Source organism: Micromonospora sp. NPDC049903 (assembly GCF_044460945.1).
GTDB lineage: Bacteria > Actinomycetota > Actinomycetes > Mycobacteriales > Micromonosporaceae > Micromonospora.
Window position 1 is genome coordinate 87,959 of sequence record NZ_JBITKL010000015.1, and the last position, 55,699, is coordinate 143,657.

Below are 55,699 nucleotides of genomic sequence, written 5' to 3' on the forward strand. Positions count from 1 at the left end.
TCGGGGCGGCTGGGTCAGCGCAGGGCGAGAGCGGCCAGGGCCGCGTTGACGATGCTGCCCGGCAGCAGGTCGTGCAACTCGTACAGCTCGGCGACGCTGCCGGACTGGCCGAACTCGTCCACGCCGAGCGGCACCGCCGCCGCACCGACCGCCGAGCCGAGCCACGCCATCGCGTGCGAGGCGGCGTCGTGCACGGTGACCACCGGCACCCTGTCGGCGAAGGCGGACCGCAGCGCGCCCGGCACGCTGGGCACGGTGGCGGTGCGTACGCCCTGCCGCAGGGTGCGCTGCCACGCGCGGTAGAGGCGGTCCAGGCTGGTCACGTCGACCACGTGCGCGGCGACGCCCTCGTCGGCGAGTTCCGCCGCGGCGGCGAGCACCTCGGGCAGGACCGCGCCCGAGGCGGCCAGTTGCACCGTCGGCGCGTCGGCCAGGTGCGGGTACGCCTGGTGCGCGTCGACCAGCCGGTACGCCCCGGCCAGCACCTGCCGACGCAGCACCGCGTCACCGAGACGGGCCCGGGCCGCCTCGAACGGCGCCTGGTCCAGCGGGCGGGTGCTCAGCCGGAAGTAGTACGCCCCGTCCTCGGCCGGCGCGGCCGTCGGCACCGGCTGCGGGGCACCCGCGATGTGCCCGAGCGCGTCGCAGAGCAGCCAGTCCAGGCCGACCGCGTACGCGGGCTCGACGAAGGTCACACCGGGCAGTTCCAACCCCACGCTGGCGGTGATGGTCGACTGGTGCGCGCCGCCCTCCGGGGCGAGGGTGATGCCGGACGGGGTGCCGGCCACCACGAACCGGGAACCGGAGTACGTGCCGTAGAGGAACGCGTCCAGCCCGCGCAGCACGAACGGGTCGTAGACGGTGCCCACCGGCAGCAACGGCTGGCCGGACAGGTCCCACGACAGCCCGAGCTGGCCGAGCAGCAGGAACAGGTTCATCTCGGAGATGCCCAGCTCGATGTGCTGCCCCTCGGGGCTCTCCGTCCAGCGCAGCATCGTCTCCGACGACCAGGAGCGCTGGGCGGTCGGGGCGAACACCCCCGTCCGGTTGATGAACCCGGCCAGGTTGGTCGAGGTGGCCACGTCCGGCGCGGTGGTGACCAGGTACTTCCCCACCTGCTGATCACGGGCCAGGTCGACCAGCACCCGACCGAAGGCCTCCTGGGTGGAGATCGGCTTGTTGGCGCGTACGTTCGTGGCCTGCGGGACGGTGACCCCGAGCGCACGCTCGCGGGGCGCGCGGGACAGCGCCTCCCGACGCTGCCCGGCCCGGATGCCGGCCGGGGACGCCGGGTCGAGGCGGTCCCACTCGGTGTCCCGGGTCAGGCCGTGCCCGGCCCGCAACGCGTCGACCTGCTCACCGGAGAGCAACGCCGAGTGGTTGCGCGGGTTGCCGGCGATCGGCAGACCCCACCCCTTGACCGTGTACGCGAACACCACGCTCGGCCGGTCGGTCACCGCGTCGCACTGGGCGTACGCGTCGAGCAGCGCCGCCAGGTCGTGCCCGCCCAGGTCGGTGACGAGCGGGCCCAGGTCCTCGTCGGTGATGTCGGCGATGAACGCGGCGATGCCCTCGGGCGCACCGTCCAGGAACTGCTCGCGCAGCGCCGGCCCGGTCAGCCCGAACAGCGACTGGTACTGCTCGTTCGGCATCGCGTCGATCCAGTCGCGCAACGCCCCGCCGCCCGGCCGCTGGTACGCCTCGGCGAGCCGGCGACCGTACTTGACCTCGACCACGTGCCACCCGGCCGCCTCGAACTGGCCCCGCCACTGGTCGATGCGGACGCCGGGGACGACCCGGTCCAGCGACTGCCGGTTGAAGTCGACCACCCACATGACGTTGCCGAGTCCGGTGGTGGCCGGGTCGGCGACCGCCTCCCAGATGTTGCCCTCGTCCAGTTCCGCGTCACCGATCAGCGCCACGAACCGGGAGTGCGGACGCGTGCCGAAGTGCGCGTCGACGTACCGCCGGGTCACCGCGGCGAACAGCGGCGCGGCGGCGCCCAGGCCCACCGAGCCGGTGGAGAAGTCGACGCCGTCCGGGTCCTTCGTCCGCGACGGGTACGACTGGAGTCCGCCCCGGGCGCGCAACGTGGTCAGGTACGACCGGTCCAGGTTGCCGAGCAGGTACTGGACGGCGTGGAACACCGGCGAGGCGTGCGGCTTGACCGCGACCCGGTCCTCGGCGTCGAGGTGCGAGAACCACAACGCGGTCATCACGCTGACCAGCGAGGCGCTGGACGCCTGGTGCCCGCCGACCTTCACCCCGTCCCCGGTGCTGCGGTCGTGGTTGGCCGCGTCCACGATCCGGGTGGCGAGCCAGAGCACCCGGCGCTGGATGTCGTCGAGGACGTCGATGTCGTGCTGGTTCACGGTGCGCTCCAGGGGTCCGGCGCGTCGTCGTTGACGCCCGGTCGGGGACGGGGTGGTGGTGTCGGGCGGTCGGGCGTCGCGCCGGTCGCGCCCGGGGCGCGGCTCGGATGTTAGGAAGGGACCCCTCCTATGCACCAGGCGTTAGAAAGGGTCCCTTCCTTACACCTCAGGCGCCGAGGCGCTCCAGGATCAGCTCGCGGACGGTCTTGGCGTCGGCCTGCCCGCGCGTGGTCTTCATGACCGCGCCGACCAGCGCACCGGCGGCGGCGACCTTGCCGCTGCGCACCTTGTCGGCGATGTCGGGGTTGGCGGCGATCGCCTCGTCCACCGCGGCGGTCAACGCACCGGTGTCGGAGACGACCTCCAGGTTCCGGTTGGCCATGATCTCGGCGGGCGAACCCTCGCCCGCGACCACGCCCTCCAGCACCGTACGGGCCAGCTTGTCGTTGAGCTTGCCGGCGTCGACCAGCCCCTGGAGCTCGGCGACCTGTCCCGGGGTGGCGCCCACGTCGGCCAGTTCCACGCCGGTCTCGTTGGCCCGCCGGGACAGCTCGCCCAGCCACCACTTGCGGGCGGCGGCCGGGGTGGCACCGGCGGCGACGGTGGCCTCGATCAGCTCCACCGCACCGGCGTTGAGCACCGACTGCATGTCCAGATCGGAGAGCCCCCACGCCTCCTGGAGCCGACGCCGGTGCAGCCGGGGAAGCTCCGGCAGGGCCGCCTTCAGCTCGGCCACCCACGCGGTGTCCGGCGCGAGCGGCACCAGGTCCGGCTCGGGGAAGTAGCGGTAGTCGGTGGCGGTCTCCTTGGACCGGCCGGGCGTGGTGTCGCCGGTGTCCTCGTGGAAGTGCCGGGTCTCCTGGGTGATCCGTCCGCCCGCGTCCAGCACCGACGCCTGCCGCAGCATCTCCGAACGCACCGCCCGCTCGACCGAGCGCAGCGAGTTGACGTTCTTGGTCTCGGTGCGGGTGCCCCACTCCTCGCCGGGCAGGTTCAGCGACGTGTTCACGTCACACCGCAGCGAACCCTCCTCCATCCGCACGTCGGAGACGCCGAGCGAGCGGAGCACGTCGCGCAGCTCGGTGACGTACGCCCGGGCCACCTCGGGGGCGAGCGCGCCGGTGCCGGGAATCGGCTTGGTCACGATCTCCACCAGCGGGATGCCGGCCCGGTTGTAGTCGACGAGCGACTCGGTCGCGCCGTGGATCCGGCCGGTGGCGCCGCCGACGTGCAGCGTCTTGCCGGTGTCCTCCTCCAGGTGCACCCGCTCGATGCCGATCCGCACCGTCTCGCCGTTCACCTCGACGTCCAGGTAGCCGTCCACGCAGAGCGGTTCGTCGTACTGGCTGATCTGGAAGTTCTTCGGCATGTCGGGGTAGAAGTAGTTCTTCCGGGCGAACCGGCACCACTGCGCGACGGAGCAGTTCAGCGCCAGGCCGATCCGGATCGTCGCCTCGATGGCCGCCTTGTTGGCCACCGGCAGCGAGCCGGGCAGACCCAGGCAGACCGGGCAGACCCGGGTGTTCGGCTCGCCGCCGAAGTCGGTCGGGCAGCCGCAGAACATCTTCGTGTTCGTGCCCAGCTCGACGTGGGTCTCCAGGCCGATCACCGGCTCGAATCGCGCGACGACCTCGTCGTACGCGGGCAGCGTCGTGGTCATGAGAACTCCAGCTTTCGGGCGGTAGCCGGACCGCGGCGGCATCCGGACACAACGCCGCCCAGCCTAGCCGCTCCGCCCGCCTGGTCTCGGTCGGGCGTCACACTGCGGTGAACCCCTGCCGACGGCGGTACGCCACCACCAGCAGGATGCCGCCGATGCTGAACGCCACGACACCGAGGAGCATCAGCACCAGGGTCGAGTTCGACCCGGTGACCGGCAGCCAGGCCCCGGTCGTCCGGGACGGCGACGGCGCGGCGGCGGTCGGCGTCGGGCTCTGCGACGGAGTCGGGTACGCGGTCGGCTGCCCGGTCGGGGTCGGCGAGGCCGACGGGGTCGCCGTCGGGTCGGGGTAGACGACCAGCGACTGCTCCTCGGTGTCGCTGGTGGCGGTGCCGGTGGCGCGGACGGTGAAGTCGAAGGTGCCGGCGACGGTCGGAACGCCGCTGAGCACGCCGTCCGGGTCGAGCACGAGCCCGTCCGGCAGCGCCCCGGCGGCCAGCCCGAACCGGATGTCGGAGTCCCCGTCGGCGGTGAACCGGAACGAGTACGTCTGCCCGGCCGTGCCGCGCGGCGGCGCGGCCGAGGTGATGACGGCGGCCGGCGTGGCGATCACCAGCGTGACGTCCTGCTGCCCCTGGAAGCCGTTCGCGTCGGTCACCAGCAACGCGAAGCGGTAACGCCCGGCCTGGCTCGGCGAACCCGCGAGGACACCCGCCGAGGTGAGCGACAGACCCGGCGGCAGCGCACCCGACCCCAGCGAGACGGTGTGCGGGGCGGTGCCGCCCGAGACGGTGAACCGGTGCGTCGGATAGACCTGCCCGACGTACCAGGGCGAGACCGGCTCGGGCGACGTCACGGTGACGACCGGCTGCACCACCACCACGGTCACCTGGTGGTCGGCGGTCTCCCCGCTCGGTGCGCCGGTGGCCCGGACGGTGAAGGCGAAGCGGCCGGCGACGGTGGGCGTACCGGTCAGGGTGCCGGACGAGGAGAGCGCCAGGCCGGGCGGGATCGCACCGGCGACCAGCGCGAACCGGATCTCGTCGTCACCGGTGGCGGTGAAGGTGTGACCCGGGTACGGCTCGTAGGCGGTCACCCCGGACGGCGGCGGGGCGGAGGTGACGGTGATGGTGACGACCGCCGGATCCACGATCACCGGATCGACGACGGCCGGTTCTGCGGCAGCGGGCGCGGCGACGCCGATCAGCAGCATCGTGAGCACCGAGACAATCGTGATCGGCCGCAGCGTCTTCATCGCAGTTCCAGTCGGCTAGAAGCCCATGCTTGCGTTTCGCCAGCGGCTCGGACTCTATCCAACCCGCGCACGTCACCATGCGTTATGAGTCCGAACGGTGACCTCGTGTCACCGGACGGGCCGGGCGACGCGCGGCGGGGCGGTGCGGAACCGCCCCGCACGGCGTCACAGCGTCGGCGGCGTGAGGGTGCCGACCGCGCTCTCCAGCGCGGCGGCCACCCGGTACATCCGGTCGTCGGCCATCGTCGGGGCCATCACCTGCAACCCGACCGGCAGCCCGTCGGAGAGACCGCACGGCACCGAGATGCCCGGACCGCCGTACAGGTTGGTCGGGATGGTGAAGAGGTCGGCCAGGTACATCTGGTACGGGTCGGAGGTGCGCGCGCCCAGCGGGAACGCCACGAACGGCGTGGTCGGCGAGATCAGCGCGTCGACCCGCTCGAACGCGGCGGTGAAGTCGCGGGTGATCAGCGTACGGACCTTCTGCGCCTGCCCGTAGTACGCGTCGTAGTAGCCCGACGACAACGCGTACGTGCCGAGCATGATCCGCCGCTTGACCTCGGGGCCGAAACCGGCCTCCCGGGTCAGCGACATGACCTCCTCCAGCGACCGGTTGCCGTCGTCGCCGATGCGCAGACCGAAGCGCACCCCGTCGAAGCGGGCCAGGTTGGAGGAGCACTCGCTCGGGGCGATCAGGTAGTAGGCCGGCAGCGCGTACGCGAAGTTCGGGCAGGACACCTCGACGATCTCCGCGCCCAGCTTGGTCAGCGTGTCGACGGCCTCGTTGAAGGCCGTCATCACGCCCGGCTCGGCGCCCTCGCCGACGAACTCGGAGACGATGCCGAGGCGGACCCCGGTCAGGTCGCCGGTCGCGCCGAGCTTCGCGGCGGCCACCACGTCCGGCACCGGGGCCGGGATGGAGGTGGAGTCACGCGGGTCGTGGCCGCCGATCGCCTCGTGCAGCAGCGCGGCGTCCAGCACCGTACGCGCGCACGGGCCGGGCGTGTCCAGCGAGGAGGAGAAGGCCACCAGGCCGTACCGGGAGGTGCCGCCGTAGGTCGGCTTCGCGCCGACGGTGCCGGTGACCGCGCCCGGCTGGCGGATCGAGCCGCCGGTGTCCGAGCCGATCGCCAGCGGCGCCTCGTACGCGGCCAGCGCCGCCGCGCTGCCCCCGCCGGAGCCGCCCGGGATGCGCTCGGTGTCCCACGGGTTGCGGGTCGGCCCGTACGCCGAGTACTCCGTGGAGGAGCCCATGGCGAACTCGTCCATGTTGGTCTTGCCGAGCATCACCGTACCGGCGGCGCGCAGCCGCTCGACGATCGTCGAGTCGTACGGCGGACGCCAGCCCTCCAGGATCTTGGAGCCGACCGTGGTCGGCACGCCCCGGGTGGTCAGCACGTCCTTGACCGCGACCGGCACTCCGGCCAGCGGACCCAGCTCCGCACCGGCGGCCCGCCGGGCGTCCACCTCGCGGGCGGCGGCGAGCGCGCCCTCGGTGTCGACGTGCAGGAAGGCGTGCACCCGGTCGTCGACCGCAGCGATCCGGTCCAGGTGTGCCTGGGTCACCTCGACCGCCGAGGTCTCACCGGAGGCGACCAACCCGGCGATCTCGGTGGCGGTGAATCTAGTCAGCTCGCTCACGATGCCACATCCTCGTCCAGGATCCGCGGAACGCGGAACCGCTGCTCCTCGGCGTCGGGCGCGCCGGACAGCGCCTCCTCGGGGGTCAGGCCCGGCGTCACGACGTCCTCGCGGAGCACGTTGGTCAACGGCACCGAGTGCGAGGTCGGCGGGATGTCGGCGGCGGCGACCTCGCCCACCTGGGCGACCGCCTGGAGGATCACGTCGAGCTGGCCGGCGAAGGTGTCCAGCTCCTCCTCCGTCACGGCGAGCCGCGACAGTCGCGCCAGGTGCGCGACCTCCTCGCGGGAGATGGCGGCCATCGGTGCCCCCTTCGTGGCTGTCCTGCGTCTGCGTACGCCCACCGCGCGGCGTGCGACGCGACGCGCGGTGACCGGAGCGAGTCTATTGTTCCGCGCCCGGCCCGCCGCCCCCGGCTCCCCGGGGCGTCCGGCTCCCGCCGACCGGAGACCTGGCCGGGCGGGCGGCGTCGCGGCGGCCCGGCCGCGGGTCACCGAGGGCTGCGGCGGGGTACGTCCGGCTCGTCGTGGCCGCCGAGCGGGCGTACCGGTCGGTACCGGCCCAGCCAGGCGACCAGTTCCTCGGCCGGCATCGGCCGTGCGTAGAACCAGCCCTGCGCGGCGTCGCATCCGGCCGCGTGCAGCATCCGCCAGGTCTTCTCGTCCTCCACGCCCTCGGCGACCACCCGCAGCCCGAGCGCCTTGCCCAGCTCGATCGTCGACCGGACGATCGCCGCGTCGTCGGAGTCCTCGGTCATCCCGAGCACGAAGGACCGGTCGACCTTCACCTCCGACAGCGGCAGCCGGCGCAGGTGTTGCAGCGACGAGTAGCCGGTGCCGAAGTCGTCGAGCGCGATGCCGACCCCGATCCGGTGCAACCGGGTGATGGTGGTCAGCACCCGGCGCGGGTCGGCCATCAACGCGCCCTCGGTGATCTCCAGTTGCAGCCGTTCCGGTGCCACCCCGTAGCGGGTCAACCGATCCGCGATCTGGTCGGCGATCTCGCCGGTGTGCAGGTCCCGCACGCTGACGTTGAGCGCCGCCCGCAGGCCCAGACCGGCCGCCGACCACTTGGCCAACTGTTCGACCACGTCGTCCACCACCCGACGGGTGAGCAGGCGCATCACGGCGCTCTGTTCGGCGACCCGGATCAGTTCCTCCGGGTCGACCATGCCCCGGCGCGGGTGCCGCCACCGCAGCAACGCCTCGACCCCGACCACCTCGCCGGTGGCGATGGCGATCTGCGGTTGGTAATACATCGTGATCTCGCCCGCGTCCCCGGCCGGGTCGCCGCCGAACGCGGCACCGGCGGAGGGCGTGCCCTCGTCCCCCGGCCGGTGGGCGCCGACCGGTCCGGACCACGGCTCACCGGGGAGCGCCGCCGGATCGGCGGGCCGGGCGGTACGGCGCAGGATCGGGTCGGCACCGGTGACGATCCGGGCGATCAGCTCGTCGTCGGACGCGACCACCGGCGGCCGGTGACGACGGCGGAACCACCGGCCACCGCCGGGCTGCCGCACCACCGAGGTGGTCAACGCCGCCCCGTCCCCGCCCCGCACCACGGGCGCGGCGTCCCCGTCCCGCGCCACCGGCGCGGTGTCCCCGTCCCGCACGCCGTCCCGCGCCACGGGCGCGTCACCTGGGGCGTCGGGCACGGCGGAGCGGCCCGCCGCACCCGCGTCCAGCACCCGGCGTAGGTCGGCCAGCAGGCCCAGGCGCTCGGCGGAGTTGTGGTCGGACTCCGCGGTGTAGACGGCGACCGTGTCGTTGCGGTGCTTGGCGTCGTACATGGCCACGTCGGCGTGGCGCATCAGGGTGGCGAAGTCCTCGCCGTGCTCTGGGTACAGCGCGATGCCGATCGAGCCGCCGACGTCCAGCGGCAGTCCGTCCAGCGGCACCGGCTCGGCGAGGACCCGCACCACCTGGTCGGCCAGGGCGCGGGCCTGGGTGACGTCGTCCACCCCGGTCATCACGATGGCGAACTCGTCGCCGCCGAGGCGGACCACCAGGTCCGACGCCGGCACCACGTCGGTCAGTCGGGCGCTCACCTCGACCAGCAGCCGGTCGCCGACGGCGTGCCCGAGGGCGTCGTTGACGTTCTTGAAACGGTCCAGGTCGATCAGGAGCAGGGCCAGGCGGGCGCCGGGTGCACCGCGTGCGGCGCGCTCGGCGTGCCGGTGCACCTGCTCGTTGACCTCGCTGAGCAGCGCCTTGCGATTGGGCAGCCCGGTCAGCGGGTCGAGGGCGGCGAGCTGGTGCTGCTCCACGGTGAGCCGGGCCATCCGGTAGACCGCGAACAGCGGCACCAGCACCAGCGGCACCAGCGCGGAACTGGCCCGGGCGGCGGTGACCAGCACCGGGGCGAGCAGCAGCAGGGACCCGGTGGAGAGCAGCTCGAACGGCAGTCCGTGGCGGGCGTTGGGCCACCACCGTTCGCCGAAGCGCAGCCGGACGGCCGTGGTGACCAGCCCGTAGTTCACCACGAACCAGGCCACCCCGGCACCGCCGATCGCGGCGATGTCGGTCCACCCCAGACCGCCGGCGTCGAAGATGCCGCCGGGCCCGAGCCGGGTGACGGCGTACGCGGCGGCCAGCGAGCAGGCGTACTGCCCGGCGTTGAACGCGACCCGCCAGGGGGCGTGCCGCATCCGGGCCCCGGAGACCAGCACGGCGACCGCCTGCACCGCGACCGCCGGGCCGAGACCCCAGCCGAGCAGGATCGCGAAGATGAAGCAGGTCGACGGGAAGACCGCGGACGAGGAGGGCCGCCGGCCGGGCGGCAGGAACGGACGCGCGTCGCAGGCGACGGCGAGCACGGCCATCGTCCAGAACGCCGCCGGCAGGTCCGGCAGCGTTCCGGCGAACGAGACCAGCGGCCCGACGGAGAGCAGCACGGCCAGGAGCAGCACGAGGCCGACGAAGACCGAGAACGGCGCGGTACGCCCGGGCGGGACGAGGTTGCGCGGATCGGGCGGCTCCATCACACCTCCCGCTACAGGACGCGACGCGTGGGTTCACGCGCCGTGTCCTAATGAAACGCCCCCGACGACCGGAAACCAGGTACGACAGCCACGAATCGGTCGTAGTCGTAATTAAGTTGGTATCCGGGCGAGTCCCCGCAAGATCGGCAAGTGCCTCACTCCTCGACGCGGGCCACCGCGCGGGCCGCCTCCGCGCCGGAGTCGAGCAGCACCCGGAAGCCCTCCTCGTCGAGGATCGGCACCTTCAGCCCGGCCGCCTTGTCCGCCTTGGACCCGGGGTTGTCGCCGACCACCACGAAACCGGTCTTCTTCGACACCGAGCCGCTGACCTTGCCGCCCCGGGACTGGATCGCCTCGGCGGCCTGGTCCCGCGAGTAGCCGGCCAGGGTGCCGGTGACCACCACGGTCACCCCCTCCAGCGGTCGCGGCCCCTCCCCCTGCGCCTCCTCGGCCATCCGGACGCCCGCGTCGGCCCACTTGCGGATCACCTCGCGGTGCCAGTCGACGGCGAGCCACTCCCGGATGCTGGCCGCGATGGTCGGCCCGACACCGTCGACGGAGGACAGCTCCTCCTCGGACGCGGCGTCGATCGCCTCGATCGACCGGAAGTGCCGGGCGAGCGCCTGCGCGGCGGTCGGCCCGACGTGCCGGATGGAGAGGGCCACCAGCACCCGCCACAGCTCGCGTTCCTTGGCGACGGCGAGATTGTCGAGCAGCTTGACGGCGTTGCTGCCGAGGCTGCCGTCCTTGTTCACGAAGAACGGCGAGGTGGCCAACGCGTCGGCGTCGAGCGAGAACAGGTCGCCCTCGTCGGTGATGACCTGCGCGTCGAGCAACGCGGCGGCGCTCTTGTAGCCGAGCGCCTCGATGTCGAACACCTTGCGCCCGGCCAGGTGATAGACCCGCTCGCGCAACTGCGCCGGGCAACTGCGCGAGTTGGGGCAGCGGATGTCGACGTCACCCTCCTTAGCCGGGGCGAGCGGGGTGCCGCAGGCCGGGCAGACGGTGGGCATGACGAACGCCCGGGCGTCGGGCGGACGCAGCTCGACCACCGGGCCGAGCACCTCGGGAATCACGTCACCGGCCTTGCGGATGACCACCGTGTCGCCGATGAGCACCCCCTTGCGCTCCACCTCGCGCGCGTTGTGCAGGGTCGCGTACGCGACGGTGGAGCCGGCCACCTTCACCGGCTGGAGCAGCGCCCGGGGCGTGACCCGACCGGTCCGTCCCACCTCGACCTCGATGTCGAGCAGGGTGGTGTTGACCTCCTCGGGTGGATATTTGAAGGCGATCGCCCAGCGGGGTGCCCGGCTGGTCGAGCCGAGCCGGCCCTGGATCGGCACCGGGTCGACCTTGACCACCACGCCGTCGATCTCGTGCTCCACGTCGTGCCGGTGCGCGGCGTAGTGCGCGATGTAGTCCCGGACGCCGGCCAGGTCGGGCACCACCCGCCAGCGGTCGCTGGTGGGCAGCCCCCAGGCCCGCAACGCCGAGTACGACTCGGACTGGGTGGCCGGCTGGAAGCCGCGCCGGGCACCGATGCCGTGCACCACCAGACGCAGCGGTCGGGACGCGGTGATCCGTGGGTCCTTCTGCCGCAGGCTGCCGGCGGCGGCGTTACGCGGGTTGGCGAACGGCGCCTTGCCCTGCTCGACCAGGCCCGCGTTCAGGTCGGCGAAGGCGGCGACCGGAAAGTAGATCTCGCCGCGCACCTCGATCAGCTCGGGGACCGGGCCGAACTCCACCGAGTCGGTCAGCCGGCCGGGCACGTCCCGGATGCTGCGCACGTTGGCGGTGACGTCCTCACCGGTGCGGCCGTCGCCCCGGGTCGCCGCCCGGACCAGTCGCCCCGACTCGTAGGTGAGGTTGATCGCCAGCCCGTCGACCTTCAGCTCGCACAGGTAGGGCACCGGGCCGCCCGCGTCCCGCTCGACCCGCTCGGCCCACGCCGCCAGCTCCTCGTCGGCGAACGCGTTGTCCAGCGACATCATCCGTTCGGCGTGCGCGACCGGGGCGAAGTCGGTGGAGAAGGTGCCGCCGACCCGCTGGGTCGGCGAGTCCGGGGTGCGCAGCGCCGGGAACTCCTCCTCCAGCGCCTCCAGCTCCCGCAGCATCCGGTCGAACTCGGCGTCCGAGACGGTCGGCGCGTCGAGCACGTAGTAGCGGTACTGGTGCTCGGTCAACTCCTGGCTCAGCGTGGCGTGCCGTTCCCGGGCCTGCGGGGTGGGCTCGGCGCCGGCCGCCGCCTCCTGCGCCGCGCTGACCTGCTCGCCGATGGCTTCCTCGGACACCCCGCGACCTCCTGTGATGGGTACCCCGGCACGGTATCCGGCGGGTCGGACAGTTCGCCGACAACCCCACCGGTTCCCGCCGGTCAGCGCCGCTCCCCGCCGGAGGTCGGCGCGTGTTCGGCCAGCGATGAGCGCTGCCGGGCGGCGGTCAGCGCTGCCAGGCGGTGGCGAGGGCGGCGAGTTGGTCGGCGTACTCGATGCGACCGGCCCAGTCGGCGGGCCAGGCGGCGACCCCCACGGCGGCGCCGACGAAGGCCCCGGCGAGCGCGGCGATCGAGTCGGAGTCACCGGCGGTCCGGGCACCCCGGGCCAGTGCGCCCACCGGGTCGTCGGCGTGCCGGACGGCGCAGTACAGCGCGGTCGCCAACGCCTCCTCGGCGATCCAGCCCTCACCGGTCCACCGGCACGGGTCGCCGCTGTCGTCGGGGCCGGCGAGCGCCGCGTCGAGCCGGGCCAGCACCCGCAGGCACTCGTCCCAGCCCAGGGCGATGAACTCGGCGGGCGACCGCGCGCCCGCGCGCTGCCACAGGTCACCGAGCCAGTCGCCCCGGTAGACCTCGCGCTGCTCGTGGGCCCGCGCGGTGAGCCGGCCGGGAATCTCGGCCGGCGCCGCGCCGTCGACCAGCAGCCGCACCGCGTACGCGGTCAGTTCGCTGGCCGCCAGGCCGGTCGGGTGCCCGTGCGTCAGCCCCGCCTGGAGCTGGGCCAGTCCGGCGGCGGTGTCGAGGTCGACGTCGAGCAGCCCGACCGGGGTGACCCGCATGTTCGCCCCGCAGCCCTTCGACTCGACCTGACTGGCCTGCTGCCAGGGCAGCCCACGGGACAGCTCGGCACAGGCCCGCAGGCAGGTCATCCCGGGCGCGCGGTTGTTGTCCGGGCTGGCCGCCCAGGCCAGGAAACGCTGCCGCAGCAACGGCTCGACGACCTCGGGCGTGTACGCGGGCGCGTCGTGCAGCGCCCAGCCGACCGCGAGCGCCATCTGGGTGTCGTCGGTGACCAACGCCGGATCACCGACCAGGTCCCGAGGACCGGTCGGGCCGTACCGCCGCTCGATCTCGGCCACGGTGAGGAACTCGGTGGGCTTGCCCAGGGCGTCACCGTAGGCGAGTCCGAGAAGCGAGCCGGCGGCCCACCCGGGCACAGGACTGATCATGCTGGTGATCATGCCCGCTCGGGCGGGCCGGCGCGATGGTCAGACGTCCCAGCAGAGGCAGAACGGGTGCCCGGCCGGATCGGCGTAGACCCGGGAGCCCTCGCCCTCCCCCTCATCCGGCAGCCGCCGCGCGCCCAAAGCCAGCACGGCCCGCTCAGCGACCTCGATGTCGTCGACGGTCACATCGAGGTGTAACTGTTGTGGCCGTTCCGGGTCGGGCCAGTTGGGCGGACGCAGGTCGGGTGCCTGCTGGAAGGCGATCCGGGGCTGGTGGCCGGGATGCCCGCCCAGCACCACCCACTCGTCACCGTCGCTGTCCTCCTCGATCAGCGGCAGGCCGAGCAGTTCGGCGTAGAAGGCGGCCAGGGCGCGCGGGTCGGGGCAATCGATCACGGTGGTACGCAGTCGTCCGATCATGCCCGGCATGCTGCCACGCCCGCCGCGCCGACACCTCACTCCTCGGCGATCCGCCGCCCCGCGTCGCGGCAGGCGGACAGCACCGCGCGGACGTATGCCGGGGTGGCGCCGGCCAGACCGCAGGCGGGGGTGACCACCACCTGCTCGGCGAGCCGGCAACGCGGGAAGCCGAGCCGGTCCCAGAGGGTGCGGACCCGGTCGGCGACCTGGGCCGAGGTCGGCGCGCGACCGGCCGGGGCGGTGCTCGGCGCGGCCCCGGCGAACAGGCCCAGCCCGGCGTCGATCGCCTCGCCCAGCGGGTCCAGGTCGGTGACCAGGTCCAGGTCGAGGGCGACACCGACCGCGCCGGTGGACCGGATCAGGTCCAGCGGGACGTCCGGGGCGCAGCAGTGCACCACGGTGGGTACGCCGACCGCCTCCACCACCGCGCCCAGCAACGCCCGCGCGTCCTCCGGCTGCACCGCCCGGTACGTGCCGAAGCCGCTCTCGGTGGGCACCCGGCCGGCCAGCACCGCCGGCAGCGACGGTTCGTCCACCTGGAGCAGGACGGTTGCCCGGGGTACCCGGCGGGCCACCGCCGCCACGTGCGCGCGCAGCCCCTCGGCGAGCGAGCCGACCAGGTCGCGTACCGCACCGGGGTCGCGCACCATCCGGCCGCCGACCGGCAGCTCGACCGAGGCGGCGAGGGTGAACGGACCGGGTGCCTGCACCTTGATCGGACCGGCGTACTCCTCGGCCTGCTCGGCGAGCTGGTCGAGGTCGCGTTCCATCAGGTCCCGGGCGCGGCGCAGGTCCCGGCCGGGGCGCAGGGCGACCCGCCAGCGCGCCGCGTACAGCTCCACCGGCAGCTCGACCAGCAGACCGGCACCGCGCCCGATCATGTCCGCGCCCGGGCCACGGGCCGGCAGCTCCGGCAGGTGGGGCAGGGCGGGCAACTCACCGAGGACGATCCGCTGCGCCTCGGCGATGTCGGTGCCGGGCAGCGATCCGATGCCGGTCGCCGCGCCCGCAGGCCAGGGCCAAACCTGATCACTCACGGCCGAAGGGTACCGGTCAGTCGGTGATCGTGGCGGAGCCGAGCACGATGTCACCGGCCGGGTCGGGGCGGTACGCGACGATCGCCTGGCCGGCAGCGACTCCCCGGACCGGCTGCCGCAGGTCGGCACGGAACGCGTCACCGTCCACGGTGACCTCGGCCGGCACCACGAGACCGTGCGCCCGCAACTGCACCTCGCACTCGATCGGGCCGTCGGGGCGTGGGCCACCGGTCCAGACCGGGCGGGTGGCACGCACCTCGGCCACCTCCAGCGCCTCGGCCGGGCCGACGGTCACCGTGTTGGTCGTCGGGGTGATGGAGAGCACGTACCGGGGTCGGCCGTCCGGGGCCGGGCGGTCCAGGTGCAGGCCACGCCGCTGGCCCACGGTGTACGCGTAGGCACCGGCGTGCGTGCCCACCACCGCGCCGGTGCTGGCGTCGACCACGTCGCCGGGCGTCTCGCCGAGCCGCTGGGCCAGGAAGCCCCGGGTGTCGCCGTCGGCGATGAAGCAGATGTCGTGCGAGTCGGGCTTGTCGGCCACCGCCAGGCCCCGGTCGGCGGCCTCCTGCCGGACCTGCGCCTTCGTCGAGTCACCGAGCGGGAAGATCGAACGGTCCAACTGCGCGCGGGTGAGCACGGCCAGCACGTACGACTGGTCCTTGGCCAGGTCGACGCTGCGCCGCAGCAGCCCGTCCGGCCCGAGTCGGGCGTGGTGGCCGGTGACCACGGCGTCGAAGCCCAGGGCCACCGCCCGGTCCAGCACCGCGGCGAACTTGATCTTCTCGTTGCAGCGCAGGCACGGGTTGGGGGTACGTCCGGCGGCGTACTCGGCCACGAAGTCGTCGACCACGTCTTCGTGGAAGCGGTCGGCCATGTCCCACACGTAGAACGGGATGCCCAGCACGTCGGCGGCGCGGCGGGCGTCCCGGGAGTCCTCCAGGGTGCAGCAGCCCCGCGCTCCGGTGCGGTAGGTCTGCGGGTTACGGGCCAGCGCCAGGTGCACGCCGGTGACGTCGTGCCCGGCCTGCACCGCCCGCGCCGCCGCCACGGCGGAATCCACGCCGCCGGACATCGCCGCCAACACCCTCACCCGGACCACGCTCCCTTCCCACCGAGCCTATCTCCGCGCCGCCGGTCGGCGGTCGCCCCGGTCCGTCCCGGTCCGGCGTCGAAGCCGGGCGTCACCTGGTCCCACCGTGGGGTGTCGGCCACTGCCTCAGCGCGGCGTCCGCAGCGCTGCCGCCCGCCGGGCCCGGTCCACGGCCCCCGGCAGGGCGGCGATGAGCGCGTCGACCTCACCGGCGGTGCTGGTGTGGCCGAGCGAGAAGCGCAGCGAGGAGCGGGCCCGGTCGTCGTCGGCGCCCATCGCGAGCAGGACGTGCGAGGGCTGCGCCACCCCGGCGGAGCACGCCGAACCGGTCGAGCAGGCGATGCCCTGGGCGTCCAGCAGGAGCAGCAGCGCGTCGCCCTCGCAACCGGGGAAGGAGAAGTGCGCGTTGCCGGGCAGCCGGTCCGTCGGGTCGCCGTTGAAGACCACCTCGGGCACCGCCTGCCGGACCCGCTGGACCAGGTCGTCGCGGAGTGCGGCGACCCGGGTGGCGTACTCCTGCTGGCCCTTGACCGCCGCCTCGACGGCGACCGCGAAGGCGACGATGCCGGCGGTGTCCAGCGTGCCCGACCGCACGTCGCGCTCCTGGCCGCCGCCGTGCAGCAGCGGCACCGCCGCAACGTCCCGACCCAGCAGCAGCGCGCCGATGCCGACCGGGCCGCCGAGCTTGTGGCCGGTAACGGTGAGCGCGGCGGCGCCGCTGGCGGCGAAGTCGACCGGCACCTGGCCGACCGCCTGGATCGCGTCGGTGTGGAACGGGACGCCGTACTCGGCGGCGACCGCGGCCAGCTCGCCGACCCGCTGGACGGTGCCGACCTCGTTGTTCGCCCACATCGCGGTGACCAGGGCCACCCGATCGCCGTGCGCGGCCAACTCGGCGCGCAGCGCGTCGGAGTGCAGCCGACCGGTGCCGTCGACCGGCAACGAGCCCACCTCGGCGCCCTCGTGCGCGCCCAGCCAGTCCACCGCGTCGAGCACCGCGTGGTGCTCGACGGCGCTGGAGACCACCCGGATCCGCCCGGCGTCGGCGTCCCGGCGCGCCCAGAAGATGCCCTTGACCGCGAGGTTGTCGCTCTCCGTACCGCCGCCGGTGAAGATCACCTCGGACGGCCGGGAGCCCAGCGCGGCGGCCACCCGTTCCCGCGACTCCTCGACCCGCCGCCGGGCGCGCCGGCCGGACGCGTGCAGGGAAGACGCGTTGCCGACCTCGCGGGCGGTCGCGACGTACGCCTCCAGTGCCTCGCCGAGCATCGGAGTGGTCGCGGCATGATCCAGGTAAGCCATCACGGCTCAGCCTAACGACCACGCCCGCCTGGACGGCAGGCCGGAGTGCTCACGCCGGAACCGCCGTCACCACGACGTTGTCGCGATACCTGCGGGCCTGGGCGTCGAACGGTCCCCCGCACGTGATCAGCGTCAGCCGGGGCCGGCCGTCACGGGCGAAGTACCGCTCCAGCGGGATCCTCGTCTTGTCGTACTCCTCCCGGGCGACGACCCGGTAGCCGCGCGGGGTGCCGTCCGCGCCGGTGACCGTGAGCGTGTCGCCCGGCGCCAGCTCCCGCAGTCGCCAGAAGGCGCCCCGGCCCTGCTCCGCGCTGTCGACGTGCCCGGCGATCACCACCGAACCGGCGTCGGCCTCCAGCCCGGGACCGAAGCGGTACCAGCCGATCCGGTCCACGCTGGGCGGTACGTCGAACTCGCCGCTGCGCGCGTCCACCCCGACCGGGTCGACCCGCGCGACGACCTCGATGGCGGGGATGCGCAGGCGTACCGGGGGCACCGGGGTCGCCGCGTCGGGCAGCCCGCCGGGGCGTACCGCCACGCTCGGGCCCACGGTCGACGGGGTCGGGCTGGCCAGTGCGACGGCCTGCTCGGCGCCGACACTGCCGGACGGGCGGGAGGCGACCGCCACCGCCCCGGCCACGGTGAGCGCGGCGGCGCCGGCGGCGAGTGCCGCCAGCGCCGCACGGTTGACGACGCTCACCGGCGACCCGGGACGGTACGGGCCACCCGGACCCCGCCCAGCAGGAGCAGCAGCACCCCGGCACCCGCCAGGACGTACCAGCCGGTGGTCAGCCCGGTGCCCGCCTCGCCGCCGGTGCCGCTGGGCACGCCGGAGGGCGCCGAGTGCAGCCCGGTGATGGTCTGCGCCACGATGTCCAGGTTCTCGGCCTCGGCGGAACCGATGGCGTAGACGATCGTCGCGGTCCCCTCCCGCAGGTTCAGGTCGGCGGGTCCGATCACCACCGTGTCGGTGCCGGCGAGCGCCACGTCCGCCGAGACGCTGCCCGCGTCCACGTCGCCCTTGGCCTCGTTCGGGTTGGTCAGGTCCTCGAAGACCGGCGTGCCACCGGCGCGGACGTCCACCGCCGGGGCGGCGGCGGTGTGTCGGACGATCAGCCGGGCCTTGCCGGCGTCCACCCTGGCGGTGTCGTTGACGAACGGCGTGATCTTCGGCTTGCCCTCGGCGTCCAGGTGGGCGGCGAGGCTGAGGTTCGCCCCGCCCGGCACCTCGGCGTCGTCCACGGTGAGGATGGCCTGTCCGATCGGCTCGCCCGGCTTGGTCAGCGCGATGTCGTACCGCCCCTCGGACAGGTCCAGCGGACCCGCCACGTCACCGGGCTTGAATCCCTCGAGCGTCTTCTCGCCGTTGACGTACACGTCGACCGGGGTGTCCGGGATGCCGTGCACGACGGAGACCTTCGAGGTGGCGGCGTAGGCCGGGGTGGCGGTGGCGACGCCGGCGGCGACGAAGGTCAGCGCGGCGGCCGCGCCGCCCGCGGCGATCCGACGAAGGTACGCGAGCTGCATGTCTGCCTCCTGATGGTTCGTACTGGTTCGTTGGTGTTGCTGACATCCCGAGTTACGCCGGTACGTCGCCGCCTGGATGCGCCGGAAATCGACTTTCTTTTCTTCCTCGAAAGCGCATCCGGCGGGGTGGTCCCGGACGAAGAGACATCGAGGAGCCGCTGGGCTGACAGAGGGGACGGCGCCGGTGAGAGCTACAGTCGGGCATGCCCCCAACCAGGCGACCTGTCCCGTGACCGGGGCCCGGCACGAGCCGGGGACACCCGAGGACGACCTCGCCGACCGGTTCCGCCACGGCGACGAGCTGGCATTACGCGAGGCGTACGACCGCTACGGCCGTGCCGTGTTCCATCTGGCCACCAGCACCCTGGTCAACCGCAGCGACGCGGAGGACGTCACCCAGGCCACCTTCGTCGCCGCCTGGCTCGGCCGGGACACCTTCGATCCCGCCCGGGGCTCGTTGGTCGGCTGGTTGCTCGGGATCGCCCGGCGCAAGGTGGTGGACCGGCTGCGGTCGGTCAGCCGGGACAACCGGGTGACCGAGGCGGTCCGCCAACTGCCCGAGCCGGTCGCGCCCGGCGTGGACCCGGACGTCGTGGTCGACCGGCTGGTGGTCGCCGACGAGCTCGCGCGACTCCCCGCCGACCAGCGACGCATGTTGGAGCTGGCCTTCTTCGACGATCTGACCCACCAGCAGATCGCGGCGGTGACCGGTGTGCCGCTGGGTACCGTCAAGAGTCACATCCGACGGGGCATGGCGAGCCTGAAGCGCAGATGGGAGGTGGACGGTGCCGCACCTGGAGCACGATCGGCTGGTCTTTCTGGCACTCGGTGAGAGCGAGGCGGAGGACGTCGACCGCACCCACCTCGACGGCTGCCCGCACTGTCGTGGCGAGTTGGAGAACCTGCGGCACGTCGCCGGTCTCGGTGCCGCCACCCAGGGGCTGCGCGACCTGCCTGATCCGCCGGAGCACCTCTGGCAGGGCATCACGTCCGAGATCCGGGCCGCGCAGGACCTGCCCGGGCTGACCGCCGACGCTCGGCGACGAGCGCCCGGTCCGCGTACCGGCGACACGCCGGTGTCCACCGGCCGCCCGGCGGTCAGCGGCGGGGGCCCGGCGGCACGGGGCCGGCGTGGCCGGGTGCCGCGCTGGCTGGCGACGGTGACCACGGCGGTGGCCGCCGCCGCCGTCGGCGTGGCCGGCACCGCGGCGGTGCTGGGCGGGGGCTCGACCGACCCGGTGCCGGCCCAGACGGTGGTGGCCAGCGCCCGACTCGACGCGTACGGCAGCACGCCGGCACAGGCCCGGGGGGACGCGCGGGTGCTCGACAGCGGCGAGCTTCATCTGCATGTCGCGAATCTCCCGGCCGTGCCGGGGTACTACGAGGTCTGGCTCATCAACCCGAACACCATGGAGATGTTCTCGATCGGCGTGCTCGGCACCGGCAGCGAGGTGCTGCTGCCGCTCCCGCCCAACGTCGACCTCGGGCAGTACTCTGTTGTCGACGTCTCCGCCGAGCAGTACGACAACGACACCGCCCACTCCGGGGACAGCCTGTTGAGGGGCTCCTTGACGGGCTGATCGGCGGGCCGGTTCAGCTCCCCGGCCCGCCGATCAGCTCCCTCGGCGCAGACGACGAAGCCGCCGCCCGGTGTTCCGGGCGGCGGCTTCGCGATCACGCCTCACTTGCGCTTGCGGATCTCCTCGGCGGCCTGCGGGACGATCTTGAACAGGTCGCCGACCACGCCGAAGTCGGCCAGCTCGAAGATCGGCGCTTCGCCGTCCTTGTTGACCGCGACGATCGTCTTCGAGGTCTGCATGCCGGCCCGGTGCTGGATCGCGCCGGAGATGCCGAGCGCCACATAGAGCTGCGGCGCGACGGTCTTGCCGGTCTGACCGATCTGGAACTGGTGCGGGTAGTACCCGGAGTCGACGGCGGCCCGGGAGGCGCCGACCGCGCCGCCGAGCAGGTCGGCCAACTCCTCGACCAGCGAGAAGTTGTCGGCGTTGCCGACCCCACGACCGCCGGAGACCACCACACCCGCCTCGGTGAGCTCGGGGCGCGAGCCCTTCTGCTCGGCCACCCGCTCCACGACCCTGGCCAGCTTGTCGGTGTCGCCGACGGTGACCGTGAGCTGCTCCACCGCCGGGGTGGCGGCGGCCGGGGCCGGGGTGACCGAGTTCGGCCGGACGGTGACCAGCGGCAGGCCACGGGTCACCTTGGAGGTGACCACGGTCGAGCCGGCGAAGGCCACCTGGGTGGCGGTGCCGTCGGCGGCCAGGGCCACCACGTCGGCCAGGATGCCGTTGTCCAGCTTGACCGCCAGCCGGGCGGCGATCTCCTTGCCCTCCTGCGAGGAGGCGAGCAGGACGGCGGCCGGCTGCACCCGCTTGACCAGGTCGGCGACCACGGTGGCCTTGGGCGCCACCAGGTAGCCGTCGATCTCCTCGCCCTCGGCGGCATAGATCTTCTCCGCGCCGTACTCGCCCAGCTTGCCGGCGAGCGCGTCGGCGGCACCGGCGCCGCCGAGCACCACCGCCGCCGGAGTGCCCAGCTCGCGCGCGAGGGTGAGCATCTCCAGGGTGACCTTCTTGACGCCGAACTCCCGAGTGGCTTCGACGACGACGAGAACCTCAGACATGTCCCACACCCCTCACACGAACTTCTCGGTGGCGAGGAACTCGACCAACTGGGCGCCACCGGAGCCGTCGTCGGTGACCTTGACCCCACCGGAACGCGGCGGGCGCTTGCTGTGCTCCAGCACCGTGCTGGTCGCCCCGGCGAGGCCCACCTCGTCGGCGGCCACACCCAGGTCGGCCAGGCCCAGGGTCTGCACCGGCTTCTTCTTGGCCGCCATGATCCCCTTGAACGACGGGTACCGCGGCTCGTTGATGGTGTCCCAGACGGAGACCACGGCCGGCGTCGAGGCGGTGACCACCTCGTAGCCCTCCTCGGTCTGCCGCTCCACGGTCAACGTGCTCCCGTCGACGGTGAGCTTGCGGGCGCCGGTCAGCGCCGCCACGCCCAGCCGCTCGGCCAGCATGTGCGGCAGCACCTGCACCCGGCCGTCGGTCGACTCGGCACCGCAGAGCACCAGGTCCGCGCCGAGCTGCGCCAGCGCGGCAGCCAGCACCTTCGAGGTGGCCACCGCGCAGGAACCGTGCAGGGCGTCGTCCACCACGTGCACCGCCTTGTCCGGACCCATCGACAGCGCCTTACGGATCGACTCGGTCGCCCGATCCGGACCCATGGTCAGGATCGTCACCTCGCCGCCGTGCGCCTCCTTGATCTTCAACGCCTCTTCGATGGCGTATTCGTCCATCTCGTTGATGACGTTGTTCGCCGAACCGCGGTCGACAGTGTTGTCGTCAGTACGCAGGTTGCGGTCCGCGCCCGAATCGGGCACCTGCTTGACGAGTACGACGATGTTCATCGCGCTTCGACGACCCTCCTGCTGTGGTGGTGTGCTCAATCGCCCCTGGTCTGGGGCGCAGCCTTGCGTGTCTGTTGCCGTCAGGTCAACCGTGGGCTGCTGTGCAGTTGCCCACGACGCGATGTTACCTGTCGGTAGCATAGGCTTCCGTGCGCGACCGGCGTGACGCAGCTCACCGGAGTGGCCGTCGGTCAGGACGAGTCGCCCAGTACGTCCTTGATCCGACCGATCGCCTCGGCCTCGGCCGGGCTGACCCCCTGGTGGGCGCGCGCGGTCCGATCGGCGGCGGCCAGCACCACCTCGCGGTAGACGCCGACGTCCTGCGGCGCCTTCTCGGTGAGGATGCCGACCGCCCGACGCAGCGCCGGCAGCACCACCGACTCGATCTCCAGCGCCGAGTCACGCGGCAGCTTCGGCAGCGGGCCGCTGGTCAACGCCTCCTTCACCACCCCGCTGGCGTCGGAGATCGCCCCGGAGGCGGCGAAGCTCTCCCGGAAGACCGCCAGCAGGCCGGGCTCGGCGTTCGAGACCATGAGGACCGCGCCGAAGGCACCCGTCTTGAGGGTCAGCTTCTCCTCGTCGGTCAGCCGCTGCGTCATGATCACGGAGTGTAGACGTAGGGCGTGGTGTTGGTGACCGCGACGAGGCCGAGCCGCTCCAACAGCGGACGACTCTCCGCACCGGCGTCGACCTGCAACAGCGTCCGGTCCCGCTGACCGGCCGACCGGGCCCGGTAGGTGACCAGCGCCCGGTAGATCCCCTGCCGCCGCCACTGGGGCCGGGTCGAACCGCCCCAGAGCGTGGCGAAGGTGGTCTCCGCCGGATACCGCACCCAGCCCGCGCTGACCACCGTCGAGTCCGCCTCGGCCACCACCACGGTGATCGACTGCGGGTCGGCGTCGATCTCGCGGGCCAGCCCGTCGGCCAGGCCGGACAGGTCCTCGCCCCAGAGCTGCGTCTCCATCTCCGCGATCCGCTCCAGATCCGCACGGCCGGTCACCTCGCGCAGGCGTACGCCCTCCGGCACCACCGGCAGCGCGGAGGCCAGCGGCGCGACCGGCCCGACCATGACGGACTCCTCCGCCTCCGGCGTGAACCCGGCTGCGCGCAGCCGCTGCGGCAGGTCGGCCGGGTCGTCGTGACCGTGCAGCTTCCACTCCACCGGCTCGCTGCGCTCGACGGCGACCGCCACCTGCCGGGCGATCAGTTCGTCCAGCCCGGTGCCGCTCAGACCGCCGAGATCGCGATAGGTCACCAGGCCCCGACCGTCCAGCCCGAGCACCCGGAACAACGGACCGTCCCGCTGGACCAGGACACCGTCCGGCACCGGATCGGGCAGTCCCGGCCGCAGGTGGGTGTCGTACGCCGTGCGCAACGTGATCGCGTCAAGATCCGTCATGTATCCAGTTATGCCCGACCGGAACCGGATAATCACCTGCGTGTGGCAGTTGATCAAGAATTGGTTCGACCCGCAGGAGATGCGGTCGGTGGGGCGTACCCCCGACTACCGCTTCTCGCTGGCCAACGAGCGGACCTTCCTGGCCTGGCTGCGGACCGGGCTGGCACTGATCGCCGGTGGGCTCGCCGCCGCGCAGTTCCTGCCGGAGATGCCGGCGTCCTACCTGCGCGAGGTGATCTCGGTGGCGCTGCTGCTGCTCGGCGGGGTGGTCGCGCTGCGGGCGGTGGACCACTGGGCGCGCAGCGAACGCGCCATCCGGCTCGGCAGGGAGCTGCCCGCGTCCCGGTTCCCGGCCGTGCTCGCCCTGGTCGTCGCGCTCGGCGCGCTGCTGCTCACGGTGGCGGTGCTGGTCGGTGCGGTGGGCCGATGAGCGCGACCCGCGACCCCGGGCTGCAACCCGAGCGGACCCGGCTGGCCTGGCGGCGCACCGCGCTGGCGATGACCGTGGTGGTGCTGCTGGCCGTCCGGCTCGCCCTCAGCGGCGGCCCCGTCGGAGCGCTGCCGGCCGCGCTGGCCGTGCTGGGGTGGGTGGCGGTGGTCACGCTCTGTTGGCGGCGGAGCATCACCGTCCGCGCGGTCGCCGGCGGGGGCCGCACGCTCGCCCTGGTCGGGCTGGGTACGGCCGGATTCGCCCTGCTCGGCGTGCTGCTGGTGCTGCGCGGGGTGTGACCATCTCGTCGGGTAGGACATGATGGGTACATGGCCCGGCTGTACATCCTCCTCTTCGTGGTGCAGGTCGTCCTCGCCGTCTGCGCCCTGATCAGCTGCCTGTCCGCCGAGGAAGACGACATCCGTCACCTACCCCGGATCGCCTGGGTGCTGATGATCCTCTTCGCCCCGCTGATCGGCTCGATCGCCTGGTTCGTCGCCGGGCGCAAGCGCAAGGCCGACGGTGGCGGCATGTGGTCGACGGGCACGCGTCCGGCCGAGCGGGGGCCCCAGCGGCCGCTCGCCCCGGACGACGACCCCGAGTTCCTGCGCTCGATCCAGGAGCGGTCCCGCAAGGAGGACCAGGAACTCTTCCAGCGCTGGGAGGAGGACCTGCGTCGGCGCGAGGACGACCTGCGCCGACGCGAGGGCGACCCGCCGCGCGAGGAACCCCGCCCCGAGGTGTGACCGCCGGGGCGGGGTCCGTGCTCAGGCCAGGTTCGAGGAGCGGGGGTACGCGTCGGCCGGGTCGGTGAGCACGTTGACCAGGTACGGCACTCCCGCGTCGAACGCCCGCGCCAGGGCGGGCCCCAGGTCGGCCGCCTTGGCGACCGTCTCCCCCGCACCGCCGAGCGCGCTCACCACGTGGTCGTACCGCAGCTCGGGCTGGAGGTCGGCGGCGACGTCGTAGCCGTACATGGCCCGCATCGGGTGCTTCTCCAGGCCCCAGATGCCGTTGTTGCCGACCACCATCACCACCGGCAGCTTCTGCCGGACCAGGGACTCGACGTCCATCAGCGAGAACCCGGCCGCGCCGTCACCCATCAGCACGCAGACCTGGCGGTCCGGGTGGGTGATCCGGGCGCCCATCGCGTAGCCCATGCCGGTGCCCAGGCAGCCGTACGGGCCGGGGTCGAGCCAGGTGCCGGGCTGGGCCGGCTCCAGGTAGCGCCCGGCGTACGAGACGAAGTCGCCCCCGTCGCCGATGGTGACCGCGTCGCGGGCCAGGACCTTGCGCAGCTCCCCGTAGACGCGGGCGGGCCGGATCGGGTCCGTCTCGGCGGCCATCTCCTCGGCGTCGCGGGCCTTGGCGGCGTCCTCGGCGGTGCGCAACTGCGCCACCCAGTCGCCGTGGTCGGTCCGCTCGCCGGTGTACTCGGCGAACGCGGTGAGCACCGCCCGCAGGTCACCGGCGGGGGCGGCAGCCGGCTCGACGTGCGAGGCGCGCTGACTCGGCGCGTCCACCACGTGCACCACCGTGGCGTCGCCGAAGTCGCCGAAGGAGAGCCGGAAGTCCAGCGGAGTGCCGATCACGACGACCACGTCGGCGCCGGAGAGGGCGACCCGGCGGGCCTTGGCGAAGGCCAGCGGGTGCTCCGGCGGCAGCGCGCCACGGCCCATGCCGTTGGTGAAGACCGGCACAGTGAGCGCCTCGGCGGCGGCGCGCAGGGCGTCCACCGCGTCACCGGCGTACACGTCGGAGCCGGCGACGATGACCGGGCGGGCCGCACCGGCGATCAGCCGCGCGGCGGCGGCCACCTCGTCGGGGTCGGCCTCGACCGGCTCGACGCCGGTCGCCGTCGGCAGCTCGGCGTCGCCCACCGAGAAGATCGCCTCCAGCGGGAAGTCGAGGAAGACCGGCCCCCGGTGCGGGGTGAGCGCGGTGCGCAGCGCGGCGGCGACGGCCCGGGGGATGTCGTCGGCGGTGAAGACCGTCTCGGCGTGCTTGGTGACCGGGGCGACCAGCGGCAGGTGGTCCATCTCCTGGAGGCTGCCCGAGCCCCAGCGGAACTGCGGGGCCCGGCCACCCAGCACCAGCACCGGCGAGGCGTTGAAGTACGCGCTGGTCAGACCGGACACCCCGTTGGTCACGCCCGGCCCGGCGGTGAGCACGGCCAGGCCGGGGCGACGCTGGAGCTTCGCCACCGCCTCGGCGGCGAAAACGGCGGACTGCTCGTGCCGCACGTCGTAGATCGGGAAGTCGGCCTTGTACGCGGCGTCGTAGAGCGGGAACACGTGCCCGCCGGAGAGGGTGAACATCTCCCGCACCCCGTACGCGCGCAGCGCCGCGAGTGCGAGTTCCCCGCCGTGCCCCTCGATCCGCTCCGTCATTCCCGCTCCTTCTCGTCGGCCGACCGGAGTCACACGCTACTGGCCGGTAGCTGGAATGTGAACCATCTTCATCGACCGGTGAAGTCCGGCTTCCGCTTCGCCACGAACGCCGCCATCCCCTCCCGCCGGTCGTCGGTGGCGAACAGCCCCGCGAAGAGCTGGCTCTCCCAGGCCAGGGCGGAGTTCAGGTCCATGTCCAGGCCGCCGTCCACGGCGAGCTTCGCCGCCCGCAGCGCCTGCACCGGGCCACGCAGGTACGGCTGCACCAGCGCCACCGCCGCGTCGTAGACCTCGCCGGCCGGCGCGACCCGGTCGGCCAGACCGATCCGCAGCGCCTCCTGCGCGTCCACCATCCGGCCGGACATGATCAGATCCTTGGCCCGCGCCGGCCCGATCAGCCGGGCCAGCCGCTGGGTGCCGCCGGCACCGGGGATGATGCCCAGCTTGATCTCGGGCTGGCCGAGCTTGGCGTCCTCGGCCACCACCCGCCAGTCACAGGCCAGCGCCAGCTCGCAGCCGCCACCGAGGGCGTACCCGGTGATCGCGGCCACCACCGGCTTGGGGATCCGGGCGATCGCACCGAGCGCGCTGGACAGGTCGGCCGCCCGGTCGGACATGTCCACGTAGGACATGTCGGCCATCTCCTTGATGTCCGCGCCGGCCGCGAAGACCTTCTCGCCGCCGTACACGATGACCGCGCGGACCTCGGGATCGGTGGTGGCGGCCGACGCGGCGGCCCGCAACTCCTCCTGCACCTGGGTGTTGAGCGCGTTCATCGGTGGCCGATCCAACCGGATGGTGCCGATGCCGTCCCTGGTCTCCAGCCGCACGAACTCACCCACGCTGAGCCTCACTTCCTCGTCGAAGTCGCCCGCCAACCTTACGGCGCACCTGGTCGGGCACGTAGTCTGGCCGCCAGTCCCACCACCCGGAGTTCCCGCGATGGTCACGTACTACGACGACAGGTCCGTTCAGGTCACCTCCCGCACCGTCACCGTCGACGGCGACTCGTACCCGCTGACCGAGATCAGCGAGGTCTGGCACCACCGGGGCAGCCTGTCCTGGCGGGTGCTGGCCGGACGCGGCGCCCTCGGCGCGGCGATGGTCGTCCCGCTGGTCTTCGCCGTCATCGGCATCGTCATCGGCATCTGGCTCGACAAGTCCCCGACCGTCACCGTCGCCGTCATCGGCACCTCCGTGCTGATCGGCCTGGCCGCCGGGCCCATCGCCGACCAGCTCTTCGAGTACTTCGACCGCTCGTACGCCCGGGGCAGCCGCCAACGGGAGGTCTGGATCCGCTGGCGCGGACACCCAATCCGGCTGCTCCAGACCTCGGACGCGCTGCGCTTCGGGCAGATCTACCGTGCCGTGCAACGGGCCATGGAGGCGAACGAACCGGCCCGGCCGCCCCGCCGTCGCTGACCGGGTTGACCTCCGTGTGAGGCGATGCTGACCTCCGCGTGACAGACACGGAACGCCCGGAGGTGGTTAGGCTTAGTGATGGCGCTCTATTACCGGGACGACACGGTGCAGGTGACGTCGGAGTCGATCCGGGCCGCAGGACACGTCATCCCGATGGCCGAAGTGACCTACGTCTGGCACGCCAAGGGCCAGACCACCCTCGCCGTACGGGGGCGGGTGCTCGGCCGGGGCGTCCTGGTCCTGCTGCTCTCCCTGCCCCCACTGGTCGGGCTGGTCTGCGTGATCTCGCTGGCCTGGTCCGCCTCGGACCGGGGCGAGTGGATGCCCGCCCTGATCGTCTTCGCCGCCTGCGTGGTCATCGCGCTGGCGCTGGTGCCGTTCCTGGAGATCCCGCTCGGCTGGCTGGACCGCTCGTACGAACGCGGCAACCGGGTCAACGAGCTGTGGGTGCAGTACCGGGGTCAGGAGGTGATGGTGCTGCGTACCCCCGACGCGCTGCGGTTCGGGCAGATCTACCGGGCGGTGCAGCGCGCCGTCGAGCAGCAGGGCGACCACTGGTGACCGGCCGCGCGGTGCCGCTGGCCGGGACGGCGCACACTTGACGCCATGGCGATCCCTCTTCCCCGGCCGACCTCGGTCGTCGGTCTCACCCGTTCCGCCCTCGACCAGGCCGCGTCGTTCGCGGCGGTCCCGACCCGCGCGTTCGCGGTGCTGGACGGCGTGGAGGAGCTGCTGAACCGGATCAACGGCGTGGTGGACCGGATCGAGGGCGTGGTGGACCGGGTCGAGCAGACCCTGGAGCGCACCGACCAGATGCTCACCGACGCCGACGTGGCCGTCCGCGAGGTGGCGGTGATCAGCGCGGCGGCCACCACCGCCGTGCAGCAGGCCACCGAGCTGACCGGCACGGCGGCTCGGGTGATCGGCGAGGCCGAGCGGGTGTCGGCCGCTGCCGCGACGGTGGTGGCCAACGCCGAGCAGGTGTCGACCGCCGCCGCCACGGTGGTGGCCAACGCCGACCGGGTGGCCCGCGCGGCCGAGGGCGCCGTCGACGCCGCGACGTCGGTGGCCGGGCGGGCCGCCGGCACCGTGGGCGCGGCGGCCGAGGCGGCGGCCACCGCGGCCGAGCTGCTGGCCGCGTACGAGCCGGCGCTGCGCCGGGCCGCTCCGATGGCCAACCACTTCGTCGAGCAGCTCAGCGAGGAGGAGGTCACCGCCGCCGTCCGCCTGGTCGACGAGCTGCCGAGGCTGCGGGAGCACCTCACCTCGGACGTCCTGCCGATCCTCGCCACCCTGGACCGGGTCGGTCCGGACCTGCACGACCTGCTCGACGTCACCCGGGACCTCAAGCTCGCCGTGGCCGGCATTCCCGGCCTGGGCATGCTGCGTCGGCGCGGCGAGAAGCTGAGCGACGACGCCGGGTGACCCCACCCGAGCTGGGCTGCGGTCAGCAGCCGCAATCGGCGCGGCGGGGCGCGGTCAGCTCGTCCACCGGCCGCTGCGTGACCCCGGTCCCGGTGACCACCGGCAGGCCCTCCCGGACCCAGTACTCGTAGCCGCCGCGCATCTCCTTGACCGCGTAGCCGAGCCGGGCGAACTCCAGCGCCGCCCGGGTGGCGCCGTCGCAGCCGGGACCCCAGCAGTACGTCACCACCCGCGCTCCGGGCGGCACCGTCGCCGCCGCCCGGTCGGCGATCCGGGCGGTGGGCAGGTGCAGGGCCTCGGGCAGGTGGCCCTGTTCCCAGGCGTCGTCACTGCGTGAGTCGACCACCACCAGGTCGGGCACCCCGGCGGTCAGGTCGGCGTGCACGTCGGAGACGTCGGTCTCGTACCGGAGCCGGGCGAGGAAGTGGGTGACGGCGGCGTCCGGCGCGGCGGCCGGTACGGCGAAGGCACGGGTCATGGCACCGATCCTCGACCGGTACGGCGTCGACGACGAGTGGCGGTGACGCCGTACTGCGCTAACATCCCGCCATGACTCCGGCGGACCGCACCGTCGCCGTGCTCGCGTACCCGGGGATGTCGGTCTTCGAGACCGGGATCGTCACCGAGGTCTTCGGGCTGCCCCGGCCCGAGCTCGGCGTGCCCTGGTACGACCTGCGGCTCTGCGCCGAGCGGCCCGGCCCGGTGCCGCTGATCGGCGGTGCCGCCCTGCACAGCCCGTACGGCCTGGACGACCTGGCCGCCGCCGGGACGGTGATCGTGCCCGGGGTGCCCGACGTGCACGGCACCCCGTCGCCCGAGCTGGTCGCCGCCCTGCGCCGGGCGCACCGGGGCGGCGCCCGGGTCGTCTCCCTCTGCTCCGGCGCGTTCGCGCTGGCCGGCGCCGGCCTGCTCGACGGGCGTCGGGCCACCACCCACTGGCGGTACGCCGACCTGCTGGCCCGCCGCCACCCGCAGGTGACGGTGGACCCCGACGTGCTGTACCTGGACGACGGGGACGTGGCCACCAGCGCGGGCAGCGCCGCCGGCCTGGACCTCTGCGTACACCTGGTCCGACGGGACCACGGGGTGGCGGTGGCCAACGCGGTGGCCCGACGGCTGGTGATCCCGCCGCACCGCGACGGCGGTCAGGCACAGTTCATCGAATCCCCGGTGACCACCGGCCCGGACGACGACCGGATCGCCGGCAGCCTCGCCTGGGCGTTGACGCACCTGAGCGAACCGCTGACGGTGGCGACGCTGGCCCGGCAGGCGCACATGTCACCGCGCACCTATCTGCGGCACTTCGCCCGGGCCACCGGCACCAGCCCGATCCGGTGGCTGATCGACCAGCGGATCCGGTCCAGCCTGGCGCTGCTGGAGACGTGCGACGCACCGGTCACCGAGATCGCCGCCGCGGTCGGCTTCGACACGTCGGTCACCTATCGCCACCACTTCGCCCGGGCGATGCGGACCTCACCGTCGGCGTACCGCCGGGCGTTCCGCGCCGACGGCGACAGCGCCCCGGCGCGCGCGACCGGCCCCGACGGCGGACGCCGCACCGGCCGCGTCGGTCAGGGTGCCGGGACGTAGAGCTGGTCGATCTCGGCCCGGTGCGGCAGCGACACGCTCGCGCCGAGCCGGCGGACGCAGGCCGCACCGGCCGCCGCCGCCCAGCGGACCGCGTCGACCAGGTCCCGGCCCTCGCCCCAGGCCACCGCGAGCGCGGCGGTGAACGCGTCCCCGGCGGCGGTCGAGTCCACCGTGTCCACCGGCACGGCGGGCACGTGCACGGCGGTGCCGTCCCGGTCGCCGTACCAGGCGCCCTGCCCGCCGAGGGTGAGCACCGCCCGGGGCACCAGGTCGAGCAGTGCCTGCGGCTCGTCCCGGCCCCGCCCGGTGTACGTCTGCGCCTCGTTCTCGTTGACCACCAGCAGGTCCACGGCGGCCAGGAGTTCCGGTGGCAGCGGGACGGCCGGCGCGGCGTTCAGCACCACCCGGGTGCCGGCGTCCTTGGCGGCCACCGCCGCCTCGGTCACCGTATCCACCGGGATCTCCAACTGGGCGACCAGCACGTCCGCGTCGCGTACGGCGGCCAGTTCGGCCTCGGTGAGCGCGGTCATCGCGCCGTTCGCTCCCGGCGTCACCAGGATGGCGTTCTCGCCCTCGGCGTTGACCATGACCAGGGCCACCCCGGAGGCGCCGTAGCTGGTGCGGAGGTGGCTGGCGTCGACCCCGGCGGCGGTGATCCGAGCCCGCAGGGTCACCCCGAACGAGTCGGATCCGATCGCGCCGAGGAAGGTGCAGGCGGCACCGGCGCGGGCCGCGGCGATGGCCTGGTTCGCGCCCTTGCCGCCGGGCACCGTGACGAAGTCGGTGCCGAGCGTGGTCTCCCCCGGCCGGGGCAGGGCCGGCGCGGTGGCGACCAGGTCCATGTTCGCGCTGCCCACCACGACGACCCGGGTCTGGCGCACGGAAGCCTCCTGCGGCTGGCTCGTGTGTGAAAAAGGGGTCCCCTGCTATACCGCAGGCGTTAGCAGGGGACCCCTCCTTTCACGCGGCGCGAGCGGTGTAGCGCTCGCCGTGGCGTTCGACCAGCAGCGGCAGGCCGAAGGTCTTGGTCAGGTTGTCGGCGGTGAGGGTGTCCTCCAGCAGCCCCTGGGCCATCACCGCGCCGTCGCGCAGCAGCAGCGCGTGGGTGAAGCCGGGCGGGATCTCCTCCACGTGGTGCGTGACGAGCACCAACGCCGGAGCGTCCGGGTCCTGGGCCAGCTCGGCGAGACGGCCCACCAGGTCCTCCCGGCCACCGAGGTCGAGCCCGGCCGCCGGTTCGTCCAGCAGCAGCAGCTCAGGGTCGGTCATCAGCGCCCGGGCGATCTGCACCCGCTTGCGCTCGCCATCGGAGAGCGTGCCGTACGTCCGGTCGGTCAGCGCGCCGACACCGAGCTGGTCGAGCAGCGCCCGGGCGCGGGACTCGTCGGCCGGGTCGTAGCTCTCCCGCCAGCGGCCCACCACCGACCAGGCCGCCGTCATCACCACGTCCACGGCCCGCTCGTCGGCGGGCAGACGCTCGGCGAGCGCGGCGGTGGTGAGCCCGATGCGGGTACGCAGCTCGGTCACGTCGGTGCGGCCGATCCGCTCGCCCAGCACGTGCGCCGTGCCGGTGGTCGGGTGCAGCCGCCCGGCGGCGAGGTTGAGCAACGTGGTCTTGCCGGCGCCGTTGGGGCCCAGCACCACCCAGCGTTCGTCCAGCTCGACTCGCCAGTCCACATCGTGCAGCAGGGCGGTGCCGGACCGGCGTACGGCGACGCCGTCGAGGCTGACCACCAGATCCGCGTCCACGGGTGAGGGGGCGGGGGTGGCGCCACCGGCGCCAGGGATCAGGTCACCAGTCACCCGCCCATCCAACCACGCAGCAGCGGGCTGCCCCCATGGGCGTACGCGCCGGCCGTAGGGTGAGGCGCCGTGTCATTCCTCACCCGAAGGGCGGCTCATGGCGAGTGCGGTCATCGAGATCGAGGGTCTACGGAAGACCTTCCGTAGCCTGCGCCGGGGTAGCCGCGTCGCGGTCGACGGCTTCGACCTGCTGGTCGAGGCCGGTCAGGTGCACGGGTTCCTCGGTCCGAACGGGTCGGGCAAGACGACCACGTTGCGGGCGCTGCTCGGGCTGGTCCGCGCCGACCAGGGCCGGATGCGGGTGCTGGGTGCCTCCGCGCCGGAGCAGTTGCCCCAGGTGGCGGGCCGGGTGGGCGCGATCGTGGAGAGTCCGCAGTTCTTCGGCAACTTCACCGCGTACCGCACGCTGCGGTTGCTCGCGCTGGCCGGTGACGTGCCGATCGCCCGGGTCGACGACGTGCTGGCGCAGGTCGGCCTGCTCGACCGGGCGCACGAGCGGGTCAAGGGCTACTCGCTGGGCATGAAGCAGCGTCTGGCGGTGGCCTCGGCGCTGCTCAAGCGACCGGAGCTGCTGATCCTCGACGAGCCGGCGAACGGGCTGGACCCGGCGGGCATCCGGGAGATGCGCGATCTGATGCGGGCGCTGGCCGAGCGCGGGGTGACCGTGCTGGTGTCCAGCCACATCCTGGCCGAGATCCAGGTGATCTGTGACCACGTCACGATCATCTCGCGAGGTCGGCGGGCCGCCAGCGGACCGGTGGCGGAGGTGCTCGCCGGCCACGACCGGCACGAGTGCCTGGTCCGCGCCGACGACCTGGCCCGGGCCGAGGAGTTGCTGGCGGCGGCCGGACTGGCGGTCACCGGGCACGCCGACCACCTGGTGGTGGGCGGGGTGCCGGATCCGGCGGTGGTCAACCGGACGCTGGGCGAGCAGGGCGTCTGGGTACGCGAGCTGACTCCGCTGCGCCCGGATCTGGAGAGCGTCTTCCTGGACCTGACCGGCGCACCGGGGCCTGCGGGGGTACCCCGACAGGTGGACGGCACAGCGGACGACCCCACTGACGGTCGGGAGATCGACCTCGGGATCCGGGAGGTGGGCGCGTGAACCTGATCCGTGCCGAGGCGGAGCGGTTGGCCGCCCGCCGTTTCGTCCAGCTCATGGTGGCGTTGCTGGCGCTGGCCTTCGTGGTCACCGCCGGCACCACCATCGCCGGTTCGCACAGTCCCAGCCCGGCCGAGTTGGCCACGGCCCAGCAGCAGGCCGCCGACGACCAGCGCAACCTGGAGTTGGAGTACGACCGGTGTCTGGCCCGGCAGCGGGGCGAGCACCCCCGGGACAACGACGACTACCTGCCGTCCGACTGCAGCGAGGTCGATCCGGCACGGATGGACCGGTTGCCGGTAGCCGCCGACTACCTCAGCGGCGTGTTCACCTTCACCCGGCAGGCCGAGCCGCTGCTGTTCTTCCTCGTGGCGTTCCTGGTGCTGTTCGGTTTCCTGGTGGGGGCCTCGGCGATCGGCGCCGATCTGAACTCCGGCGGGGTGGTGAACCTGCTGCTGTGGCGACCGCGCCGGCTGACGGTGCTGGGCACCAAGCTCGGCACGCTGCTCGGTGCGGTGCTGGCGCTGTCCCTGCTCGCCTCGGCGGCCTATCTGGTCACCTTCTGGGTGATCGCCCAACTGGCCGGTCATCCCGGCCCGACGAACCCGGCCTTCTGGAGCGGGTTGGGCGCGATCTGGGGTCGGGGCCTGGTGCTGGTGCTGCTGGCCACGGCGATCGGCTTCGCGATTGCCACGATGGGCCGGCACACCTCGGCGGCGCTCGGGGCGGTGGCCGCGTACCTGGTGGTGTGGGAATTGGGCGGCCGGATCGTGCTGGAGATCGTGGAGGTGGCCCGGCCGGACCAGCTCATGCTGACCAGCTACGTCTGGGCGTGGCTCACCGGCAGGGTCGAGCTCTGGGACGACAGCGCCTGCACCAACCTGCTCTCCAGCTACTGCGACGGTCTCTACACCTTGACCTGGCGACCGGCCCTGGCCGTGCTGCTGTCGCTCACCGTCGGGCTCACCGTGGCGGCTTTCGCGCTGTTCCGCCGTCGCGACCTGACCTGAGCACCGGGAACCGGAGGCGGCGACTCCTTGCCACCTCCGGCCAGGTGCTGAAGAATTCCTTCGCATGGACGGCGGTTAGAGCGCCCGGCAAGAGGGCGGTGGAGGCGAGGCGGGTCCTGGCCGAGGATGGCAAGGCGGAGGAGGAGGCCATGCCGGTGTTGCATGGCCGACGACGACAACGCCGCCAGCCGAAGCGCCAGGACGCGCCGCAGCCCCGCCAGTCCTATTGCCGGGCGCTCTTAGCCGACCGTGGAGCCGAAGACCTCGTCCCGGACGGCGTCCAGCGCGGTACGCAACGCGCCGTGCAGGACCGGTTCCTCGGTCAGCCCGGTGGCGACCACCCGGGGGCGGACCAGCGTGATGGCGGCTACCTCGTGCTGCACCCGTTCGGCCAACGCCGCCCCACCGGCCTGACCCACCTCACCGGCGAGCACCACCAGCGGCGGATCCAGCACCACGCAGGTACTCGCCACGCCCAGGGCCAGCCGACGGGCCACCTCGTCGAGCATCGGCCCCCCGGCGGTGCCGTCGGCGATCGCGGCGCGGACCGCGTCGGCCGCCTCGGTGTCCGGGTAGCCGTGCTCGCGGGCCAGCGCGCGGACCGCGTCGGCACCGGCCACCTGCTGGAACGCCGGCTTGGCCCGTCGGGAGACGTCGCGCGGGATGGGCGCGCCGGGCACCGGCAGGTAGCCGATCTCACCGGCCGCGCCGCTGCTGCCGTGGTGCAGCCGGCCGCCCAGCATGATCGCCAGACCGACGCCGGCACCGACCCAGACCAGCACGAAGTCCGATACGCCCTGGGCCGCGCCGGACTGCGCCTCGGCCACTGCGGCCAGGTTCACGTCGTTCTCGAAGACCACCGGGGTGTCCAGGTCGTCGCGGAGCGCGGCGAGCAGGCCCCGGTGCCAGCGCGGCAGGTTGAACGCGAAGGTGATGTCGCCGGTGCCCGGGTCGACCAGGCCAGGGGTGCCGAGCACGATCCGCCGCACGCTCGACAGGTGCGCACCGGCGCTGCCCGCCACCTGCACCACCGCGTTGTGCACCACACCGACCGGGTCGTCGGTGTCCCGGGTGGACTGTTCGACCCGCCCGATCACCGCCCCGGTGATGTCGGCGCAGGCGGCCACCACCCGCTCCGGGCCGACGTCCACGCCGACCACGTGCGCGCTGCCAGGTCGCACCGCATAGAGCTGGGCGTTCGGCCCCCGCCCGCCGGCCTGCTCACCCACCCGGGCGACCAGGCCACGCTCCTCCAACCGCTCCACGAGCTGCGAGGCGGTGACCTTGGACAGGCCGGTCAGCTCGCCTATCCGAGCCCGGGTCAGCGGTCCCTGTTCCAGCAGCAGTTCCAGCGCCGCACGGTCGTTGAGGGCGCGCAACAGACGTGGGGTGCCGGGCAACCGGGTCGCACTCATGCCATGTCCTCATGTATTAGTAAACTTTGCTAACTATCTAGCATTGGTAACAGTAAACCGACCTTGGAACGGGTAGCCGTAGCGTATCGGCCGGGTGGAAGCAGGGCTCTCGGCCGACCCGGTACGAGATCCGCACCGGCCGGCACCGAGAGGAGACACCCCCGTGGGGATCGATCCAGGACTCCGCCGGTTGGCGCTGGGCACCCTGCTGGCCGCGTACCCGGGGCCGGTCCCGCCCGCCTGGGCGGTCGAGCTGGTCGCCGAAGGGCTGGCCGGACACACCCTGTTCGGCACCAACATCCACCGGCCCGAGCAGGTGGCGGCCGCCACCGCCGCGCTGCGGAGCGGACGGTCCGACGTGCTGATCGCCATCGACGAGGAGGGCGGCGACGTCACCCGGCTGGCGCACGCCACCGGCAGCCCGTACCCGGGCAACGCGGCGCTCGGCGCGATCGGCGACGTGGCCCTCACCCGCCGGGTCTATCACGCCATCGGCGCGGAGCTGGCCGACCTGGGCATCACCGTCAACCTGGCACCCACCGTCGACGTCAACAGCGCCGACGACAACCCGGTCATCGGCACCCGCTCGTTCGGGGCCGACCCGGTCCGGGTCGCCGCCCACTCGGCGGCGGCGACCACCGGGCTCCAGGCCGCCGGGGTGGCCGCCTGCGCCAAGCACTTCCCCGGCCACGGCGCGACGATCGCCGACTCCCACCACGAGCTGCCCACCGTGGACGCGTCGCCCGATCTCCTGCGCCAACGTGACCTGCCACCGTTCGCCGCGGTGATCGCCGCCGGGGCGAAGGCGGTGATGACCGCACACATCCGGGTCCCCGCGCTCACCGGCGACCTGCCGGCCACCTTCAGCCGCGCCGTCCTGACCGACCTGCTGCGCGACCGGTACGGCTTCGACGGCGTCGTGGTCACCGACGCGCTGGAGATGCGGGGCGCCACCCTGGCCGCCGGCGGCATCGCTCCGGGTGCGGTGCGGGCGCTGGCCGCCGGAGCCGACCTGCTCTGCATCGGCGCCGCGGTCGACGCGGACCTGGTCGAGACCGTCGCCGCCGAGATCGTCGCCGCGCTCGGCGACGGCCGGCTCGACCGCGCACGGGTGGAGCAGGCCGCCGACCGCGTCACCGCCCTCGCCGCCTGGACCCGGACCGCGCGCCCGGAGATTACCGTCCCGGACGGCCTGGGGTACGCCGCCGCGCGCCGGGCGGTACGGGTGGAGGGCATCCTCGCCGGGCTCGACCAGCCACTGGTGGTGCAGTTGCACGCCCGCTCGACCATCGCCGAGGGGCGGGTGCCGTGGGGACTCGGCCCGCACCTCGACGGCACCGAGGAGATCCGGGTGGTGGCGACCGAGGCCGACCCGGAGACGTTGCGTCGCCGGGCCGGCACCCGACCGATCGTGCTGGTCGGCCGCCACCTGCACCGCCTGCCCGGCGGCCCGGAACTGGCCGCCGCGCTGGCCGCCACGCACCCGGTGGCGGTGGTCGAGATGGGGTGGCCGGCCGCCTGGCGACCGGCCGGCGTCCGGGCCTTCGTCACCACCTTCGGCGCCAGCCACGCCAACGGGCGGGCCGCCGCCGAGGCGCTGGGCCTGACCGGACACACCGGAGCCATACGCTGAGTCACCCCGCAGCCGATCCGCATCGACCTGTCAGGCCAGGTCAAGTCCACTTTTCGACACCACGGACCACGCGGTGGCTACTTGCCGACCACCAGCCGGATACGTAGCGTGATCGCATCGAGCCGCACATGGGCCTGGGGGGAGGCTGCGGACCGTGGATCCGGCCCGGGATTCACGGTCCGCGCCCTGCCGTCAGGTCGACGATCAGCCGGGATAGACGCCGTACGACCGCCAGCCCCGGTCGGGGAAGCCCGCCGCCTCCGCCACCCGGGCCGAGGCGGCGTTGTCCCGGGCGTGCAGATAGGTCGGCACCGCGCCGTCCGCGAGCACCCGACGCGCTGCCTGGGCCACCAGCCGCCGAGCCAGCCCACGCCCCCGGGCGGCCGGCACCGTGCCCACCGCCAACTCGTGCCCGTGCCGGTCGTGCCGCTTGACACCGACGCCGGCCAGGTAGCGCCCCCGGTCGTCCCGCACCACCAGGACCGGCCGGTCGAACAGGCGTAACCAGGACGGCAGGCCGGCGGCGCCGGACGGCACCCACTCACCGACGTCGGGCAGGGGTGCGGGAGCGACGCTCCAGCGGAACACGTCGTCGTGCACCACCCAGCGCGGATGGCCGACCGCCGCCGGCAAGGCGTCCGGCAGCGACTCCGGCCGCCGGGTCAGCTCGCGGACCGCCGCGACCCGGTCCGGGGCCACCGAGAGCACGGTGCTCGCACCGGCGGTGATCGCGACGGCCGGCCGCAACCGGCCGTCCCAGGCCGGGCGGGCGCGCCGGGTGGAGCACACCACGTGCAGCCCGGGACCTGCCGGCCACTGCCCGAGCCAGGTCGCCAGGTGCAGGTGGAGCCGCCGGTCGAGCATGGTCCACCTCCGCAGCGTCGCTTCGGCCTGCGCCGATCACGGTACGACGGGCGCTCCGCGCGGCGGCACCGATCGGGTGACCAACGCCTCGTCCGGGAACCCGATCCATCGACCAACCGTCATATCCATTTCCATACATGGACAACTTTCTTTGGAACGGTGGGGGACATGCCGATTCAGCCGAATGACCGCTCCGCGCAGGAGACCCGACGGGCACTGGGGTGCGCCGAACGCTTCCCGGGCCAGCCCTCGTACCGCGGCCACCGCGCCGACCTCGGCACACTCTCCTGGCACGATCTGAACGAGCTGCCGGCGGGCTACTCCTCCCGCAGCCCTCTCCACACCCTCTGAGGCCACCCGCACCCGGGGCGGCCCGGCGAGCCAGCGCGTCCTTTCGCACACCTGTCGGGTAACGTCTGCTGGTCCTCCGACAGGTCACGACGGGAGCAACTGCGCACATGGGCAAGAAGACGATTCGCGTCTCCGACTTCAGCGGCACGGTGCTGGGCCCCGACGACGAGGCGGTCCGCGTCGTCGTCGTCGAGCATCCTGACCTGGTGGCCGGGCCCGTGCAGTTGGACGCGACGCCGGTGGAGGTGGAGAGCCTCGACGACGCCGCGCTGGACGTGGCGGTGGTCGAGATCCACGACCGGCACGGCAACGGTGAGCCGCGTCGGGTGGTGCTGACCGCGAGCGAGTTCGACGCGATGGCCACCGACATGCCGATGGCCCAACTGCTCAAGACCGCCGAGCGGGTACGCCCACCGAAGGCGCGGCGCGCCACCGAGAAGATCGACTACAGCACCATCGAGCACGCCGGAAAGCCGCACCGGGGGCGGGTCACCGAGGAGGAGGCCCGGCTGGTGCGCGAGCATCTGGACGAGGTCAACAAGCGCCTCGCCGACGCCGGGCTGCGCCAGATCGAGCCGGAGGACCCGGAGCACGCCGACCGGTACGGCTTCTCCACCGCATCCTGATCCGCTACTCGAACACCCGGACCTTGGCCAGGGCCGCCGCGGTGCCCGCCTCCACGGCGGCCTTGTCCACGCCGAGGCCGGTCAGCACACCCTCGCCGCCCTCCTGCTCCAGCAGCGCCAGCAGGATGTGCTCGGTGCCGATGTAGTTGTGCCCCAGGCGCAACGCCTCGCGGAAGGTCAGCTCCAGCGCCTTCTTGCCGGCCGCGTCGTACGGGATCAGATCCGGCACCTCGCCCACGGACGGCGGCAGCGCGGCGGCGGCCGCCTCGCGTACCGCCTCGACCGTGACGCCGCCGGCGACCAGCACCTTCACGGCCAGCCCCTCCGGCTCGGCGAGCAACCCGAGCACCAGGTGCGCCGGGCCGATCTCGGCGTTGCCGGCGGCGCGGGCCTCGTTCTGCGAGGCCATCACCACGTTGCGGGCGCGCGGGGTGAAGCGGTTGAACCCCTGCTGCGGGTCGATCGGCCCGGCGTCGCCCTTGGCCACGAAGCGCTTCTGCGCGGCCTGCTTGCTCACCCCCATGCTGCGGCCGATGTCGGTCCAGGAGGCGCCGGAGCGGCGGGCCTGGTCCACGAAGTGACCGATGAGGTGGTCGGCGACGTCCCCGATGTGGTCAGCGACGATGACCGCGCCGGTGAGTTGGTCGAGCGCGTCGGGGTGGGCCTGCTTGATGGCCTGGATCAGGTCGTCGAGCCGGACGGGATTGTTCGCCTGTACGGGATTCGTCATGCGTCAACCATAGGTTGACGCGTCGCAATCGTCAACCACCAGTTGACGATCACCGAGCGTCATCCCGGCTCATGATCGCTGTTAACAACCTTGACTAATTTTGTCGAAATCGACAGACTGCGATGTGGAGAGCGCTCTCCCCTCCTCGCCGGGGCGCCAGCCTCATCCGCCCACCCCCAAGGAGACCATCGTGTCCACCATCTCCCGCAGGCTCCGAAGGAGCGCCGCCGTCCTCGCCGCGGCGGTCGTCGCCAGCCTGCTCGTCGTTCCCGTGACCGCCGCACCGGCCACCGCCGCCATCGGCGGACTCACCTGGCAGGACGAGTTCAACGCCTCGGCCGGTACGCCGGTCGACCAGTCCAAGTGGCGCTTCGACATCGGCGGCCACGGCTGGGGCAACAACGAGCGGCAGTACTACACCAACAGCACCAGCAACGCGGTGCACGACGGGCAGGGCAACCTGGTCATCACCGCGCGCCGGGAGAACCCGGCCAACTACCAGTGCCACTACGGTCGGTGCGAGTTCACCTCTGCCCGACTGCTCACCGCCGCCACCTTCAGCCAGGCGTACGGCCGATTCGAGGCCCGCATCAAGATCCCTCGTGGTCAGGGCATCTGGCCGGCCTTCTGGATGCTCGGCAACGACTTCGGCAACGTCGGCTGGCCGGCCTCCGGCGAGATCGACATCATGGAGAACATCGGTCGCGAGCCGAACACCGTGCACGGCACCATCCACGGGCCGGGTTACTCCGGCGGTGGCGGGATCACCGGCAGCCGCGTCATCGGGCAGCCGCTGGCCGACGCCTTCCACACCTACCGGGTCGACTGGGAACCGAGCAGCATCCGCTGGTACCTCGACGGCCAGGAGTTCTTCCGCGTCGACCCGAGCCGGCTCGGCGGCAACCGCTGGGTGTTCGACCACCCGTTCTTCATGATCCTCAACGTCGCGGTGGGCGGCAACTGGCCCGGCTACCCGGACGGCAGCACCCAGTTCCCGCAGCAGATGCTCGTCGACTACGTGCGGGTCTACGGCTACGTCCCGGACGGCAACACCGGCACCACCCGGATCCGGGGCCAGCAGAGTGGACGGTGCATCGACATCCCCAGCGCCAACCCGTACGACGGGGCGCCGTTGCAGATCTGGGACTGCAACACCACCGCCGCCCAGGCGTGGACCTTCGCCGCCGACGGCACCGTGCGCGCGATGGGCAAGTGCATGGACCCGGCCTGGGCCGGCACCGCCAACGGCACCGAGGTCAACCTGGTCACCTGCAACGGCAACCCGGCCCAACGGTTCACCCTCAGCCCCGCCGGTGACCTGGTGAACCTCAGCGCGAACCGGTGCGTCGACGTCCGGGAGAACAACGCGAACAACGGCGGCCGCCTGCAACTCTGGGACTGCGCCGGCACCGCCAACCAGAAGTGGTCCCGCGCCTGACCGCAAGCGGTACCTATGGGCTCACCGCCGTCGGCGGTGAGCCCACGCGCCTTCCCAGCCGTAAGAGTCGGTGACGGGCCCGGCGGGTAGTAGCCCACTGCGGTCACCGAGGTACGGGAGGCGACGTGGAGAACGCTCAAGCGACCGACGGACGACGGTTCTGGTGGTGGCTCGGCGGAGCGCTGCTGGTCCTGGTGGTGGTGCTGGTCTCCGCCTGGACCTGGGTCACGGTGCGCGGCGACGGCCGGGCCGGGCACGTCGTCACCGGCAGCGCCGACGACCTGCGGGAGGCCACCTTCGTCCTGCTCGACGGCGCCGACGTGGTCCGGCTGCGCACCGAGGACCTCGGCGGGGACGCGTACCGGGTGTCGACGCCCCGCGACGCGGGCGTGCGTCCCGCGGTCTCCCTCACCGACGGCAACGTGCTCACCAGCCTGCGCGGCACCGGTCAGGACGGGCCGGCCATCGTCGAGGTGGTGCTGCACCACTCCGTACGCTGGCACCTGCGCCTCGGCGGCGGCGCCAAGGAACAGCACCTCGACCTCCGTGGCACCCAGCTCGGCGACGTCGAGTTCACCGCCGGGGCGAGCCGGATCGAGCTGACCCTGCCGCCGGCCGAAGGCACTCAGCGGACCGTCCTCAGTGGCGGTGCGAACCAGGTCGTCGTCCGCCTGGCCGGTGACGCCCCGGTGCGGGTACGCGCGGGCGGCGGCGCCGGGTCGGTCACCGTCGACGGGTCCACCCAGTCCGGCGTGGCCGGTGGCACGGTGCTGACGCCACCGGAGTGGGAGTCGGCCACCGACCGCTACGACATCGACGCCACCTCCGGCGTCTCCAGCCTCACCGTCGACCGCACCGACGGCGACGGCTAGCCGACCGAGACGCCCGCCTGCACGGCCACCGTGCGCATGCTCGCGGCGTAGTACGGTCGTACCACCGAACGGGGGAGGTCGATGTGGGCGCGACGCCGGGCATCGGACGATTCACCAGCGACCAGGCACAGAGCAGGTTCCTCGCCGCCTACGAGGCGGCGATGGGCGCGTGGCCGCACCCTCGACAGGAGTTGGACGTCGAGACGCGGTTCGGCACCGTCCACGTGCACCACCACGGCACCGGCACGGGTGAGCCGATCGTGTTGTTGCACGGTGCTCAGGGCAACTCCAGCAACTGGTATCCGCAGGTCGGCCCGCTCGGCATCCACCACCCGGTCTACGCGGTGGACACCGTCGACGACCCAGGTCGCAGCGTGCAACGCCGACCGGTGCCGAGTACGACCGACAACGCCGCCTGGCTCGACGAGACGCTCACCGCACTCGGGCTGGACGGCGTTCACCTGGTCGGCCTGTCGTACGGCGGATTCCTGGCGCTCGCCCAGGCCCTGCACCGGCCCGACCGGCTGGCCTCGGTCACCCTGCTCGATCCCGGGGGCCTGGAGAAGGTGCCACTCAGGTTCTACGCGAACATGCTGGCCGGAGCGCTGGCGACACTGGCCCCCCGGCGCACCCGGCCCTGGTTCGCCCAGCGGCTGGCCAACCATGCCCTGGTCGAGTCCGCCGAGCAACTGGCCCCGATCATGATCGCAGCCCGGCACTGGCGGTCGGGCCGCCCGGTCGCGGCTCGCCGGTTCGACGACGACGAGTTGCGCGCGATCCGCGTGCCGGTGCAGCTGCTGGTGGCCGGGCGCAGTTCGCTGCTGGATCCCCGTCGGGCGGCGGCCCGGGCGGCGGAGCTGATCCCCTCGGTCCGCACCGAGATCGTGGCCGGTGCCGGCCACGGGCTGCCGGTGGAACGTCCCGAGCTGGTCAACCAGCGCATTCTCGACTTCATCGCGTCCCTCGCCCCGGACGACTCCGCCGGCCCGGCCCGCTGACCTGACCGGCCGCAGCCGGCCAGCGGACACCCGGCTACGGTACGTCGAGCCGGGGTCGCGCTTCACCAGGCCGCGAAGCAAGCCCGGCCGGGTACCCGCACTGTCGCCGGACCAGTGGCGGAGGAAGGAGTCGGCGGCATGCGGCTACACGTCGGGTGTGCGATGTGGACGCACAAGTCGTGGCAGGGTCGGTTGCTGGCCCACCCGCTGCCGACCTCCGAGCGGCTGCGGCACTACGCCGGGTGGTGCGACGCGGTCGAGGGCAACACGACGTTCTACGCCACCCCGACCCGGGACACGGTCGCCACCTGGGCGCAGCAGACCGGCCCGGAATTCCGGTTCGTGGTGAAGCTGCCCAAGGTGGTGACGCACGAGCGCCGGCTCACCGACGTCACCGAGCCGATGCGGGTGTTCCTGGACGCGATGGCGCCGCTCGGCCCGCGTGCCCACGCCCTCTGGGTGCAGCTCCCCGGCTCGTTCGGCCCGGACGACGTACCCACGCTGGCCCGCTTCCTGCGCCGGCTGCCCACCACCCACCGGGCCGTGGTGGAGGTCCGCCACCCCGCCTTCTTCACCGAGCCGCACGCGACGCGGCTGCTGGAGACGGTGCTCGACGAGGCGGAGGCCGAATGGGTGCCGTTCGACACCACCGCCTTCTTCGCCGACCCGCCGACCAGTGACGCCGAACGCGACGCCTGGACCAAGAAGCCACGGATGCCGTTGCGTACCCGCGCGCTCACCGACCGGCCCATCGTGCGGTATCTCGGCCGCGACGACACCGACCGGACGGTCGAGGGCTGGCAGCACTGGGTCGACGTCACCGTGGACTGGCTGCGCGAGGGCCGCTCCCCCACCATGTTCGTGCACACGCCCGACAACGCCGACGCGCCGGTGCTCGCCCGCCGCTTCCACGACGAGGTCCGTGCCCGCCTGCCCGAGCTGACGCCCCTGCCCGAGCCGATCCCGGTCGAACCCACCACCCTGTTCTGAGCGACCGTGCGGCACCGCCCCTAGGAGCCGACCTTGCTGACCTGCACGAACGGGCGGTCGTCCCACCAGATCGCGTGGATGATGAAGCTGCGGCCCGGCGCGTTGAAGTAGACCGCCATGTTGTCCGGCGAGTTCTGCACCTTCTGCACCGCGTACCCGTCCGCCGGGGTCGCCGTGACCAGCTCGACCACGCCCGTCGAGGTCATCCGGACGACCGCCTGGCCGCCCTCCACCCGGAACGAGCGGACGTAGCTGCGGACGCCGTCGTCGCCCACCGTCACCGTCCAACCGTCCTCGGTGGTCACGGTCGGGGCGGTGGTCCGGCTCGGTCTGGTCGTCGGGCGGCGGCTCTCCACCGGCTCCGGCGTGGCGCTCGGGGTGGAGGTCGGGCTCACGCTGGGTCGCGGTGACGCCGACGTCGTCGGCGGCGGTGCCGACGAGGGCAGTGGCGTCGGCGGTCCGGGCGTCTCCACCGCAGGCGGTGGGCTCAGCGCCTGGTCCTGGGCGACCGGCTCCCGCAACACGGGCAGAATCGCCATGGACGCGAGCACGATGCTCGACGCGGTGGCGACGCACCACCCCGCGATCGGTGCCCACCAGGAAGATCGCACGAAGACATCGTCTCATCTACCCATATGGTGTACGCCATGGCGATGATCCTGCTGGTCGAGGACGACCGCAACATCGCGGCCGCCCTCACCCGTGCACTGACCGACGCCGGTCACGTGGTACGGCCCGCCGGGCACGCCGCCGAGGCGTTGAGAATCGTCACCACCGAGCGACCGAACCTAGTCATCCTCGATCTCGGACTGCCCGACATCGACGGTGCCGACGCGCTGCGGATGATCCGTTCGGTGTCCGACGTACCGGTGATCGTGGCGACCGCTCGCCGCTCCGAGACCGACATCATCAGCCTGCTCGGCGCCGGTGCCGACGACTACGTGACCAAACCGTTCTCCGGTGGACACATCCTGGCCCGCATCGACGCGGTGCTGCGCCGGGCGCGGCCGACCGCGAACGAGACCCCACCGTCGATCAGCGTGGGCGAGCTGACCATCCGACCTCGGCAACGCATGGCCGAACTGGGTGGGCAACCGCTGCAACTGACGCGGCGCGAGTTCGACGTGCTGGCGTACCTGGCCGAACGGGTCGGTCAGGTGGTCAGCCGTCGGGAGCTGATGAACGAGGTGTGGCACCAGGCACAGATCGGTGAGGAACAGACCATCGACGTGCACATCTCGTGGCTGCGGCGCAAGCTCGGGGAGACGGCCGCCCGGCCGCGCTTCCTGCGCACCGTGCGCGGCGTGGGCGTGATGATGGTCGACCCGCGATGAGGTGGGCGCTGAACCGGCTGGCCATCGCCATCACCTCGATGGTCGCACTGGCCTTCCTGGTGCCGCTGGCCATCGCCACCGGGCAGATCGCCCGGGACCGGGCCGTCAGCGAGGCCCGCCAGCAGGCCACCGCGCTGGTCACCGTGCTGGGCATGGACGCCGACCCGACGCTGCTCACCAACGCGGTGGCCAGCACGACGGCGGGCAGCGCCGGGAGGCTCGCCGTGCACCTGCCGGACAGCGCGCCGATCGGCGTCACCCACGTCACCGACGCGCAGGTACGCGACGCCGCCGGGGACCGCCGCTCGGTGCTGGCCCCGGCCGCCGACGGTGTCGCGTACCTGCAACCCACCGTGCTCGCCGACGGCCGGACCGTGATCGTCGAGGTGTTCGTGCCGGAGACCGAACTGCGTCGGGGCGTACGGACCGCCTGGTTCGTGCTCGGTGGCCTGGCGATCGTCCTGGTGGCCGGATCGACGCTGCTCGCCGACCGGCTCGGCGGCCGGCTGGTGCGCGCCACCCGGGACCTGTCCGCGTCGGCGCGGCGGCTCGGCGGCGGTGACCTGACCGCCCGGGCCGAGCCGAACGGCCCCAGGGAACTCCAGGACGCGGCCCGGTCGTTCAACACGATGGCCGACGACCTGCGGCTGCTGATGAACCGGGAACGCGAGCTGGCCGCCGACCTCTCCCACCGCTTGCGTACGCCGTTGACCGCACTGCGTCTCGACGCCGAGGCGATGCCGCCGGGCCCGATCGGCGAGCGGATGCGGCAGGCCTGCGACCTGCTCGACGAGGAACTCGACTCGATCATCCGCGGGGTGCGGCGCGGCACCGACGGGCGGGACGGGCAGAGCGCCGACCTGGTGGAGGTGCTCGCCGACCGGTTGGCGTTCTGGTCGGTGCTGGCCGAGGACCAGGAGCGCCCGTGGGAGGTGACCGGCGGCGACGTGCCGGTGGTCCTGCCGATGCCGCGCAGTGAGCTGATCCTGGTGGTGGACGCGATGCTCGGCAACGTCTTCGCGCACACTCCGGACGGCACCGCCTTCCGGGTGAGCGTGTCCCCCGACGGAGTGGTGGTGGACGACGCCGGGCCGGGCATCGCCGACCCGACCCGGGCGGTGCAGCGGGGCGTGAGCGCCGCCGGTTCGACCGGCCTCGGTCTGGACATCGTGCGGCGGGCCGCCGAGACGTCGGGTGGTCACCTGGTGGTCACCCGCAGTCCGCTCGGCGGTGCCCGGGTCGGGATCCTGCTCAGGCCCGTCGACCACGCTCCGGAGCGGCTCGGGAGCAGTCACCGGCTTTCATGATCCTTTCCGGAGCCGTTAAGGCTCCTTTATGGAACCGCGCATTAGCGTCCTCGCCGTCACAGCCGCAGCGAGCCGTATGGAGTTCAGATGCGCAGGAAGATCACCTACCCACTGGTGGCCCTCGGCATGGTCGCCTCGTCCCTGGCGGTCTCCTCGCCCGCCCAGGCCCACGGATACGTCTCCAACCCGCCGAGCCGACAGGCACTCTGCGCGGCCGGGACGGTCACCGACTGCGGCCCGATCCAGTTCGAGCCGCAGAGCGTCGAGGCGCCCAAGGGGTCCCAGCGGTGCGACGGCGGAGTGGCCCAGTGGTCCGTCCTCTCCGACGAGTCCCGCGACTGGCCGGCCCGGAACGTGGGTAGTTCGGTGACGCTCACCTGGGTCCTGACCGCCCGGCACCGCACCGCCGACTGGGAGTACTTCATCGACGGCAACCGGGTCGCCAGGATCGACGAGGGCAACGCCCAGCCGGACGCGACCGTGTCGCACACCATCGACCTGAGCAACTTCCCGGGTCGGCAGCGTCTGCTCGCGGTCTGGAACATCGGCGACACCCCGATGGCCTTCTACAACTGCGTCGACCTGATCGTCGGCGGCGGCGGTGCCGCGCCCGCCCCGCGTCCGACCACGGCCGCGCCCACCACCGCACCGACCACCACGGCGCCGACCCGGCCGGGCACCGCGCCGACCACCGCCGCACCGACCAGCGCGGCCCCGCCGCCGGCAGCCGGCGGTGACGCCTGGGCGGCCGGCGTCAGCTACCGCACCGGTGACGTGGTGACGTTCGAGGGCAAGCGGTACGAGTGCCGACAGGGCCACACCGCGATCAACAGCTGGGAGCCCTCGATCTACACCCTCGCGCTGTGGCTGCCGCTGTGAGGCGCCGACTGGTCGCCGCCGCCCTGGTCGTCCCGTTCCTGCTCGGCGCGTGCAGCTCGCCCGCCGCACAGCCGCCGCCCGTGTCGACGAGTGACACGACGGTCGCCGAGATCACGGCCGGCGACGAGTACAACGACACCGACGTGATGTTCCTGCAGATGTTCGTCCACCATCAGCGGCAGGCCCTGCAGATGACCGCCACCGCGGTGAAGCGGGCCCAGGACCCGGAGCTGAAGACCCTGGCCCAGGCGGTGCAGGTCACCGAATCCGACGAGCTGTCGATGATCGAGGGCTGGCTCAAGAGCTGGGGCAAGTCCACCGAGGTCGACACCGCGCCCAACCTGCACGCCCACCACGGTGGACTGCCCGGCACCGGACCGGCCGAGATCGAGGCGTTGACGACGGTCAAGGACACCGAGTTCGACTCGGCGTTCCTGAGCCTCTTCCTGGCCCACCAGCACAACGCGATGGAGCTGGCCAACCTGGTCCGCACCGGCGGCGAGAACGCCGAGACCAAGGCCTTCGGCGAGCGGGTACGCGCCTCCCGGCAGGGCGGGATCCAGCAGATGCTGAAACTGATGACCAAGTAGCCACCGCGCCCGTCAGGGGCAGTTCGGGGGACGGCCGAGGCACCGGCCGTCCCCCGAACTGACCGGCGGCCACCGGAGTCGGCGCTAACCGAGCCGGTCCTGCTCCTGCCGACCGCCCTCGTCGGCATGCTCCGCGCGATCGGGCAGCACCGGTCGACCTCCCGTCGGCCGGTCGCCGGGCCCGCTCATCCGCGTCACCCGGTACCGCCGGTTCAGTCGGTTCGGCCAGCCCAGGAACCTGTCGAACATGTCGGCGGCGCTGCCGGTCTGGCAGGGATCGAGGCGATGCAGATCGTCGATCGCCTCGTGCAGGCAGCCGGCCAGATAGACGAAGAGGTTGACCGGGGCACCCTCGTAGTCGGCCAACAGGGCGAGCTTGCCGCGCGTACACGGCCACGGATGACCGCAGTGGCGGCACAACCACAGCGGACGCATCGGCGGATGCTCGGCCGGCTCGGCCACGACCTGGTGCGGGATCGGCGGCGGGAGTTCGTCGGTCATGACCGTGGCCTCACCCGCATACCCACTCCCGCCGACTCGGACGAACGGCGTGCGGCGTACGACCGGTGGTGAGCCGCCGACGCCTCACGCAGTAGGAGGCGCGCACGCGGGACCGGCATTACGAAAAGTCCGTCGCCGACCGGACAAGATCGACCGGCGGTCAGGCCCAGGGGGTACGGACCCGGAACGAACTCGCCCGCGCGAACGCCTGCGTACCGTCGGGAAAGTCGATCCAGAACCCGATGTCGCGCTCGTGCACGACGAGGTGCGGATAGTTGTGCGAACGCATCGTCACCGAGGCGGCCGTCGCGCCACGTTCGGGACAGAAGGTCGCGTCCTCGCGGAACAACCGGGTGCCCTCGTCCGGGCTCAGGCGCAGGCGCAGGCTCGCATGCCGCAGGTAGCGCCCGTCGGCGCTGCGCAGGGTGACGCAGCCCGGGTCGGCGAGACCTCGACCGACCGTGAAGGTGGCGCGTCGACGGGCCTGCGCACTGCTGGCCCCGGTCACCTCGGCGAGCCCGGCCACGTCACCGTCCACGGTCAGGTACCGGCCCGGTGCCCGTACGGACTCCAACGACCAGGTACCCGGTGGAATGGTCCCGGTCGGCACGGGCGGGCGTACCGCCGTCGGTGATGCGGACGGCGACGCTGACGGGGTGGTGGCCGCCGGAGTCGGGCTGGGACGCGGCGGGGCGGCCGACGACGTCACCGGCGCCGCGACGGCCGGCGGCGGCGCGGGCGCGGGATCCGGCCGGAGCGCGACGCCGGCGGTGGTGCCGGCGATCAGCACCGCCCCGGCGGCGACGCTCGCCACCGGATGCGCCACCACCGCCTGGGTGAACATGCCCAGCAACGAGCCGCCCTGCCCGGCCGTGCCACCAACGGCAGCCCCACCACTGACCGCCGTCGCACCGCCGATCGCGGCACCACCGGCGGCCGTCGCTCCACCGACCGTCGTCCCACCGACCGCCACGGCCCCGGCGACGGCGTGCGCCGCCAGGACCGGGGTGCCGCCGGCCGCCCCGGCCAGCAGGCCCTTGGCGACCAACGCGGCGGTCAGGCCGGCCGGCACCGCAAGCGACGCGATGCCCAGCAGCAGCCGCTCGGCGGGCACCCGGTCGACCGCGCCCGCCCCGCAGTACGGGCAGTCGCGGACGTGCCGAGCGATCCGCTTGCGCCACACCGGTGTGGGATGTCCGTCCCAGCCACCCACCGTCGTCGCGAGGTCCGGGCAGCGCGGACGGGCCGACAGCGCCGCGACGATGGTCCGGCCCAGGTCCAGTTGCTCCCGCATCCGGTGCAGGCGCACGCCGACGTGCGCGACCGTCGTGCCGGTGGCGGCGGCGACCTCACCCCGGGTCAGCCGACCGGCGCACTCCTGCCACCAGAGCGCCAGCATCGGCCGGTACGCCGGGTCGAGCCACCGGGTCGCCTCCACCACCTGGCGACGCTGGTCCGACACGTGCAGACGCAGGATCGCCTCGTTCTCCACGTCACCGCCGCCCGGCATCCGGTCCACCGCGTCGACCACCGTGACCCGGTCGACAGCAGCCCGGACCCGGTGCCGGTGACTGGCGATCTGACGTAGCGCGATCGCCACCAGCCAGGAGCGGAAGCTCTCCGGTGCCCGCAGGCTCGGCAGGTCACGGACCACCCGGAGCAGCGTCTCCTGCACCACGTCGTCCACGTCCGGATGCCCGCTCAACGCCCGGCCGACGAGGTTGTAGAGCAACGGAAGGTGCGCCGAGACGAGCTGGTCGCGTGCCGTCCGGTCCCCCGCCTGGGCGGCGACGACCAACGCGGCGTGGTCCGCAGTGATCGTCATACCGCACCGCCTAGGCCGTTTCGTACGGGCGGGTCCCGCCGAGCACGACGTCACACCATATCGACTGCCGCCGGCCCATGGCCGGTTTCACGAGGGCGGTCGCGCCGAGTCGGAGTCCGGTTCGGGGCGGGGAGGTTCGCGGTTCTCCTGGAGGGTCCGGGTGACCTGGTCCAACAACTGTCGCGGATCGGTCCGCCCGGTCACCTGCACCTCCACCTCCGACTCGCCGATCCGCACCCGGACCGTGGCACCGCTGGGCTGCTGGCTGAGCCACGTCTGCAGCAGGGCGAACAACCCGGGCAACAGGCTCTGCGCCACCACCGCGATGATGACGGCCTCGCTGAAGCCGGCCCGCCCACCGGTACGCCCGCTCAGGTCCCGTACCCCGGCCCGGAACTCCGGCCGCCGGTGGATCCAGTCGACGAGCGGAACCTGGGCCGGCTGCCGGAGCGTGGTGATCATCTGAAGCCGGACGGGTTGCCGTCCCGCTGCGGACCCGCCGGTGTTCACTCGTCCACCTCCGGTTGAAAGGTGAGCTCCTCACCGGCGGCGGTGACCATGCCGGTGACCGCGAGCGTGTAGGTGTCGCTGAACTCCTCCTCACCGAAGTAGGACTCGTAGGTCCCGGTCACCCGCACCTCGCCCCGTTCCTCGTACGGCGTACTGACCTGCGCCGCCGCCGGGCCGAGCAGGTCGATCTGCGGCGTGGGGTAACTGGTGATCGTCCACTTGATCCCCTTGGCGCCCTGGTAGCCGCTCAACCGGAACGGGCAGTCCTGCGGTGTGGCGACGGTCTGCCGCGCACAGCCGTCGAGGTACTCCTTCACCTGCGCGTCGACCGCCGACCGGGCGGCGGGCTTCAACTCGGGCACGACCTGGATCGGCGTCGCGGCGCCGGCACCGGGCAGCACGCTGATCTGCTGTGCCGGTGTCTCGCTCAGCGGGCTGGCGGCAGCGGTGACGACGTACACGCCCGGCACGGAGAGCACCGACTGCCCCTCCGGGCCCTCCGGGACCGCCACCCCGTTGACCAGGAGGCCCGGCTGACCGGCGACCGCGTCCAGGCTGGACACCCCACCGACGACGTGCCAGCCCCGGAAGATGCCCGCCGTCGACCCGTCGTCCCGACGCAGCGTCAGCTCGGCCTCCATGCGCTCCTCGCCGAGCCGGAACGAGACCGTCGCGGTCGCGTCGTCCTCCTCCCGCTCGATCGCCGTGACGTCGACGTCGGAGGGCGGCTGGTAGTCGGCCGACTCGATCATCCTGCCGAGCAGGTCGTCGCCGCGCACCGCCGCCTCGACCTCCGGGCTCAGCCATCCGGCCAGGTCGTCCACGTCCCGGTCCGCGAGCGCCGAGAAGTATCCGTCGACGGCGGTCACCGGCCGGAAGAAGCCCCACTGCACGACCCCGAGCAGGCTGGAGACCAGGCAGAGCGACAACAGGACGGCGGCACCGATGAGGGCCGGTCGCCGGACGCTGACCGGGTCGTCGCCACCGAAGAGTTCTGCCGGCGCGACCACCCGCCTCGGTGGCGTCCCGGTGTCCGGGACGTCGCCTGCGGCCTGGACCTGCTCCAGCCGGTCCAGGCGCAGCTCGTTCGGCGGGTGCTCGGCGCAGACGGCCTCGTCCCAGCCACTGCGCCCGCTCTCGAACGACCGGCGACGCTCCAGGACGGCCCGCAGACCGTCGGCGTGCCCCGCTGCCACCGCGCCGAGGTCCGCCCGGTACTCCGCCGCCCGCACGTCGGCGCGGTGCAGCGGCTGCACCAGGTACTTCATGGTCAGCAGGACCGGCCAGAAGAAGAGGAAGACGAACAGATTCGTGGCCGGGTGCGGGAACCTGCGCATCAGCCAGGTGGGCACCGCGTGCACCAGGACCAGGGGCAGCCCGACACCCCGGACGAAGGCCGAGGTGATCTCGTCACCGGTGCGCCAGTGCACCAACTCGTGGCTGAGCAGCGCGGCGATCTCCTCGGGCGAGTCGGTGAGCAGACCGGTGGTGACCACGACGTGCCGGGCGTACGCGCGCGCGTTCGTGGTGACGAGATCGTCTTCGACCAGCAGTCGCGGCACATTCGGCAGACCGAGCCGCTGCGCGCATTCGTGCAGGATCGGGAGAATCAGATCGCGTTCCCGTCGACTGAGATCACGGGCACCCGACACCCGCAACAATCGGTGCTCCAGCAACACCCGGTAGAGCGTGTAGAGAAGGCCCAGCACAATGGCCGCGCCCACCATTCCGACCAGTTGGGCCAGCAGGGAGACGAGACCGTCCACCTCGTTGAACCGGAGGACCGGAACGATCAGCAGGCCGATCAGGAATGCGATGGCCGCGCCGACGAAAGCGCCGATCGGGCCACCGGACTGCTGGAGGAAGGAATCGATCAGGCCACCGATGATCGGGGCGTCGCGTACCGCGTGCGGCACCTGGTCGGCGACCATCCCGCCGCCGGTGAACGCGAGCGTGAGTGCGGCGACCGTCGCGCTCACCACCGCGGTGAACAACGCCACCGGCACGTAGAGCCAGGCCGCGAGGAAGGCGCCCAGGACGCCGCGCCAGTCCCGCAGGATGCCGACCCGCAGCCAGACGACGGCGTTCGGATAGCCGGGCGGACGGTTGGCCAGCCGGCCCCCGCCAGGGTCGGACCGAGTCCCCTCGCCGACGGACGCCTGCAGTGGAGACGGCGGTGGCAGTGGAGATGCCGGTGGCAGTGGCGGTGACGTCGAAGGGGAAGAAGTGTCGGCAATCTGATTCTGCTGATCGCCGTAAGGCTGCGCCGCATCGGGATCGTGCTGCTGCACGGAAACTCCTCCACGAGGCCGAACAGGGCAAAGGGCGACCCGGCACCCATCGGAGAATTGTTTCCTGGGGAGGCCGCCGGGCCATGACTCAGTCAGGAGACGTAGCGGGGTAGGCGCAGACCCTACTCCGGTCTATGCCTACCGCGCCACCCCGTTTACTCCGCCCCTTAATCCACCGGATGCGGCAATTCGACATCTGCGTCGATGATTACCCGCGCGAGCGCCGGCAAAGATGGAACTTCCACGGATCACCACCCGGGTCGCGGCGCGGTTCCCCGGCCCGGCCGCACGACCCTCAGGGCCCGGTACGACCGATCGGGTCGACGGTGATCGGCACGCCGGTCAGCCGTTCGCTCTCCGTCCACAGCCGCGCCGCCACCGCCACGTCCAGCGCCCGCGCACTCCGGCGGGCCCGCACCGGCGGACCGGAGTTCTCCATCCGGTGCGCCGGCCCCCAGTAGCTGCCGCTCTCCGCCCCCGGATCGGTCGCGGCCCGCAACGTCGGCAGCACCCCGTCGTCGAGCTTCATCGCCACGTACCGCCCGACGGCGTTGACCACGTCGACGAACCGGTCCCGGCCCTGGCTGTGACCGGTGTACGTCCACCCCGGATGGGCCGCGGTCACCCGCACCGGCGCACCCGCCGCGGTCAGCCGACGGTCCAGCTCCAGCGCGAACAGCAACACGGCGAGCTTGCTCTGCGCGTACGCGGCGAACCGCCCGTAGCGCCTCCGCTCCCAGTTCAGATCGTCGAAGTCGATCCGCCCGGTGCGGTACGCGTTACTGGCCACCGCGACCACCCGGGACCCCTCGGTCGCGAGCAGCACCGGGAGCAACCGACCGGTGAGCGCGAAATGCCCGAGGTGGTTCACCCCGAGCTGGGACTCGAAGCCCTGCCGGGTACGCCGCAGCGGCGGATACATCACACCCGCGTTGTTGACCAGCAGGTCCAGCCGGTCGTGCTCGGCCCGGTACGCGGCGGCGAACTCGGCGACCGAGTCGAGATCCGCCAGGTCCAGCCGGAGACACCGCACCTCGGCCGCCGGGAACTGCGCACGGATCCGCGTCACGGCCGCCTCGCCCTTAGCCTGGTCACGGCAGGCCAGCACCACCCGCGCACCCCGGCCCACCAGCAGCCGGGCGGTCTCCAGCCCGAGACCGGTGCTGGCGCCGGTGACGATCGCGGTACGACCCCGCTGGTCGGGAACATCGTCGTACGTCCAGCGCCTCATCCGTCACCCCTCCGGCCCGCCGCCGACGACCGGCATCGCAGGCCTGACAAGGCTTCCCGCGTACCGTCGTCCCGTCAAGCGCGGTCGGCGTCGGTGGGCTGTGGCAGGCTTCCGTCCGTGCCCGACCACCACGCCCTGCTGGCCCGGATCACCGCTCGGATCCGTGCGGACGACATCGCCGACGACCTGCCGGCGCCCCTGTCTCCGGACGCCATCGCCCGCGCCGAGCAGCGGCTCGGCTTCCGCCTGCACCCGCTGCTCGCACAGCTCTACGGCGAACTGGCCAACGGCGGCTTCGGCCCCGACTACCAACTGCTCGGCCTGGTCGACGGAGCCGACGGCGACCAGGCCGTCGACGTCTACCTCACCGCCCGCACCGACGACGCCGGTACGGAATGGGCCTGGCCCGAAGGCGTCCTGCCCATCCTCGACTGGGGCTGCGGCATGTACGCCTGCGTGGACTGTCGATCCGTCGACGGCACCGTGCTGCTCTTCGAACCCAACCCGGGCGACCCCGACGCCGCCTGGTACGTCGACTCCCCGAGCCTGCACGCCTGGCTCACCCACTACGTCGAGGACACCGGG

General features: G+C 72.9%; 55 protein-coding genes (1 of these 55 only partly in view). 23 read left to right on the top strand and 32 right to left on the bottom strand.

What is annotated here, in order from left to right:
• Nucleotides 1-14 precede the first annotated feature (14 nt).
• The 14 genes from ACIBO1_RS21765 to ACIBO1_RS21830 all read right to left on the bottom strand — a co-directional run bounded on the left by ACIBO1_RS21765 (nt 15) and on the right by ACIBO1_RS21830 (nt 18,725).
• Nucleotides 15-2,372 carry a transketolase-like TK C-terminal-containing protein gene (locus ACIBO1_RS21765; protein ID WP_396749285.1) on the bottom strand — a complete coding sequence of 786 codons (2,358 nt, stop codon included), beginning with the start codon at nt 2,370-2,372 and terminating at the stop codon, nt 15-17.
• Nucleotides 2,373-2,538: 166 nt separating this feature from the next.
• Nucleotides 2,539-4,032, bottom strand: a complete 1,494-nt coding sequence (gene gatB / locus ACIBO1_RS21770) for an Asp-tRNA(Asn)/Glu-tRNA(Gln) amidotransferase subunit GatB (protein WP_396749287.1) — start codon at nt 4,030-4,032, stop codon at nt 2,539-2,541.
• A gap of 97 nt (nt 4,033-4,129) precedes the next feature.
• Nucleotides 4,130-5,287: a putative Ig domain-containing protein gene (locus tag ACIBO1_RS21775; RefSeq protein WP_396749289.1), complete on the bottom strand. Its 1,158-nt coding sequence runs from the start codon at nt 5,285-5,287 to the stop codon at nt 4,130-4,132.
• A gap of 165 nt (nt 5,288-5,452) precedes the next feature.
• Nucleotides 5,453-6,928: an Asp-tRNA(Asn)/Glu-tRNA(Gln) amidotransferase subunit GatA gene (gene gatA, locus ACIBO1_RS21780; protein WP_396749291.1), complete on the bottom strand. Its 1,476-nt coding sequence runs from the start codon at nt 6,926-6,928 to the stop codon at nt 5,453-5,455.
• Complete coding sequence (gene gatC, locus ACIBO1_RS21785) at nt 6,925-7,230, bottom strand: Asp-tRNA(Asn)/Glu-tRNA(Gln) amidotransferase subunit GatC (protein ID WP_350693519.1); 306 nt, start codon at nt 7,228-7,230, stop codon at nt 6,925-6,927. The genes gatA and gatC overlap by 4 nt, the downstream gene beginning before the upstream one ends.
• A 188-nt stretch (nt 7,231-7,418) precedes the next feature.
• On the bottom strand, nt 7,419-9,908 hold the full coding sequence (locus ACIBO1_RS21790; protein ID WP_396749295.1) for a putative bifunctional diguanylate cyclase/phosphodiesterase: 2,490 nt from the start codon (nt 9,906-9,908) through the stop codon (nt 7,419-7,421).
• Between the two features lie 155 nt (nt 9,909-10,063).
• Nucleotides 10,064-12,199 carry an NAD-dependent DNA ligase LigA gene (ligA, locus tag ACIBO1_RS21795; protein ID WP_396749298.1) on the bottom strand — a complete coding sequence of 712 codons (2,136 nt, stop codon included), beginning with the start codon at nt 12,197-12,199 and terminating at the stop codon, nt 10,064-10,066.
• 148 nt (nt 12,200-12,347) lie between these two features.
• Nucleotides 12,348-13,352, bottom strand: coding sequence for an ADP-ribosylglycohydrolase family protein (locus ACIBO1_RS21800; RefSeq protein WP_396749301.1), 1,005 nt, complete (start codon nt 13,350-13,352; stop codon nt 12,348-12,350).
• A 39-nt stretch (nt 13,353-13,391) separates the two neighbouring features.
• Nucleotides 13,392-13,769 (bottom strand): VOC family protein, encoded by a 378-nt coding sequence (locus ACIBO1_RS21805; RefSeq protein ID WP_396749303.1) that lies wholly within the window; start codon nt 13,767-13,769, stop codon nt 13,392-13,394.
• 35 nt (nt 13,770-13,804) lie between these two features.
• A complete protein-coding gene (locus ACIBO1_RS21810; RefSeq protein WP_396749306.1) occupies nt 13,805-14,806 on the bottom strand; it encodes a methionine synthase in 1,002 nt (333 codons plus the stop codon).
• A gap of 16 nt (nt 14,807-14,822) precedes the next feature.
• On the bottom strand, nt 14,823-15,896 hold the full coding sequence (gene mnmA, locus ACIBO1_RS21815) for a tRNA 2-thiouridine(34) synthase MnmA (RefSeq protein ID WP_396749308.1): 1,074 nt from the start codon (nt 15,894-15,896) through the stop codon (nt 14,823-14,825).
• A 126-nt stretch (nt 15,897-16,022) separates the two neighbouring features.
• A complete protein-coding gene (locus ACIBO1_RS21820; protein ID WP_396749310.1) occupies nt 16,023-17,198 on the bottom strand; it encodes a cysteine desulfurase family protein in 1,176 nt (391 codons plus the stop codon).
• A 49-nt stretch (nt 17,199-17,247) separates the two neighbouring features.
• Nucleotides 17,248-17,898, bottom strand: coding sequence for a class F sortase (locus ACIBO1_RS21825; RefSeq protein ID WP_396749313.1), 651 nt, complete (start codon nt 17,896-17,898; stop codon nt 17,248-17,250).
• The gene (locus tag ACIBO1_RS21830; protein ID WP_396749316.1) at nt 17,895-18,725 is read right to left on the bottom strand and encodes a DUF4397 domain-containing protein; all 831 of its coding nucleotides are present in this window, start codon (nt 18,723-18,725) and stop codon (nt 17,895-17,897) included. The genes ACIBO1_RS21825 and ACIBO1_RS21830 overlap by 4 nt, the downstream gene beginning before the upstream one ends.
• Before the next feature lie 229 nt (nt 18,726-18,954).
• On the opposite strand from ACIBO1_RS21830, the gene ACIBO1_RS21835 reads away from it, so the two are divergent.
• Nucleotides 18,955-19,557, top strand: coding sequence for an RNA polymerase sigma factor (locus ACIBO1_RS21835; protein WP_396749431.1), 603 nt, complete (start codon nt 18,955-18,957; stop codon nt 19,555-19,557).
• A complete protein-coding gene (locus ACIBO1_RS21840) occupies nt 19,511-20,305 on the top strand; it encodes an anti-sigma factor (protein ID WP_396749318.1) in 795 nt (264 codons plus the stop codon). The genes ACIBO1_RS21835 and ACIBO1_RS21840 overlap by 47 nt, the downstream gene beginning before the upstream one ends.
• A 101-nt stretch (nt 20,306-20,406) precedes the next feature.
• Here ACIBO1_RS21840 and ACIBO1_RS21845 read toward each other — a convergent pair whose 3' ends face one another.
• From ACIBO1_RS21845 to ACIBO1_RS21860, 4 genes are all read right to left on the bottom strand, one after another.
• On the bottom strand, nt 20,407-21,366 hold the full coding sequence (locus ACIBO1_RS21845) for an electron transfer flavoprotein subunit alpha/FixB family protein (protein WP_396749320.1): 960 nt from the start codon (nt 21,364-21,366) through the stop codon (nt 20,407-20,409).
• Nucleotides 21,367-21,378: 12 nt separating this feature from the next.
• Complete coding sequence (locus ACIBO1_RS21850) at nt 21,379-22,158, bottom strand: electron transfer flavoprotein subunit beta/FixA family protein (protein ID WP_396749322.1); 780 nt, start codon at nt 22,156-22,158, stop codon at nt 21,379-21,381.
• Between the two features lie 191 nt (nt 22,159-22,349).
• On the bottom strand, nt 22,350-22,763 hold the full coding sequence (locus ACIBO1_RS21855) for a hypothetical protein (protein WP_350693502.1): 414 nt from the start codon (nt 22,761-22,763) through the stop codon (nt 22,350-22,352).
• Nucleotides 22,760-23,557, bottom strand: a complete 798-nt coding sequence (locus ACIBO1_RS21860; RefSeq protein WP_396749325.1) for a GNAT family N-acetyltransferase — start codon at nt 23,555-23,557, stop codon at nt 22,760-22,762. Before ACIBO1_RS21860 ends, ACIBO1_RS21855 begins: the two co-directional genes overlap by 4 nt.
• A gap of 40 nt (nt 23,558-23,597) precedes the next feature.
• On the opposite strand from ACIBO1_RS21860, the gene ACIBO1_RS21865 reads away from it, so the two are divergent.
• Genes ACIBO1_RS21865 through ACIBO1_RS21875 form a run of 3 tightly spaced genes read left to right on the top strand, consistent with a single transcriptional unit; the run spans nt 23,598 to nt 24,733 of the window.
• Nucleotides 23,598-23,987, top strand: a complete 390-nt coding sequence (locus ACIBO1_RS21865; protein ID WP_350693499.1) for a DUF202 domain-containing protein — start codon at nt 23,598-23,600, stop codon at nt 23,985-23,987.
• Nucleotides 23,984-24,286, top strand: a complete 303-nt coding sequence (locus ACIBO1_RS21870; RefSeq protein ID WP_396749328.1) for a DUF202 domain-containing protein — start codon at nt 23,984-23,986, stop codon at nt 24,284-24,286. The genes ACIBO1_RS21865 and ACIBO1_RS21870 overlap by 4 nt, the downstream gene beginning before the upstream one ends.
• A gap of 30 nt (nt 24,287-24,316) precedes the next feature.
• Nucleotides 24,317-24,733 carry a PLD nuclease N-terminal domain-containing protein gene (locus ACIBO1_RS21875; protein ID WP_396749331.1) on the top strand — a complete coding sequence of 139 codons (417 nt, stop codon included), beginning with the start codon at nt 24,317-24,319 and terminating at the stop codon, nt 24,731-24,733.
• Nucleotides 24,734-24,754: 21 nt separating this feature from the next.
• On the opposite strand, the gene ACIBO1_RS21880 is transcribed toward ACIBO1_RS21875, so the two are convergent.
• On the bottom strand, nt 24,755-26,377 hold the full coding sequence (locus ACIBO1_RS21880) for an acetolactate synthase (protein WP_396749333.1): 1,623 nt from the start codon (nt 26,375-26,377) through the stop codon (nt 24,755-24,757).
• Nucleotides 26,378-26,445: 68 nt separating this feature from the next.
• Complete coding sequence (locus tag ACIBO1_RS21885; RefSeq protein WP_350693492.1) at nt 26,446-27,219, bottom strand: enoyl-CoA hydratase-related protein; 774 nt, start codon at nt 27,217-27,219, stop codon at nt 26,446-26,448.
• A 100-nt stretch (nt 27,220-27,319) separates the two neighbouring features.
• On the opposite strand from ACIBO1_RS21885, the gene ACIBO1_RS21890 reads away from it, so the two are divergent.
• The 3 genes from ACIBO1_RS21890 (at nt 27,320) to ACIBO1_RS21900 (ending at nt 29,224) form a co-directional block, all read left to right on the top strand.
• Complete coding sequence (locus ACIBO1_RS21890) at nt 27,320-27,799, top strand: DUF6232 family protein (RefSeq protein WP_396749336.1); 480 nt, start codon at nt 27,320-27,322, stop codon at nt 27,797-27,799.
• 78 nt (nt 27,800-27,877) lie between these two features.
• Nucleotides 27,878-28,360 (top strand): DUF6232 family protein, encoded by a 483-nt coding sequence (locus tag ACIBO1_RS21895; protein ID WP_350693489.1) that lies wholly within the window; start codon nt 27,878-27,880, stop codon nt 28,358-28,360.
• A 45-nt stretch (nt 28,361-28,405) separates the two neighbouring features.
• Nucleotides 28,406-29,224: a hypothetical protein gene (locus ACIBO1_RS21900; RefSeq protein WP_396749339.1), complete on the top strand. Its 819-nt coding sequence runs from the start codon at nt 28,406-28,408 to the stop codon at nt 29,222-29,224.
• Nucleotides 29,225-29,246: 22 nt separating this feature from the next.
• Here the strand turns inward: ACIBO1_RS21900 and ACIBO1_RS21905 are convergent, their stop codons facing one another.
• Nucleotides 29,247-29,702: a rhodanese-like domain-containing protein gene (locus ACIBO1_RS21905; protein WP_396749341.1), complete on the bottom strand. Its 456-nt coding sequence runs from the start codon at nt 29,700-29,702 to the stop codon at nt 29,247-29,249.
• Between the two features lie 71 nt (nt 29,703-29,773).
• Here ACIBO1_RS21905 and ACIBO1_RS21910 point away from each other — a divergent pair, with 71 nt between their 5' ends.
• The gene (locus ACIBO1_RS21910; RefSeq protein ID WP_396749343.1) at nt 29,774-30,814 is read left to right on the top strand and encodes a helix-turn-helix domain-containing protein; all 1,041 of its coding nucleotides are present in this window, start codon (nt 29,774-29,776) and stop codon (nt 30,812-30,814) included.
• Here ACIBO1_RS21910 and ACIBO1_RS21915 read toward each other — a convergent pair.
• The gene (locus ACIBO1_RS21915; RefSeq protein ID WP_396749346.1) at nt 30,796-31,695 is read right to left on the bottom strand and encodes a ribokinase; all 900 of its coding nucleotides are present in this window, start codon (nt 31,693-31,695) and stop codon (nt 30,796-30,798) included. The genes ACIBO1_RS21910 and ACIBO1_RS21915 overlap by 19 nt on opposite strands.
• Nucleotides 31,696-31,774: 79 nt before the next feature.
• Nucleotides 31,775-32,617 carry an ABC transporter ATP-binding protein gene (locus ACIBO1_RS21920; RefSeq protein ID WP_396749349.1) on the bottom strand — a complete coding sequence of 281 codons (843 nt, stop codon included), beginning with the start codon at nt 32,615-32,617 and terminating at the stop codon, nt 31,775-31,777.
• 97 nt (nt 32,618-32,714) lie between these two features.
• Between ACIBO1_RS21920 and ACIBO1_RS21925 the strand changes: the two genes are divergently transcribed.
• Both ACIBO1_RS21925 and ACIBO1_RS21930 read left to right on the top strand, forming a co-directional pair.
• A complete protein-coding gene (locus ACIBO1_RS21925; RefSeq protein WP_396749351.1) occupies nt 32,715-33,722 on the top strand; it encodes an ABC transporter ATP-binding protein in 1,008 nt (335 codons plus the stop codon).
• Entirely contained in the window at nt 33,719-34,729 is a 1,011-nt protein-coding gene (locus ACIBO1_RS21930; RefSeq protein WP_396749354.1) for an ABC transporter permease subunit, read from the top strand. The genes ACIBO1_RS21925 and ACIBO1_RS21930 overlap by 4 nt, the downstream gene beginning before the upstream one ends.
• 239 nt (nt 34,730-34,968) lie before the next feature.
• Here ACIBO1_RS21930 and ACIBO1_RS21935 read toward each other — a convergent pair whose 3' ends face one another.
• The gene (locus ACIBO1_RS21935; RefSeq protein WP_396749356.1) at nt 34,969-36,144 is read right to left on the bottom strand and encodes an ROK family protein; all 1,176 of its coding nucleotides are present in this window, start codon (nt 36,142-36,144) and stop codon (nt 34,969-34,971) included.
• 163 nt (nt 36,145-36,307) lie between these two features.
• On the opposite strand from ACIBO1_RS21935, the gene ACIBO1_RS21940 reads away from it, so the two are divergent.
• Nucleotides 36,308-37,777: a glycoside hydrolase family 3 protein gene (locus tag ACIBO1_RS21940; protein ID WP_396749358.1), complete on the top strand. Its 1,470-nt coding sequence runs from the start codon at nt 36,308-36,310 to the stop codon at nt 37,775-37,777.
• Between the two features lie 204 nt (nt 37,778-37,981).
• Here the strand turns inward: ACIBO1_RS21940 and ACIBO1_RS21945 are convergent, their stop codons facing one another.
• Nucleotides 37,982-38,641, bottom strand: coding sequence for a GNAT family N-acetyltransferase (locus ACIBO1_RS21945; protein WP_396749360.1), 660 nt, complete (start codon nt 38,639-38,641; stop codon nt 37,982-37,984).
• Between the two features lie 168 nt (nt 38,642-38,809).
• Here ACIBO1_RS21945 and ACIBO1_RS21950 point away from each other — a divergent pair, with 168 nt between their 5' ends.
• Both ACIBO1_RS21950 and ACIBO1_RS21955 read left to right on the top strand, forming a co-directional pair.
• Nucleotides 38,810-38,992: a hypothetical protein gene (locus ACIBO1_RS21950; RefSeq protein WP_396749362.1), complete on the top strand. Its 183-nt coding sequence runs from the start codon at nt 38,810-38,812 to the stop codon at nt 38,990-38,992.
• Nucleotides 38,993-39,099: 107 nt separating this feature from the next.
• A complete protein-coding gene (locus ACIBO1_RS21955; protein ID WP_396749364.1) occupies nt 39,100-39,618 on the top strand; it encodes a hypothetical protein in 519 nt (172 codons plus the stop codon).
• Between the two features lie 4 nt (nt 39,619-39,622).
• On the opposite strand, the gene ACIBO1_RS21960 is transcribed toward ACIBO1_RS21955, so the two are convergent.
• A complete protein-coding gene (locus tag ACIBO1_RS21960) occupies nt 39,623-40,348 on the bottom strand; it encodes a Clp protease N-terminal domain-containing protein (protein WP_396749366.1) in 726 nt (241 codons plus the stop codon).
• Nucleotides 40,349-40,538: 190 nt separating this feature from the next.
• Here ACIBO1_RS21960 and ACIBO1_RS21965 point away from each other — a divergent pair, with 190 nt between their 5' ends.
• The 4 genes from ACIBO1_RS21965 (at nt 40,539) to ACIBO1_RS21980 (ending at nt 44,646) form a co-directional block, all read left to right on the top strand.
• Entirely contained in the window at nt 40,539-41,786 is a 1,248-nt protein-coding gene (locus tag ACIBO1_RS21965; protein WP_396749368.1) for a family 16 glycosylhydrolase, read from the top strand.
• Between the two features lie 125 nt (nt 41,787-41,911).
• A complete protein-coding gene (locus ACIBO1_RS21970; RefSeq protein WP_396749370.1) occupies nt 41,912-42,658 on the top strand; it encodes a hypothetical protein in 747 nt (248 codons plus the stop codon).
• Between the two features lie 83 nt (nt 42,659-42,741).
• A complete protein-coding gene (locus tag ACIBO1_RS21975) occupies nt 42,742-43,656 on the top strand; it encodes an alpha/beta fold hydrolase (RefSeq protein ID WP_396749372.1) in 915 nt (304 codons plus the stop codon).
• Between the two features lie 162 nt (nt 43,657-43,818).
• Complete coding sequence (locus ACIBO1_RS21980; protein WP_396749433.1) at nt 43,819-44,646, top strand: DUF72 domain-containing protein; 828 nt, start codon at nt 43,819-43,821, stop codon at nt 44,644-44,646.
• Nucleotides 44,647-44,666: 20 nt separating this feature from the next.
• Here ACIBO1_RS21980 and ACIBO1_RS21985 read toward each other — a convergent pair whose 3' ends face one another.
• Nucleotides 44,667-45,185 carry a DNA mismatch repair protein MutL gene (locus ACIBO1_RS21985; protein ID WP_396749374.1) on the bottom strand — a complete coding sequence of 173 codons (519 nt, stop codon included), beginning with the start codon at nt 45,183-45,185 and terminating at the stop codon, nt 44,667-44,669.
• A gap of 108 nt (nt 45,186-45,293) precedes the next feature.
• Between ACIBO1_RS21985 and ACIBO1_RS21990 the strand changes: the two genes are divergently transcribed.
• From ACIBO1_RS21990 to ACIBO1_RS22005, 4 genes are all read left to right on the top strand, one after another.
• Entirely contained in the window at nt 45,294-45,980 is a 687-nt protein-coding gene (locus tag ACIBO1_RS21990; RefSeq protein WP_396749376.1) for a response regulator transcription factor, read from the top strand.
• On the top strand, nt 45,977-47,287 hold the full coding sequence (locus ACIBO1_RS21995; protein WP_396749378.1) for a sensor histidine kinase: 1,311 nt from the start codon (nt 45,977-45,979) through the stop codon (nt 47,285-47,287). The genes ACIBO1_RS21990 and ACIBO1_RS21995 overlap by 4 nt, the downstream gene beginning before the upstream one ends.
• A gap of 87 nt (nt 47,288-47,374) precedes the next feature.
• Nucleotides 47,375-48,166, top strand: coding sequence for a lytic polysaccharide monooxygenase (locus ACIBO1_RS22000; protein WP_396749380.1), 792 nt, complete (start codon nt 47,375-47,377; stop codon nt 48,164-48,166).
• Nucleotides 48,151-48,756, top strand: a complete 606-nt coding sequence (locus ACIBO1_RS22005) for a DUF305 domain-containing protein (protein WP_396749382.1) — start codon at nt 48,151-48,153, stop codon at nt 48,754-48,756. Before ACIBO1_RS22000 ends, ACIBO1_RS22005 begins: the two co-directional genes overlap by 16 nt.
• 84 nt (nt 48,757-48,840) lie before the next feature.
• Here ACIBO1_RS22005 and ACIBO1_RS22010 read toward each other — a convergent pair whose 3' ends face one another.
• From ACIBO1_RS22010 to ACIBO1_RS22030, 5 genes are all read right to left on the bottom strand, one after another.
• Nucleotides 48,841-49,257, bottom strand: coding sequence for a hypothetical protein (locus ACIBO1_RS22010; protein ID WP_396749384.1), 417 nt, complete (start codon nt 49,255-49,257; stop codon nt 48,841-48,843).
• A 160-nt stretch (nt 49,258-49,417) separates the two neighbouring features.
• On the bottom strand, nt 49,418-51,082 hold the full coding sequence (locus ACIBO1_RS22015) for a sigma-70 family RNA polymerase sigma factor (protein WP_396749386.1): 1,665 nt from the start codon (nt 51,080-51,082) through the stop codon (nt 49,418-49,420).
• 87 nt (nt 51,083-51,169) lie between these two features.
• Nucleotides 51,170-51,592 carry a hypothetical protein gene (locus tag ACIBO1_RS22020; protein ID WP_396749388.1) on the bottom strand — a complete coding sequence of 141 codons (423 nt, stop codon included), beginning with the start codon at nt 51,590-51,592 and terminating at the stop codon, nt 51,170-51,172.
• Nucleotides 51,589-53,883 (bottom strand): M48 family metalloprotease, encoded by a 2,295-nt coding sequence (locus ACIBO1_RS22025; RefSeq protein WP_396749391.1) that lies wholly within the window; start codon nt 53,881-53,883, stop codon nt 51,589-51,591. The genes ACIBO1_RS22020 and ACIBO1_RS22025 overlap by 4 nt, the downstream gene beginning before the upstream one ends.
• Before the next feature lie 295 nt (nt 53,884-54,178).
• The gene (locus ACIBO1_RS22030; RefSeq protein ID WP_396749394.1) at nt 54,179-55,114 is read right to left on the bottom strand and encodes an oxidoreductase; all 936 of its coding nucleotides are present in this window, start codon (nt 55,112-55,114) and stop codon (nt 54,179-54,181) included.
• Between the two features lie 117 nt (nt 55,115-55,231).
• Between ACIBO1_RS22030 and ACIBO1_RS22035 the strand changes: the two genes are divergently transcribed.
• On the top strand, nt 55,232-55,699 hold the 5' portion of the coding sequence (locus ACIBO1_RS22035) for an SMI1/KNR4 family protein (RefSeq protein WP_396749397.1). The gene runs 81 nt beyond the window's last position; only the first 468 of its 549 coding nucleotides appear in the window; the start codon lies at nt 55,232-55,234; its stop codon lies beyond the right edge, outside the window.

Excerpts from the sequence above, each read along its gene's own strand:
- ACIBO1_RS21905 (WP_396749341.1), bottom strand. The coding sequence starts at position 29,702 with ATGACCCGTGCCTTCGCCGTACCGGCCGCCGCGCCGGACGCCGCCGTC.
- ACIBO1_RS21890 (WP_396749336.1), top strand. The coding sequence starts at position 27,320 with ATGGTCACGTACTACGACGACAGGTCCGTTCAGGTCACCTCCCGCACC.
- ACIBO1_RS21900 (WP_396749339.1), top strand. The coding sequence starts at position 28,406 with ATGGCGATCCCTCTTCCCCGGCCGACCTCGGTCGTCGGTCTCACCCGT.
- ACIBO1_RS21935 (WP_396749356.1), bottom strand. The coding sequence starts at position 36,144 with ATGAGTGCGACCCGGTTGCCCGGCACCCCACGTCTGTTGCGCGCCCTC.
- ACIBO1_RS21845 (WP_396749320.1), bottom strand. The coding sequence starts at position 21,366 with ATGTCTGAGGTTCTCGTCGTCGTCGAAGCCACTCGGGAGTTCGGCGTC.
- ACIBO1_RS21850 (WP_396749322.1), bottom strand. The coding sequence starts at position 22,158 with ATGAACATCGTCGTACTCGTCAAGCAGGTGCCCGATTCGGGCGCGGAC.
- ACIBO1_RS21830 (WP_396749316.1), bottom strand. The coding sequence starts at position 18,725 with ATGCAGCTCGCGTACCTTCGTCGGATCGCCGCGGGCGGCGCGGCCGCC.
- ACIBO1_RS22010 (WP_396749384.1), bottom strand. The coding sequence starts at position 49,257 with ATGACCGACGAACTCCCGCCGCCGATCCCGCACCAGGTCGTGGCCGAG.
- ACIBO1_RS22030 (WP_396749394.1), bottom strand. The coding sequence starts at position 55,114 with ATGAGGCGCTGGACGTACGACGATGTTCCCGACCAGCGGGGTCGTACC.
- ACIBO1_RS21805 (WP_396749303.1), bottom strand. The coding sequence starts at position 13,769 with ATGATCGGACGACTGCGTACCACCGTGATCGATTGCCCCGACCCGCGC.
- ACIBO1_RS21980 (WP_396749433.1), top strand. The coding sequence starts at position 43,819 with ATGTGGACGCACAAGTCGTGGCAGGGTCGGTTGCTGGCCCACCCGCTG.
- ACIBO1_RS21955 (WP_396749364.1), top strand. The coding sequence starts at position 39,100 with ATGGGCAAGAAGACGATTCGCGTCTCCGACTTCAGCGGCACGGTGCTG.
- ACIBO1_RS21775 (WP_396749289.1), bottom strand. The coding sequence starts at position 5,287 with ATGAAGACGCTGCGGCCGATCACGATTGTCTCGGTGCTCACGATGCTG.
- ACIBO1_RS22000 (WP_396749380.1), top strand. The coding sequence starts at position 47,375 with ATGCGCAGGAAGATCACCTACCCACTGGTGGCCCTCGGCATGGTCGCC.
- ACIBO1_RS21870 (WP_396749328.1), top strand. The coding sequence starts at position 23,984 with ATGAGCGCGACCCGCGACCCCGGGCTGCAACCCGAGCGGACCCGGCTG.
- ACIBO1_RS21990 (WP_396749376.1), top strand. The coding sequence starts at position 45,294 with ATGGCGATGATCCTGCTGGTCGAGGACGACCGCAACATCGCGGCCGCC.
- ACIBO1_RS21945 (WP_396749360.1), bottom strand. The coding sequence starts at position 38,641 with ATGCTCGACCGGCGGCTCCACCTGCACCTGGCGACCTGGCTCGGGCAG.
- gatB (WP_396749287.1), bottom strand. The coding sequence starts at position 4,032 with ATGACCACGACGCTGCCCGCGTACGACGAGGTCGTCGCGCGATTCGAG.
- ACIBO1_RS21960 (WP_396749366.1), bottom strand. The coding sequence starts at position 40,348 with ATGACGAATCCCGTACAGGCGAACAATCCCGTCCGGCTCGACGACCTG.
- ACIBO1_RS21875 (WP_396749331.1), top strand. The coding sequence starts at position 24,317 with ATGGCCCGGCTGTACATCCTCCTCTTCGTGGTGCAGGTCGTCCTCGCC.
- ACIBO1_RS21860 (WP_396749325.1), bottom strand. The coding sequence starts at position 23,557 with ATGACGGATCTTGACGCGATCACGTTGCGCACGGCGTACGACACCCAC.
- ACIBO1_RS21880 (WP_396749333.1), bottom strand. The coding sequence starts at position 26,377 with ATGACGGAGCGGATCGAGGGGCACGGCGGGGAACTCGCACTCGCGGCG.
- ACIBO1_RS21910 (WP_396749343.1), top strand. The coding sequence starts at position 29,774 with ATGACTCCGGCGGACCGCACCGTCGCCGTGCTCGCGTACCCGGGGATG.
- ACIBO1_RS21820 (WP_396749310.1), bottom strand. The coding sequence starts at position 17,198 with ATGGCTTACCTGGATCATGCCGCGACCACTCCGATGCTCGGCGAGGCA.
- ACIBO1_RS21985 (WP_396749374.1), bottom strand. The coding sequence starts at position 45,185 with ATGGCGATTCTGCCCGTGTTGCGGGAGCCGGTCGCCCAGGACCAGGCG.
- ACIBO1_RS21950 (WP_396749362.1), top strand. The coding sequence starts at position 38,810 with ATGCCGATTCAGCCGAATGACCGCTCCGCGCAGGAGACCCGACGGGCA.
- ACIBO1_RS21800 (WP_396749301.1), bottom strand. The coding sequence starts at position 13,352 with ATGATCAGTCCTGTGCCCGGGTGGGCCGCCGGCTCGCTTCTCGGACTC.
- ACIBO1_RS22015 (WP_396749386.1), bottom strand. The coding sequence starts at position 51,082 with ATGACGATCACTGCGGACCACGCCGCGTTGGTCGTCGCCGCCCAGGCG.
- ACIBO1_RS21790 (WP_396749295.1), bottom strand. The coding sequence starts at position 9,908 with ATGGAGCCGCCCGATCCGCGCAACCTCGTCCCGCCCGGGCGTACCGCG.
- ACIBO1_RS21925 (WP_396749351.1), top strand. The coding sequence starts at position 32,715 with ATGGCGAGTGCGGTCATCGAGATCGAGGGTCTACGGAAGACCTTCCGT.
- ACIBO1_RS21895 (WP_350693489.1), top strand. The coding sequence starts at position 27,878 with ATGGCGCTCTATTACCGGGACGACACGGTGCAGGTGACGTCGGAGTCG.
- gatC (WP_350693519.1), bottom strand. The coding sequence starts at position 7,230 with ATGGCCGCCATCTCCCGCGAGGAGGTCGCGCACCTGGCGCGACTGTCG.
- ACIBO1_RS21995 (WP_396749378.1), top strand. The coding sequence starts at position 45,977 with ATGAGGTGGGCGCTGAACCGGCTGGCCATCGCCATCACCTCGATGGTC.